Source organism: Gelidibacter sp. (genome assembly GCF_053579655.1).
On the sequence record NZ_JBMDWE010000017.1, the window covers coordinates 1 to 57,671 of the forward strand.

At 36.8% G+C, this 57,671-nt stretch carries 52 protein-coding genes (1 of these 52 running past the window's edge); 24 read left to right on the forward strand and 28 right to left on the reverse strand.

The features are described from left to right. Nucleotides 1–301: 301 nt before the first annotated feature. The gene (locus ACOH2D_RS09985; protein WP_348035918.1) at nucleotides 302–703 is read right to left on the reverse strand and encodes a TerB family tellurite resistance protein; all 402 of its coding nucleotides are present in this window, start codon (nucleotides 701–703) and stop codon (nucleotides 302–304) included. A 266-nt stretch (nucleotides 704–969) separates the two neighbouring features. Here ACOH2D_RS09985 and ACOH2D_RS09990 point away from each other — a divergent pair, with 266 nt between their 5' ends. Both ACOH2D_RS09990 and ACOH2D_RS09995 read left to right on the forward strand, forming a co-directional pair. Further along, nucleotides 970–1,776 carry an alpha/beta hydrolase gene (locus tag ACOH2D_RS09990; RefSeq protein WP_449535140.1) on the forward strand — a complete coding sequence of 269 codons (807 nt, stop codon included), beginning with the start codon at nucleotides 970–972 and terminating at the stop codon, nucleotides 1,774–1,776. Nucleotides 1,777–1,870: 94 nt separating this feature from the next. Next, the gene (locus tag ACOH2D_RS09995) at nucleotides 1,871–2,170 is read left to right on the forward strand and encodes a DUF1456 family protein (protein WP_348035920.1); all 300 of its coding nucleotides are present in this window, start codon (nucleotides 1,871–1,873) and stop codon (nucleotides 2,168–2,170) included. Nucleotides 2,171–2,306: 136 nt separating this feature from the next. On the opposite strand, the gene sucC is transcribed toward ACOH2D_RS09995, so the two are convergent. Continuing rightward, nucleotides 2,307–3,497, reverse strand: a complete 1,191-nt coding sequence (gene sucC, locus ACOH2D_RS10000; RefSeq protein ID WP_348035921.1) for an ADP-forming succinate--CoA ligase subunit beta — start codon at nucleotides 3,495–3,497, stop codon at nucleotides 2,307–2,309. Between the two features lie 260 nt (nucleotides 3,498–3,757). Between sucC and lysA the strand changes: the two genes are divergently transcribed. From lysA to ACOH2D_RS10035, 7 genes are all read left to right on the forward strand, one after another. Further along, nucleotides 3,758–4,966 (forward strand): diaminopimelate decarboxylase, encoded by a 1,209-nt coding sequence (gene lysA, locus ACOH2D_RS10005; RefSeq protein ID WP_449535141.1) that lies wholly within the window; start codon nucleotides 3,758–3,760, stop codon nucleotides 4,964–4,966. A gap of 104 nt (nucleotides 4,967–5,070) precedes the next feature. Further along, nucleotides 5,071–6,108: an AI-2E family transporter gene (locus tag ACOH2D_RS10010; RefSeq protein WP_449535142.1), complete on the forward strand. Its 1,038-nt coding sequence runs from the start codon at nucleotides 5,071–5,073 to the stop codon at nucleotides 6,106–6,108. Between the two features lie 409 nt (nucleotides 6,109–6,517). After that, nucleotides 6,518–7,261 (forward strand): LytR/AlgR family response regulator transcription factor, encoded by a 744-nt coding sequence (locus ACOH2D_RS10015; protein WP_348035924.1) that lies wholly within the window; start codon nucleotides 6,518–6,520, stop codon nucleotides 7,259–7,261. 305 nt (nucleotides 7,262–7,566) lie between these two features. Continuing rightward, on the forward strand, nucleotides 7,567–7,827 hold the full coding sequence (locus ACOH2D_RS10020; RefSeq protein ID WP_348035925.1) for a hypothetical protein: 261 nt from the start codon (nucleotides 7,567–7,569) through the stop codon (nucleotides 7,825–7,827). A gap of 87 nt (nucleotides 7,828–7,914) precedes the next feature. Continuing rightward, nucleotides 7,915–8,487, forward strand: coding sequence for a nuclear transport factor 2 family protein (locus ACOH2D_RS10025; RefSeq protein WP_449535143.1), 573 nt, complete (start codon nucleotides 7,915–7,917; stop codon nucleotides 8,485–8,487). Nucleotides 8,488–8,938: 451 nt separating this feature from the next. Further along, nucleotides 8,939–9,709 carry a hypothetical protein gene (locus tag ACOH2D_RS10030; protein WP_348035927.1) on the forward strand — a complete coding sequence of 257 codons (771 nt, stop codon included), beginning with the start codon at nucleotides 8,939–8,941 and terminating at the stop codon, nucleotides 9,707–9,709. A gap of 80 nt (nucleotides 9,710–9,789) precedes the next feature. After that, entirely contained in the window at nucleotides 9,790–10,692 is a 903-nt protein-coding gene (locus tag ACOH2D_RS10035) for an ester cyclase (protein WP_348035928.1), read from the forward strand. 190 nt (nucleotides 10,693–10,882) lie between these two features. Here the strand turns inward: ACOH2D_RS10035 and ACOH2D_RS10040 are convergent, their stop codons facing one another. The 9 genes from ACOH2D_RS10040 to ACOH2D_RS10080 all read right to left on the reverse strand — a co-directional run bounded on the left by ACOH2D_RS10040 (nucleotide 10,883) and on the right by ACOH2D_RS10080 (nucleotide 20,392). After that, nucleotides 10,883–11,761, reverse strand: a complete 879-nt coding sequence (locus tag ACOH2D_RS10040; protein WP_348035929.1) for a PPK2 family polyphosphate kinase — start codon at nucleotides 11,759–11,761, stop codon at nucleotides 10,883–10,885. Between the two features lie 74 nt (nucleotides 11,762–11,835). Next, a complete protein-coding gene (locus tag ACOH2D_RS10045) occupies nucleotides 11,836–12,999 on the reverse strand; it encodes a sigma-54-dependent transcriptional regulator (protein WP_348035930.1) in 1,164 nt (387 codons plus the stop codon). A 331-nt stretch (nucleotides 13,000–13,330) separates the two neighbouring features. Then, on the reverse strand, nucleotides 13,331–14,644 hold the full coding sequence (locus ACOH2D_RS10050) for an ABC transporter permease (protein WP_449535144.1): 1,314 nt from the start codon (nucleotides 14,642–14,644) through the stop codon (nucleotides 13,331–13,333). 2 nt (nucleotides 14,645–14,646) lie between these two features. Next, entirely contained in the window at nucleotides 14,647–15,573 is a 927-nt protein-coding gene (locus ACOH2D_RS10055; RefSeq protein WP_348035932.1) for an ABC transporter ATP-binding protein, read from the reverse strand. 255 nt (nucleotides 15,574–15,828) lie between these two features. Continuing rightward, a complete protein-coding gene (dnaJ, locus tag ACOH2D_RS10060) occupies nucleotides 15,829–16,944 on the reverse strand; it encodes a molecular chaperone DnaJ (protein ID WP_348035933.1) in 1,116 nt (371 codons plus the stop codon). Nucleotides 16,945–16,987: 43 nt separating this feature from the next. Beyond that, complete coding sequence (locus ACOH2D_RS10065) at nucleotides 16,988–17,533, reverse strand: nucleotide exchange factor GrpE (protein ID WP_348035934.1); 546 nt, start codon at nucleotides 17,531–17,533, stop codon at nucleotides 16,988–16,990. Between the two features lie 338 nt (nucleotides 17,534–17,871). Next, nucleotides 17,872–18,780, reverse strand: coding sequence for a TIGR01777 family oxidoreductase (locus ACOH2D_RS10070; RefSeq protein ID WP_449535145.1), 909 nt, complete (start codon nucleotides 18,778–18,780; stop codon nucleotides 17,872–17,874). 379 nt (nucleotides 18,781–19,159) lie between these two features. Beyond that, entirely contained in the window at nucleotides 19,160–19,882 is a 723-nt protein-coding gene (gene mnmC2 / locus ACOH2D_RS10075) for a tRNA (5-methylaminomethyl-2-thiouridine)(34)-methyltransferase MnmC2 (protein WP_348036786.1), read from the reverse strand. Nucleotides 19,883–19,885: 3 nt separating this feature from the next. Then, complete coding sequence (locus ACOH2D_RS10080) at nucleotides 19,886–20,392, reverse strand: DUF4920 domain-containing protein (RefSeq protein ID WP_449535146.1); 507 nt, start codon at nucleotides 20,390–20,392, stop codon at nucleotides 19,886–19,888. Nucleotides 20,393–20,506: 114 nt separating this feature from the next. Between ACOH2D_RS10080 and ACOH2D_RS10085 the strand changes: the two genes are divergently transcribed. Continuing rightward, nucleotides 20,507–21,574 carry a branched-chain amino acid aminotransferase gene (locus tag ACOH2D_RS10085; protein WP_348036782.1) on the forward strand — a complete coding sequence of 356 codons (1,068 nt, stop codon included), beginning with the start codon at nucleotides 20,507–20,509 and terminating at the stop codon, nucleotides 21,572–21,574. Nucleotides 21,575–21,658: 84 nt separating this feature from the next. Here ACOH2D_RS10085 and ACOH2D_RS10090 read toward each other — a convergent pair whose 3' ends face one another. Next, nucleotides 21,659–22,045, reverse strand: a complete 387-nt coding sequence (locus tag ACOH2D_RS10090; protein ID WP_348036780.1) for a pyrophosphohydrolase domain-containing protein — start codon at nucleotides 22,043–22,045, stop codon at nucleotides 21,659–21,661. 524 nt (nucleotides 22,046–22,569) lie between these two features. Next, a complete protein-coding gene (locus tag ACOH2D_RS10095) occupies nucleotides 22,570–24,621 on the reverse strand; it encodes a dipeptidyl-peptidase 3 family protein (RefSeq protein ID WP_348036778.1) in 2,052 nt (683 codons plus the stop codon). Nucleotides 24,622–24,712: 91 nt separating this feature from the next. On the opposite strand from ACOH2D_RS10095, the gene ACOH2D_RS10100 reads away from it, so the two are divergent. Beyond that, a complete protein-coding gene (locus tag ACOH2D_RS10100; protein ID WP_449535147.1) occupies nucleotides 24,713–25,687 on the forward strand; it encodes a GyrI-like domain-containing protein in 975 nt (324 codons plus the stop codon). A 587-nt stretch (nucleotides 25,688–26,274) separates the two neighbouring features. Here the strand turns inward: ACOH2D_RS10100 and ACOH2D_RS10105 are convergent. Further along, nucleotides 26,275–26,871 carry a DUF1684 domain-containing protein gene (locus ACOH2D_RS10105; RefSeq protein WP_348036774.1) on the reverse strand — a complete coding sequence of 199 codons (597 nt, stop codon included), beginning with the start codon at nucleotides 26,869–26,871 and terminating at the stop codon, nucleotides 26,275–26,277. 385 nt (nucleotides 26,872–27,256) lie between these two features. Here ACOH2D_RS10105 and ACOH2D_RS10110 point away from each other — a divergent pair, with 385 nt between their 5' ends. From ACOH2D_RS10110 to ACOH2D_RS10120, 3 genes are read left to right on the forward strand one after another with little or no spacing between them, the layout of a single operon-like run. Further along, on the forward strand, nucleotides 27,257–28,486 hold the full coding sequence (locus ACOH2D_RS10110; protein WP_449535148.1) for an MDR family MFS transporter: 1,230 nt from the start codon (nucleotides 27,257–27,259) through the stop codon (nucleotides 28,484–28,486). Further along, a complete protein-coding gene (locus tag ACOH2D_RS10115; RefSeq protein ID WP_449535149.1) occupies nucleotides 28,470–29,450 on the forward strand; it encodes a YpdA family putative bacillithiol disulfide reductase in 981 nt (326 codons plus the stop codon). The genes ACOH2D_RS10110 and ACOH2D_RS10115 overlap by 17 nt, the downstream gene beginning before the upstream one ends. Before the next feature lie 3 nt (nucleotides 29,451–29,453). Continuing rightward, nucleotides 29,454–29,963 carry a hypothetical protein gene (locus tag ACOH2D_RS10120; RefSeq protein ID WP_348036768.1) on the forward strand — a complete coding sequence of 170 codons (510 nt, stop codon included), beginning with the start codon at nucleotides 29,454–29,456 and terminating at the stop codon, nucleotides 29,961–29,963. A gap of 12 nt (nucleotides 29,964–29,975) precedes the next feature. Here ACOH2D_RS10120 and ACOH2D_RS10125 read toward each other — a convergent pair whose 3' ends face one another. Then, nucleotides 29,976–30,419: an Lrp/AsnC family transcriptional regulator gene (locus tag ACOH2D_RS10125; RefSeq protein WP_348036766.1), complete on the reverse strand. Its 444-nt coding sequence runs from the start codon at nucleotides 30,417–30,419 to the stop codon at nucleotides 29,976–29,978. 118 nt (nucleotides 30,420–30,537) lie between these two features. Between ACOH2D_RS10125 and ACOH2D_RS10130 the strand changes: the two genes are divergently transcribed. Further along, the gene (locus ACOH2D_RS10130; protein ID WP_348036764.1) at nucleotides 30,538–30,933 is read left to right on the forward strand and encodes a hypothetical protein; all 396 of its coding nucleotides are present in this window, start codon (nucleotides 30,538–30,540) and stop codon (nucleotides 30,931–30,933) included. Nucleotides 30,934–31,204: 271 nt separating this feature from the next. On the opposite strand, the gene ACOH2D_RS10135 is transcribed toward ACOH2D_RS10130, so the two are convergent. The 3 genes from ACOH2D_RS10135 to ACOH2D_RS10145 form a co-directional block, all read right to left on the reverse strand. Next, entirely contained in the window at nucleotides 31,205–31,744 is a 540-nt protein-coding gene (locus tag ACOH2D_RS10135) for a sigma-70 family RNA polymerase sigma factor (RefSeq protein ID WP_449535150.1), read from the reverse strand. A 264-nt stretch (nucleotides 31,745–32,008) separates the two neighbouring features. Beyond that, on the reverse strand, nucleotides 32,009–32,140 hold the full coding sequence (locus ACOH2D_RS10140) for a hypothetical protein (RefSeq protein WP_348036760.1): 132 nt from the start codon (nucleotides 32,138–32,140) through the stop codon (nucleotides 32,009–32,011). Nucleotides 32,141–32,827: 687 nt separating this feature from the next. Continuing rightward, entirely contained in the window at nucleotides 32,828–36,250 is a 3,423-nt protein-coding gene (locus tag ACOH2D_RS10145; RefSeq protein WP_449535151.1) for a methylmalonyl-CoA mutase family protein, read from the reverse strand. A 240-nt stretch (nucleotides 36,251–36,490) separates the two neighbouring features. Between ACOH2D_RS10145 and ACOH2D_RS10150 the strand changes: the two genes are divergently transcribed. The 3 genes from ACOH2D_RS10150 to ACOH2D_RS10160 all read left to right on the forward strand — a co-directional run bounded on the left by ACOH2D_RS10150 (nucleotide 36,491) and on the right by ACOH2D_RS10160 (nucleotide 37,928). Beyond that, nucleotides 36,491–37,204 (forward strand): DUF4197 domain-containing protein, encoded by a 714-nt coding sequence (locus ACOH2D_RS10150; protein ID WP_449535152.1) that lies wholly within the window; start codon nucleotides 36,491–36,493, stop codon nucleotides 37,202–37,204. Between the two features lie 204 nt (nucleotides 37,205–37,408). After that, entirely contained in the window at nucleotides 37,409–37,609 is a 201-nt protein-coding gene (locus ACOH2D_RS10155; protein ID WP_348036754.1) for a Lacal_2735 family protein, read from the forward strand. Between the two features lie 91 nt (nucleotides 37,610–37,700). After that, nucleotides 37,701–37,928 carry a Lacal_2735 family protein gene (locus ACOH2D_RS10160; RefSeq protein WP_449535153.1) on the forward strand — a complete coding sequence of 76 codons (228 nt, stop codon included), beginning with the start codon at nucleotides 37,701–37,703 and terminating at the stop codon, nucleotides 37,926–37,928. Here ACOH2D_RS10160 and ACOH2D_RS10165 read toward each other — a convergent pair. From ACOH2D_RS10165 to ACOH2D_RS10210, 10 genes are all read right to left on the reverse strand, one after another. Then, on the reverse strand, nucleotides 37,897–38,685 hold the full coding sequence (locus ACOH2D_RS10165; RefSeq protein ID WP_348036752.1) for an ABC transporter substrate-binding protein: 789 nt from the start codon (nucleotides 38,683–38,685) through the stop codon (nucleotides 37,897–37,899). The genes ACOH2D_RS10160 and ACOH2D_RS10165 overlap by 32 nt on opposite strands. A 69-nt stretch (nucleotides 38,686–38,754) precedes the next feature. After that, a complete protein-coding gene (gene pyrF / locus ACOH2D_RS10170; protein ID WP_348036750.1) occupies nucleotides 38,755–39,576 on the reverse strand; it encodes an orotidine-5'-phosphate decarboxylase in 822 nt (273 codons plus the stop codon). Between the two features lie 111 nt (nucleotides 39,577–39,687). Further along, entirely contained in the window at nucleotides 39,688–40,764 is a 1,077-nt protein-coding gene (prfA, locus tag ACOH2D_RS10175) for a peptide chain release factor 1 (RefSeq protein WP_449535154.1), read from the reverse strand. Nucleotides 40,765–41,289: 525 nt separating this feature from the next. Continuing rightward, nucleotides 41,290–43,842, reverse strand: coding sequence for an adenosylcobalamin-dependent ribonucleoside-diphosphate reductase (locus ACOH2D_RS10180; protein ID WP_449535155.1), 2,553 nt, complete (start codon nucleotides 43,840–43,842; stop codon nucleotides 41,290–41,292). A 191-nt stretch (nucleotides 43,843–44,033) separates the two neighbouring features. Next, on the reverse strand, nucleotides 44,034–44,978 hold the full coding sequence (locus ACOH2D_RS10185) for a DUF3078 domain-containing protein (protein ID WP_348035672.1): 945 nt from the start codon (nucleotides 44,976–44,978) through the stop codon (nucleotides 44,034–44,036). A gap of 30 nt (nucleotides 44,979–45,008) precedes the next feature. Further along, entirely contained in the window at nucleotides 45,009–46,187 is a 1,179-nt protein-coding gene (locus ACOH2D_RS10190; RefSeq protein WP_449535156.1) for an AIR synthase related protein, read from the reverse strand. A gap of 555 nt (nucleotides 46,188–46,742) precedes the next feature. Next, nucleotides 46,743–46,883 carry a hypothetical protein gene (locus ACOH2D_RS10195; protein ID WP_348035676.1) on the reverse strand — a complete coding sequence of 47 codons (141 nt, stop codon included), beginning with the start codon at nucleotides 46,881–46,883 and terminating at the stop codon, nucleotides 46,743–46,745. 244 nt (nucleotides 46,884–47,127) lie between these two features. Continuing rightward, nucleotides 47,128–49,314 carry a glutamine synthetase III family protein gene (locus ACOH2D_RS10200; protein ID WP_348035678.1) on the reverse strand — a complete coding sequence of 729 codons (2,187 nt, stop codon included), beginning with the start codon at nucleotides 49,312–49,314 and terminating at the stop codon, nucleotides 47,128–47,130. A 122-nt stretch (nucleotides 49,315–49,436) separates the two neighbouring features. Further along, the gene (locus ACOH2D_RS10205) at nucleotides 49,437–50,384 is read right to left on the reverse strand and encodes a calcium/sodium antiporter (protein WP_449535157.1); all 948 of its coding nucleotides are present in this window, start codon (nucleotides 50,382–50,384) and stop codon (nucleotides 49,437–49,439) included. 277 nt (nucleotides 50,385–50,661) lie between these two features. Beyond that, a complete protein-coding gene (locus ACOH2D_RS10210) occupies nucleotides 50,662–52,692 on the reverse strand; it encodes an endonuclease (RefSeq protein WP_449535158.1) in 2,031 nt (676 codons plus the stop codon). Nucleotides 52,693–53,268: 576 nt separating this feature from the next. On the opposite strand from ACOH2D_RS10210, the gene ACOH2D_RS10215 reads away from it, so the two are divergent. The 6 genes from ACOH2D_RS10215 to ACOH2D_RS10240 form a co-directional block, all read left to right on the forward strand. After that, on the forward strand, nucleotides 53,269–53,421 hold the full coding sequence (locus tag ACOH2D_RS10215) for an SsrA-binding protein (RefSeq protein WP_348037717.1): 153 nt from the start codon (nucleotides 53,269–53,271) through the stop codon (nucleotides 53,419–53,421). 64 nt (nucleotides 53,422–53,485) lie between these two features. Further along, entirely contained in the window at nucleotides 53,486–54,727 is a 1,242-nt protein-coding gene (locus ACOH2D_RS10220) for a DEAD/DEAH box helicase (protein ID WP_348037715.1), read from the forward strand. A 136-nt stretch (nucleotides 54,728–54,863) separates the two neighbouring features. Continuing rightward, complete coding sequence (locus tag ACOH2D_RS10225; RefSeq protein WP_348037713.1) at nucleotides 54,864–55,190, forward strand: DMT family transporter; 327 nt, start codon at nucleotides 54,864–54,866, stop codon at nucleotides 55,188–55,190. A gap of 282 nt (nucleotides 55,191–55,472) precedes the next feature. Then, entirely contained in the window at nucleotides 55,473–56,456 is a 984-nt protein-coding gene (locus tag ACOH2D_RS10230) for a hypothetical protein (protein ID WP_449535159.1), read from the forward strand. A 5-nt stretch (nucleotides 56,457–56,461) separates the two neighbouring features. Then, nucleotides 56,462–56,821, forward strand: a complete 360-nt coding sequence (locus tag ACOH2D_RS10235) for a DoxX family protein (RefSeq protein ID WP_449535160.1) — start codon at nucleotides 56,462–56,464, stop codon at nucleotides 56,819–56,821. 49 nt (nucleotides 56,822–56,870) lie between these two features. Beyond that, nucleotides 56,871–57,671, forward strand: the beginning of a protein-coding gene (locus ACOH2D_RS10240; RefSeq protein WP_449535161.1) for a M1 family metallopeptidase. It continues 1,071 nt past the right edge of the window; only the first 801 of its 1,872 coding nucleotides appear in the window; its start codon is at nucleotides 56,871–56,873; its stop codon lies beyond the right edge, outside the window.

Consider the following 57,671-nt stretch of genomic DNA (forward strand, 5'->3'; position numbering starts at 1 on the left):
TGTTGATTGTTGATTGTTGATTGTTGATTGTTGATTGTTGATTGTTGATTGTTGATTGTTGAAAATAAAATTTTCCCACAAATAAAGCAAATTTACTAGAGCAATTTTAGAATTTCCTTATGCTTTTGTGGAAAATAATAAACCCAACACTCCTCCAACTAAACTCAGCAACCGCTTGCCAATCTGCAGCTTTAGCGCATGCAGCAAGACTAAAAACTGCCAACTGAAGACTGAGGACTGCCAACTGAAGACTGAAGACTGAAGACTGAAGACTGAGGACTGCCGACTGAAAACTGACCCCCTAATTATACTGCACCTTAAAAATATCAATCAAGAAATCTGGCGGAACGATTTTATTAGGAAAACTTTCCATCAGATCAAGAACACGGTTGATGGATTCATGCCCCAATCCCATTCGCAATCCGAAATTGTGCAATTTCGCAAGTTCTTTCATTGAAATGCTCTGATCAAGATTCATCAGCAATACTAATCTATGAAATTGAACAATACGTTCGCTGTGTGATTTTAAATGCACATAATTCACAGGAAACTCGAACAAATAATCAAAGTCCTCTTGAGATATCTCCAATTGCTTGGCAACACCTAAAAGAAATTTATATTCAATCAATTTGATGGAAGCATCTATTTTAGCGAAAGCAATCATTTCTGAAAGGAGACTCAATTTTTCTACACGATTTATCATAAGGATGGCTTCTAATTTTATTTATATAAAGTTATAGAGAATTATATTTTGATAAACGTTGATTATGAGTAACTTATCGAAAAACAAACGGTAATTCAACGTGGTTTTACTACTTTCATGTATTAATTAACATCAATATATTGATAATCAGCCAATTAAAAACCCAATGTGTTTCGTCGATTTTCCGCAAATCAAATTTTGATTTCGATGAACAGCACTACTTCTTTATTCATAAATTTGTTATCTATAATCGAATTTCAACAGCCATGAAATTTTTCCACATTTTATTTTTATTCCTTTTTGCATTCGGCAATTTTGGTCATGCCCAAAGCACAGCGTCTGTACAAGTCTCAACATTTTGTTTAGAAGCACCACAATTTAAAGCTGAAAAAAAGATTTGGGTCTATCTTCCAAAAGACTATTCCGACTCCAATAAAGATTATGCTGTCATTTATATGCAGGACGCTCAAAATATTTTTGATTCCAAAACCTCCTATGCAGGCGAATGGAATGTGGATGAGTATTTGGATTCCATTTCAGACAATAACACAATTATTATAGGCATAGAACATGGTAATGACAAACGAATGGATGAATTAACACCTTATCCTAATGAAAAATATGGTGGCGGCAAAGCTGATGATTATCTTGATTTCATCATCAACACCTTAAAACCGCAAATTGACACCACTTATAGAACACTTAAGGATGCCAAACACACCACAATATTCGGATCTTCGTTGGGTGCCCTGCTGTCTTTTTATGCCATTATAAAATATCCTGACACTTTTGGAAATGCTGGTGTATTTTCGCCATCATTCTGGTTCAGTAATCGTATTTTTGACTTGATTTCTGAAAGAGACATCCATTCTAATTCAAGATTCTATTTTTTAGCAAGTTCAGATGAAAGTGAAGACATGGTTCCTGATCTACAGAAAATAGTAGAACTTCTATTAAGAAAAGGCGTTACAAAAAATCATATTAAAACGATAATCATTGAAGGCGGACATCATAATGAAGAATTATGGCGGAATAATTTTCCAGAAGCTTATCAATGGCTAATTAAGAATTAAGAATTAAGAATTAAGAAAAATTAAAAGTTTAGTTTAAACAAACCATACAGGAAAATTAAATTTTTCAATAAGTTAATAACACAATAATAGCATCATGACTAACAATGATATTTTTAAAAAGCTAAGAGTCGCACTCCAATTAAGAGACGACGAAATCGTAAAAATCCTTGAGCTGGTTGATTTCAGAATCACAAGAAGCGAACTGGGCGCATTCTTCAGAAAAGAAGACCATCCTAATTATATGGAATGCGGAGATCAAGTGCTGCGTAATTTCCTCAATGGTTTGGTTATTCACATGCGCGGGCCAAAACCTGTGAAAGGTGCAGTGCCTGTGAAAACCGAAAAGGCTAAGCCCAAGAAGGATGAAAAGGCAAAGCCTAAGAAAGACGCTTAAACACAATGGCGATTATCGCAAGCCATCAATAACAAAGACCTCACAGGTTTTGAAAACCTGTGAGGTCTGAGAATCAAAAAAGCCTGTCAGATTTTAAAATCTGACAGGCTTTTTTAAATAATCTATATAAATTAACTTAAGCTAAAACAGCTTGTACTTTATCAGCAGCTTCTTGGAATTCAGTAGCACTTAATACAGCTAAGCCTGAATCATCCAATAGTTTTTTAGCGATATCAGCGTTTGTTCCTTGTAAACGTACAATGATTGGCACATTGATATTACCCATATTTTTATAAGCATCAATAACACCTTGTGCAACTCTGTCACAACGTACAATTCCACCAAAAATATTTATCAAGATAGCTTTAACATTTGGATCTTTTAGGATGATTCTGAAAGCTGCTTCAACACGAGCCGCATCTGCAGTACCTCCAACATCTAAAAAGTTTGCTGGCTCTCCACCTGCTTGCTTGATCAAGTCCATCGTTGCCATGGCCAAACCTGCACCATTGACCATACAGCCAACGTTTCCATCTAAATCTACATAGTTTAGACCTAATGCACCTGCTTCAACTTCAATAGCACTTTCTTCACGAATATCACGTAAATCTAAATAATCCTTATGTCTGTATAACGCGTTGTCATCAATAGTAACCTTAGCATCTACAGCAATGATTTTGTCATCACTTGTTTTCAATACAGGGTTGATTTCGAATAAAGACGCATCCGATTTATCATATGCAGTATAAAGATTAGTCACAAATTTGGTCATTTCTTTAAAGGCATTGCCTTCCAATCCAAGATTAAAAGCAACACGCCTTGCTTGAAATGGTAAAACACCAACAGCAGGATCGATTTCTTCAGTAAAGATTAAATGTGGGGTTTCTTCAGCAACAGTTTCGATGTCCATTCCACCTTCAGTTGAATACATGATCATGTTACGACCAGTACCTCTATTTAAAAGTACAGACACATAAAATTCGCTGGTTTCACTTGCTCCAGGATAATATACATCCTCAGCAACCAAAACTTGATGCACCTTTTTACCTTCTGCTGAAGTTTGAGGTGTTACCAATTGCATGCCGATGATTTGTCCAGCAATTTCTTCAACTTCCTTTAGGTTTTTGGCCAATTTAACACCACCACCTTTACCACGTCCACCTGCATGAACCTGAGCTTTGATCACATACCAACCTGTTCCGGTCTCAGCGGTCAATTGTTTTGCTGCCGCAACAGCTTCATTGGCGTTTTTTGCGACAATACCACGTTGGATACGTACTCCAAAACTGCTTAAAATATCTTTTCCTTGATACTCGTGTAAATTCATCTTTAATTGTTTATTTTGTCCTTTCCTAGATCCGATAACTCGGGAGGAATTTTTTAAAATTGCCTTTTAACTTCTATGAAATGTCTAAGAAATTAATGGTCACAAAAGTAATCAACATAAATGTTTTAACCAATAAAATCGAGTATTGTTTGTATTGGTTGTCTTTATAGTATAAAAATCATATCACTTTTAGACTTTTCTTTATGTTTGAATAAAAAAAGGATTTAGATTTACGCCGATTAAAAAATTAAACACTAAAAATGGAAGCAAAAACCTTACTACAAATTGCCAAAGACTTTGAAAGCCCTGTTTATGTCTATGATACAGAAAAAATAGAAACCCAATATAAACGCTTAACATCTGCATTTTGTAAGGTAAAAAATTTGAAGATAAAGTACGCCGTCAAAGCGTTGTCTAATGTTTCGGTGTTGAAATATTTAAAAACACTAGGCGCTGGACTTGATACCGTTTCCATTCAGGAAATTAAACTCGGCTTAAAAGCAGGATTTTCTCCAGGTCAAATTATTTTTACACCCAACGGCGTTTCTCTTGAAGAAATTGAAATGGCAGCAAAACTTGGTGTTCAGATCAACATTGATAATTTATCCATCTTGGAACAATTTGGAACGCGCTATCCAAAAACACCCGTTTGCATCAGGATCAATCCGCATGTGATGGCAGGAGGCAATACAAATATCTCCGTAGGACATATTGATAGTAAATTTGGAATTTCCATTCATCAAATTCCGCTTTTATTGCGCATTATAGAGAATACTAAAATGAACATCAACGGCATACACATGCATACGGGAAGTGATATCCTTGATATTGATGTGTTCCTTTATGCCAGCGAAATTTTGTTTGATACCGCATTAAATTTTAAAAACTTAGAATTTATTGATTTTGGATCAGGCTTTAAAGTACCTTACAAAGAGGGTGATATTGAAACCAATATTGAAGAATTAGGTGAAAAATTAACACAACGCTTCAACAGTTTCTGCAAAAAATATGGCAAGGAATTAACCTTGACCTTCGAACCTGGAAAATTTCTGGTCAGTGAAGCGGGTGTATTTTTAGTGAAAGTAAACGTTGTCAAACAAACCACCTCAACGGTTTTTGCTCAAGTGGACTCTGGTTTCAACCATTTGATCAGACCGATGCTTTATGGGTCACAACACGAGATTATCAATATTTCAAATCCTGAAGGACGTGAGCGTTTTTATTCTGTAGTTGGTTATATTTGTGAAACAGACACTTTTGCAACCAATATCCGTATTAACGAAATTAGTGAAGGCGATATCCTTTGCTTTAAAAATGCAGGTGCTTACTGCTTTACCATGTCTAGCAATTATAACTCGCGTTTCAGACCAGCAGAGGTTTTATGGCATAACAAGAAAGCGCATTTGATTAGAAAACGTGAAACTTTTGATGACATTATGAAAAACCAAATTGAGATTGATTTGAGTTAAGAATTCTTGCTTCTGCGATTTTTTTATTTGTAAGAATAGCACAAATTTGCTGTATATGTAAATCGACAATACTTTCGTTCATTATAAAAAAACAAACGTTTCAAATGAATCAAATACCCGCTAAAGTAATTCGTCAAGTTTTCGTGATACTTCTCATATTATTTATGGGGAGTTTGATATTCAGGGAAATGCTCCCTTATCTTACAGGTGTTCTTGGTGCAATAACCATTTACGTCCTGTTCAGAAAATGGATGGCTACTTTGGTAAAAAAGAAGAAATGGAAACCTTCTTTGGCAGCTTTGCTTATAATGTTCATATCGTTTATAGGGATTCTTGTTCCAATTGGAGGCATCGTTTGGATGTTGAGCAATAAAATAGGAAGAGCTGTAAATAACAGTGAGGAAGTCATAAAAGCATTTAAAGACCAATTGAGTAATGTGGAGCATTATTTAGGCTTTGATATTTCTTCCAAAATTGACACTGGTGCAATTACTGGTTGGATTTCTGAAAATTTACAAATGGTTGTGGGAGGTACTTTTAATGCCTTTATAGCGATTGGCTTGATGTATTTCATGCTGTATTATATGCTGACCAATAGAAAAGAACTTCGTGAATCCTTAATAGAGTATCTTCCTTTAAAGGATGATAATCTTAAAGAGGTCGGTGTCGAAATGCAAGCGGTTGTGCGTTCAAACGCTATCGGAATTCCGTTAGTTGCACTAGCCCAAGGTATCATTGCCCTTATAGGATTTTTGATTTTTGGGGTTCAGGAACCTTTTTTCTGGTTCGTAATTGTAACCATTGGTTCTATGATTCCTTTTGTGGGCACTTTCATTGGAATTTTACCCGTATTTCTTATCAGTCTTTCCTCTGGAGATACCTTTCAAGCTTGGGGAATCTTGATTTATGGTATTGTTGTAGTCGGCACGACTGATAATATCATTCGACTTTATGTTCTCAAAAAACTCGATGATGTCCATCCGCTAATTACCTTAATTGGTGTTATTGTAGGGGTTCCTATTTTTGGTTTTATTGGTTTGATTTTTGGCCCCTTATTGATAAGTCTGTTTATATCATTGGTTAATGTCTATAGGAAAGAATATGGAGAAGAAGATAAGGCAACACATGTAAAGGAGATTTAACTATAATTCCCAGATTATAACACTGGTAAGATTCAAATAGTTTTGAAAAAAAATCACTATATTTGAATGTTTTCCTCAAGTCTTTGTAATAGCACAACGAAAGACTTATGTCCAAAAATTCATCTATTTTAAGTGTTCATTTTTTTGCTTTTAAAAGCAATTCACAATCACGCACATTTACTCCAGACCAATTCAAAACAGCTTCAATTACTTCTCTTCTTTTTTGGATTCTGGAACAGAATATTATCATTAAAAATAGGTGTTCAGAAATAAGATTTCAATTCACAAAACATTCTTGTCCCAAGCCTACGCTATTACTCAGACTACGCTCTGACTGTAACCTGCGTAAAGACGATATAAATGACACGATCGCATCCTTTCAATTGTCTAAAATCAAACTTTCAACATAATGGCAAAGCCTATTAAAATATTGATAGTAGATGATGATATGTGTGCCGCAGCAAACATCTCCTTAAAATTGTCAACTTTAGGTTATGAAATTACTGGAATTATATCCCATGGTGAAGAAGCTTTACTTCACATAAAACATGAGCAACCGGATATTATCCTACTCGAAATCCAGCTTAAAGGCAAATTTGACGGCATCAAAACAGCTCAAATAATGCAACAACATTATGATATTCCTATCATTTATTTGACAGCTAATGCCGATGATGCAAATTTTAACAGAGCAAAGACCACGCATCCTTACGCCTTCATCGCCAAACCTTACAAAATACTAGAACTTCAGCGCGCCATCGAATTAACTGTCCGTCAAATTTATTGTCATAAAAACCTTCATAATAACGAACCCATAACACACATTCACCCCTTCATTTTAAGTGATTGTATATTTGTAAGAAGTCACGAAAAAATGGTCAAAGTGATAATAAAGGATATTCTATACATTGAAGCTGAACGCAACTATTGCCGAATCCACTCCAAGGTCAAAGAATATTTATTGGTCATGACTTTAAAGGATTTAGATGAAAAACTATCTGATCCTCATTTTATAAGGATCCACCGATCATTTATTGTCAATCTATCGCAAATTGATGAAGTCGCGACAAGTCATATCGTTATTGCAAAAAAAGCGATTCCTGTTAGCAAAGCTTTAAAAGAAGAATTGCTTAACAGATTACAGACCTTATAAATCGACCTTCGATAACCAATTTTCTACTTTCGGACATTCCTTCATCATTTTCGTCCTAACCTTCTTTTATTTCTGTTTGATTATGAGTTAATTAGAGGTATCATCAGCTAACAACTGAATTTTTATAAATATGAAATCAATACTTATTCTTAGAAAATAAAAGTATTATTTCGTTTCAATTGTAATAGAAATTCTTAGGAGCTTTAGTGTTTTGATGAATTAAGCAACCCATTTGTTTTTACCTACCTTATTCAATGGAGAATTTAATGGTCTAAATAAAACTTCAGAATTCTTGATTGATAAACATGAAAACAGTTGGCATCATTGGCGGTTCACATTGTATTGAAAGCAATATCGTTGCAATTTTTTTAAATGCACATTACTATGTTAAAATAGCAACAGAAGATATTTTAAAAAAGCAAAACTACGAGCACTTAATGAATTTGGGGCATCATGAGAATCTTCATGTATGTGAACTTGATTTCAAATCGAAATCCGCTTTGAACAACTTTCTCAAAGATTGTGATTATTCCCTTTATCTGAATACTGAGGGATCTGAGGATTGATTTTTTTGAAGCGAAAAAAAATATAGAATTAGCATTAAAAAATCCAAAATAAACAAATTCGCAAATGACGGACACAACAATAATCTTATGAAGAAAACAATCATTGTAGTATTGATGCTCTGTACGTTTATCACCTACGCGCAAAAGAATAATGGAACTATCTATATTGAACACCCTGCAATTGATGCCGTTCAGGAGTTTGTAAAAGCCTCCGTTGCTGGTGACAGAACTAAATTGGCAAGTTATCTCACTGACGATTTCAAAGCCTACAATGGAACCTCCAACAAGCTTAAAGACAAAGGAAGAGATAAAGAGGCATTTCTTGACAACCAAATGGTGTATCATGATCAACTGGATTATTATGCCATTGAGACGTCTCCTGATTCATATCCTGATGCTATAGAATTCAAAAAAGACAACCCAAATGGCGATGTTTCTGTACAAACTTGGGATATTTTAAAAGGTGTTAAAAAAGACACTGGTGTTAAAATTGATGCCGCCGCCCTCAGATTATACATGCTCACAAAAAACAATAAAATCAAAATGATCATCAGCTATGGCAACGAAGGCGTCATTGATGAAATACAACTGAGTTTTTCCGACCGATCAAACGGCACCATTTACAACCATCATGACAATATAATGCAGTACGAAGAATGATTATGCCATAGAAAACAAGGATTTTGAAAAGGCCTATAGTTTTTATGACGAGAAAGCAAGATTTCAAGATTCAAGCTCTCCAATCTTTGAAAGCATTTCCTTGGACGAACAAAAAGTCAAAGACAAACAAATTTTTGACATTTATGAAATAACAAGTGTAGACATACAAGGATATCCAGATTACTTGCATTATTAATTGGGAGATGCACGAGTAGTTCAATCCTGGTGGAACATCAATCTGATCCGAAAATCCGATAAAAAAGAAATTATCATACCTATCCATTATTTACATGATTTTAATAATGAAGGAAAAATAATTTCAGAGACAGCAGATTACAACCCGAAATTATTGGATTAAAAAAAAGGAAAGGTTTGCAAATGCTCTAAAAATTTCAAATTAATTTAAAATCATATTAACCCGCCCGTCCATGACTGGCACAAAATCAAAACGATGAAGAAATTATTAATACTTGCTTTCTTATTGCCACTGATGGCAATTGGGCAAAACACAGAAGAGTACAGCGTATTCGAAACAGCCATTTTATCACCCAATCCTGCACAAGTTAGTCAATTTGAGAAAGGACTTACCTCCCACAACAAAAAGTATCATGGTGAAGGACTTTATGGAACGCGGGTTTATTGGATTTCAAATGGCCCTAATACCGGAAGCTACGCCTGGGTCATGGGACCATTTCCTTGGAGTGCCATTGATTACAGACCAACAACTGAGAATGGCCATGATATCGATTGGGACAACAACGTCATGCCCTATGTAACGGCAGGAAGTGGTGGACAGTCCTATTGGAAGTTTAATTCAGAAGTATCGCGATTCTCCAAAGACTTTACCATTAAAAATATGCTGGTAGATTACTATGATGTCAAAAGAGGGAAAATGAAAGATGCCATGAAACTGATTGAAAAGATTAATAAAGCTTACGCTGAAAAGCTACCAAATGAAACATACGGAATTTACACTAATGAATTTGGAAGCACCAAAGAAGGCCGGGACATTGCTGTTATATCTTTTTTCGATAAATCTTCATGGATAGGTCAAAATAATGAAATGGATAAAAAGTATGATGAAGTTTATGGCAAAGGAAGTTGGGACCAATTTTTAAAGGATTGGTATGATGTGACCGTAGGGGCAGAAAGTGAGCTCTGGATTTTCCGTCCAGACCTTAGCGGAATTAGTGGCGAAGTAAAAGCCCCAACACGCCAATAGAATAATTATAACGGTATATGGTCTGGATCGCTCTTGCCATTTACCTTTCACTTCTAAAAATGAATCTAAAATAAACTAGGATGAAAATTCATGTTAATTGTATAAGTAAAACGACCATCACTATTCTTATATACTATCTTTTATCTTTGACGCCAACATTGGCCCAAAATAAAGATGTTGATAAAGACATTGCAATGTACACGCAACTATGGAATGACATCGTTAATAAAGGCGAAATTGACCTGATTAACGGCACTCATTTCGACACAAACGTCGTCATGGTCATGAATCCCAAAAACATCGTAGGCATTCAAGGTTTTAAAGACTATTACCAAAACTACCTCACTGGCTTTTCAGATATCATTTTTACGGTTAAAAATGTTTTCGGTCAAGGCGATCAAATTGCAAAACACTGGAGTTTTAAAGGTAGTCACACCGGTAATTTTTTCGGTATTCCACCTACAGGTAATAAGGTCGATGTGGAAGGTGTCACACTTGTCAAAATGAAATTCGGTAAAATTGTACAAGAACAAGATTTTATGGACAATTTGTTGTTTATGGAACAATTAGGATTGATTTCTAATCCTGAAAATGTTGAAATTATTGATAGTATTTATAAAGCTTTTGCTAAAAGGGATATGCCAACAGTACTTGGTGCAATGGATGCAAAAATAATATGGAACGAAGCGGAAGGTAATTCTTTGGCTGACGGAAATCCTTACATAGGTCCAGACGCGATATTAAATGGGGTATTCATCCGGATTAACGAAATGGATGAATTCTTTGTTTTAAAAGATATCGAACTTCATAATATGAGCAACAATCAAGTATTAGCTACACTGCGTTATCATCTGAAAGTAAAATCAACAGGGAAAGAAGCTGATGTGCAGGTAGCACATCTTTGGACATTGAATAACGGTAAAATAATTGCTTTTCAACAATATGCTGATACAAAGAAGTTGGCTGAGTCCGAAGAAAATTAATTCCAAAAACAAAAGAAATAGTACTTATTTCAGGATTCAAAAGCACAACATTAACCGGCTATGAGGCACAAGCCTCTCAATATGATGGGCTTTAAACGCAAGGGAAGCAAGGTTAAAATACGCCAAGATCGCAAGGTTTCGGTCAATTCTTCGCGATATTTGCGAGAACTATAGTTTAGCGAAACAGAAACTATTCCTTTTCCAACTGCTTTTTGTACAATCCGATATTGGCCTTGATATCATCATCCAATTCTGGTTCTTTAATGTCAGTGTAGGTCTTTAAAGTGTCATACAAAACCTTTGCAATTAACAATCTTGAGGTATGTTTGCTATCACATGGAATGGCATACCAAGGCGCATAAGGTTTTGAGGTTTTATTGAGAATATCTTCGTAACAGAGCATATAATTATCCCAAAGATCACGCTCTTTTAAATCACCAGGAGAAAATTTCCAGTTTTTTTTCTCAAGTTCCAAGCGTCTTAACAAGCGGTGTTTTTGTTCCTCTTTTGAAAGGTTTAAAAAGAACTTGAAAATGATAGTGCCATTTTGCGAAATATGTTTTTCAAAATTATTGATATCTTCAAAGCGCTTTTCCCAAAATTCCTCATTAATATCGTCAACAGAATCAACTCCAGGAATGTTTTCTCTTAAGATATAAGAAGGATGCACTCTGGTCACCAAAGCGTTTTCATAATGTGTACGATTGAAAACACCAAACTTACCACGTGCGGGAAGCGCAATATAATGACGCCATAAAAAATCGTGTTTCAGTTCCAAATCGGTGGGCACTTTAAAACTATAGACAACCACCCCTCGCGAATTAAAATCCTTAAAAACCTCACGGATGAGACTATCCTTTCCGGCAGTGTCCATCCCTTGCAAACACACCAAAACCGCATATTTGCCATGGGCATACATGGTATCCTGAATTTTGGCCACCTCCTTACGGACATTTTTTAATTCCTTTTTTATTTTCTTTTTTGAAGCATCAAGATTATATTCTGTTTTCAGATCTTTTATCTTGATGGAGCCCGAGACTTTAAAGTCGTTAATTTTGATGTTTTCCATACGCTATGCCGCCGGAAATACAAGAACGATCCTCGATATAATTCGAGTATTCTAAGCGTTTGTTTTATTAAATTCTATTTTGATGCAAAAAGCTTCACGTCGTTTTCACTCACTTCTTTTTCCCCAAGGATAATAAGACGTTCTACCACGTTGCGCAACTCTCTAATATTTCCTGTCCAATCGTATTCTTGCAATAACTTGATGGCTTTTGAAGAAAACGACTTTGGAGCCGTTCCATGTTGCTCAGCTATTTGGCTTGCAAAATGTCCAATCAATAAGGGAATATCTTCCCTTCTATCATTTAATCGCGGCACTTGGATTAAGATCACCGCTAATCTGTGGTACAAATCCTCTCTAAAACGGCCTTCTTCAATTTCTTTACTCAGATTTTTATTGGTTGCAGCAACCACGCGCACATCTACTTTTATATCTTTATCGCTGCCCACGCGTTGTACACGACCTTCTTGCAAGGCTCTCAAAACCTTCGCTTGCGCAGAAAGGCTCATGTCGCCAATTTCATCAAGAAAAAGCGTACCGCCATTGGCTGCTTCAAATTTTCCGGCTCTATCTTTCACTGCACTGGTAAACGCACCTTTAACATGGCCGAACAATTCACTTTCTATCAACTCGGATGGAATCGCTGCACAATTGACCTCAATTAAAGGTCCGCTGGAACGCTCACTCTTTTCATGTAACCAATGCGCTACCAATTCTTTTCCAGTACCATTGGGCCCTGTAATCAAAACCCGCGCATCAGTAGCCGCTACTTTTTCTATCATTTCCTTGATGTGGCCAATGGCGTTACTTTCGCCAATCATCTCATAATTCCTGCTAACCTTTTTCTTTAGCATTTTATTCTCAACCACCAATTCCTTGCGGTCTAAGGCAATGCGGACCGTATTAAGCAATCTATTTAAATCAGGTGGTTTTGAGATATAATCAAAAGCGCCAAGACGCATGGTATTAATTGCAGTATCCAAATCACCATGACCAGAAATCATTACAATGGTGCTTTCTGGTTTAATTTTTTTGGCAGCCTCCAAGACTTCCACGCCATCCATTTTCGGCATTTTGATATCGCAAAGGATTAAGTCATAATCCTCTTTTTTTATTTTTTCAAGTCCAGCTAATCCATCTTCAGCTTCATCTACCTGATAGGACTCATTTTCTTCTGAAAGAATTTTCACTAAGACGCGACGGATGCTCGCTTCATCTTCAATTACTAATATTTTTGGCATTTCTAATATTTAAATTTATTCCTGTTATAAAACGGATGGTGTTTTCCTCATCACTTCGATAAAAATCATCTTTCCATTTTCCTTCTCAACCAGTAATCTTCTGAAAAACTGCTTAATGCCCATGCATTATACAAAAGGTGTTCCTTAAAATAATGTTCATAACTGAATTCACCTAAAATAATCGCTGAAGAGCGGTTTTGAAATAACTTTTATTTCGTCGTTTTATTTTAAAGTTAAGATTAAAATGACTCTTAAATGCCATCAACTATCAGCAAATTAATGAAGTTAACTTAAAGACGATGGTTTTCTAAAAACAAAAACAGAATGACAATTAATATTTCAACCATTTAAACAATTCTTTATAGGTTGGTTTTTTGCCATACATTAAAATACCCACGCGATAAATCTTAGCAGCAAACCAAACGGTAAACACAAAGGAAACTACCAATAATCCGAACGATAAAAGTTGTTGCCATATTGGAACACCAAACGGAATTCTCATTAACATGACCACTGGCGAGGTCAAAGGTATAAATGAGAATATGGTAGAAACAGTGCCATGCGGATCTTCAATAACTGTAAACACACCCACATAAATGGCCAAAACTAACGGCATGAGAATGGGCATCATAAATTGTTGTGTATCCGTTTCATTATCAACAGCAGCACCAATTGCGGCGTAGAACGAACTGTATAAAAGATAGCCACCTATGAAGAAAAACAAAAACGCAATACAAAGATTAAGAATTGGCAAATTGACAAATCCCACAATCAATTCCTGAGCGACATTTTGAGCATTTGAAGATGCCATAGCCTGATTGATCATTTCTTGTTGTGGCGTTTGCACTTGACTCATATCAATTCCAAAAATCGCTGAAACCACGAATAATAGTACACTTCCCAGGATAATCCAAATGACAAACTGAGTGACACCTGCCAACGACGTTCCAATAATTTTGCCCAGCATTAATTGAATTGGTTTTACCGAAGAAATGATGACCTCGATGATTCGACTTGTCTTTTCCTCTATAACACTACGCATAATCATATTGCCATAAATGATGATAAACATAAACAACAAGTAGCCAGCAGCCCCACCAAAAGCTAGTTTTAAATAACTATCAATTTTGGATGTTTTCTCACCATTAAAGGTTTCCTGAGCGATATCCACGGTGGTTTTTGATGCTTTTATCTGTTCGATATCTACACCCTCTTTTTGTAGTTTAAGATCTGACAATCGCTTTTCAATTCGGCGTTCCAAACTGGAGATTATAGAAACGGAAGGCGACTCGTCTGAATAAAAATTGACCGTTTCCACCAAATTAATGGTGTCAGGGCTTTTCTTAATATAAAGTAAACCAAAGTCATGTTTTGCCTTAACTAACTCTTTGGCTGTTTCCAATCCTGTGTCGTTGAGCAGCGTATAGGTAGTGTTTTCAGTGTTTTCAAACACTTCTCCTACAACACCAGTTTCATCCAGAATGGAAATTGTGCGCTTTTTGTCATTATTGACTTGAGATAAATAGGCCACAAAGGCAATCAGGGCAATCATGATTATTGGACTTAAAAAAGTCATGACAATAAAAGACCTGTTGCGCACTTTATTCAAATACTCTCTTTTGATGATAAGCGGTAAATGATTCATCTTTAGTTATTTTTTACAGTTTGAATAAAAATATCATTGACACTCGGGATCACTTCAACAAAATGATGAATTTCAGCCTTTGAAGTTAAAAAGCTCAACAGATCATTCGGCGAAGTCTCTTGAGGTAGTTTTACATTCAATTTAATATCATTATTCAAGTTTTTGAAGGTTGCAGGAAACACTTCAAATTTTTCTTCAATCAGTCGGGTGACCTCTTCCGGATTGGTCGATTGCAATCCAACCTCAAAAGTATTCGTCTTAAATTGACGCTTGATATCTGTTAACTTACCATCCAAAATTTTATTGGACTTATGGATAAGCGCAATATGGTCGCACAATTCCTCGACAGACTCCATACGATGCGTAGAGAAAATAACCGTCGCTCCTTCATCTCTTAACTGTAAAATTTCATCTTTAATCAGTGAGGCATTGATTGGGTCAAAACCAGAAAAAGGTTCATCAAAAATGAGCAATTTTGGTTTGTGAAGTACGGTTACGATAAACTGCACCTTTTGCGCTTGCCCTTTACTGAGTTCCTGAATTTTTTTATTCCACCAATCGCCAATATCCATCTTATCAAACCAATATTTGAGCCGATCTTTTGCTTCTTGTTTGGACAGGCCTTTTAACTGCGCCAAATACAAGGCCTGCTCTCCCACTTTCATGGTTTTATAAAGCCCACGTTCTTCTGGCAGATAACCAATATCACGAACATTTTCTGGCTTTAAATGTAATCCGTCCAAAAGCACCTCACCTGAATCGGGCATGGTAATTTGATTAATAATACGGATGAGTGTTGTTTTGCCTGCTCCATTCGGCCCCAGCAATCCAAAGATACTTCCTTTGGGAACTGCAATAGAGACTTCATTTAGTGCTCTAAAATCTCCAAAATTTTTGGAAACAGAATTCGCAACTAATAAGTTGTTCATAAAATAGCGTTTGATTAGTTCAGTTTAAAGAAATGTAAATATATTAAATGTTCGTGCTTAGGAATACTTATATGCTTTTATTTTAATCCTAAAACCATTAATATCTTAAGAATTCCAAAAAACAAAATGTCCTAAAAAACAAAACCCACCCTTAATAAATCAAGGATGGGAAAAAATTGCTATGAAAAAGAAAAATATCACTAAAATAAATTAGTGATATTCAAATATAGTAATATTTATCAATTTACCTCTTTCTTAGGAAAACATATCTTTTACTTTCTCAAAAAACGACTTATCAGAACTCTCTGGTTTTGGTTGAAAGTGTTCGTCATTCCTATTATTTTCAAAGAAGTCCTTTTGGTCTTTACTCAAGGTTTTTGGCGTCCATACATTAATATGAACCAACAAATCTCCTTTTCCATAACCATTGATACTAGGAATCCCCTTACCTCTCAATCGTAGGATTTTGCCCGACTGTACACCGGATTCTATCTTAATACGCACCTTGCCGGTAACCGTATCAATTTCTTGACTTGTACCCAAAACAGCATCAGGCAAACTTACATATAAATCATAATGCAAGTTATCGCCTTCACGTTTTAGCGTACTGTGTTCTTCTTCTTGAATGGCTACCAATAAGTCTCCCGAAATTCCATTTCCTGGTGCTTCGTTTCCTTTTCCAGACACTTTTAACTGCATGCCATCCACCACTCCCGGAGGAATTTTTACAGAAACGGTTTCTTCTTGAAGAACCAATCCTTGAGCATCCGCATCAGCTGGCCTTTTGTCAATCATCTCTCCTGCACCACCACATGTTGGACACGGAGAAGAGGTTTGCATGCGGCCTAAAATTGTATTCGCAATTCGGGTCACTTGGCCCGAGCCATTACAACCTGAACAGGTTTTATAAGTGGTACCTGAAGCCTGAACTTTACGTTTAACTTTTAATTTTTTCTCAACACCATTGGCGATTTCCTCTAAGGTCAAACTAATTCTGATCCTTAAATTACTGCCTTTGACACGACGTTGCTGCTGACCGCCAAATCCACCTCCAAAACCAGAGAATCCACCGCCACCAAAAATATCGCCAAACTGACTGAAAATGTCATCCATATTCATGCCACCACCGTTGAAGCCACCGCCGCCGCCTTGGAATGCCTGATGACCAAATTGGTCATAACGTGCCTTCTTATCTGCATCACTCAACACCTCATAAGCTTCAGCTGCTTTCTTGAACTTTTCTTCAGCCTCCTTATTATCAGGATTTTTATCAGGATGGTACTTTATGGCCTTTTTCCGATATGCTTTTTTAATTTCAGTTGCCGAAGCATTTTTGTCAACTTTTAATATGTCGTAATAATCTTCCTTCATTGTATGATATTTCTAATCTATTCCTAAAGAATCACTCGTGTGTTTAAAATCCTGTAATTACTTTAGGGTAACGAATCACTTTATCGCCCAATTTATAGCCTTTTTCAATGATATCAACAATCTTGCCTTTCAAATCATCAGACGCTGCAGCAATTTGGGTAATGGCTTCATGCTCATCCGCACTGAAAACATCACCTATTTCAACAACAACTTCTTCAAGTCCCTTATTATTAAGCGTGCTCTTGAATTTATTGCGAATTAGCTCAACGCCTGTCAAAAGTTCATTTTCTTGAGTTTTTGAAATTTCAGCAATGGCTCTGTCAAAATCATCTAAAACTGGTAAAAGTGACAGAATTACCTCTTGACCTGCAGTTCTGAACAACTCTATACGCTCTTTCGTAGTGCGCTTTTTATAATTTTCGAATTCTGCAAACAGTCTCAAAAACTTATCTTTTTCTTTTGCCAATTCCTCTTTCAACTGTTCTTCAACGCTTACCTCTTCTGTTTGAGGAGCCTCATTTAAAGTCTCTTCAACGTTTGTTTCAACGTCTTCAATTTTATCTTTTTTGCCCATAATATTGAACTTCATTTTTATCTTCTTTGTGAATTTGCAAAAGTACTGCCATTATTGAAAAATTGTCAAAATGTCACAACATATTTTTTTCGGCTATTCCAGGCGTTTATATATTGAATTTAACTGATAACAAATTCAACAGGCCTAAATGTCATCTCAAATGCATCTGTTCTCAGATAACAAGGACATGAAAAACCGATTTAAATATGCTTTTTAATGGTGCGCTGAACATATCTCCGATAAAGTAATTAAGGTGTAAAGTTGGAATAGAGTTTAATCCGTTGAAAAATTCATCTTATTGGTCGCGAATTCTGTCTAAATAAATTGTCCAAAGATCATTATTTCAAATGCCCTTATTTGAGAATGGCTTCTAACGCAGGTTGCACATTGGAGTAGGCAAAGTCAAAACCCGTAGCTTCAATTTTCTTTGAGCATACGCGTTGACTTTCATATAATAGAATGTACATGTCACCCAAAACTAGCTTCATAACAAACTCAGGAATATTTGGTAAGAACAAAGGTTTATGCAGCGTTTTTGCGATAACTTTTGTAAGTTCTGAATTGCTGACAGGATTTGGTGCCACACCATTATAAACACCGTCCAATTCATTTTGAATAATATGAACAAAAATTTTAGACAGATCGTAAACATGAATCCACGATTGCCATTGTTCTCCAGAACCAAAAGCTGCTCCCAGTCCTAATTTTATGGGCTTTACCATTTGAGGCAAGGCACCTTCATTCGTGTCTAACACCAAGCCTATTCTCACTTTTGAAACAAAAAGACCTAATTCTGAAAACTTATCTACTGCACTTTCCCACGCTGCTGACACTTCGCCCAAAAAAGTTGGAGATATTATCGAGAAGGATTCGTCATAATATTTAGTAAAAGAATCTGGGTAAATACCAATAGCACTGGCTGAAAGAATATGTTTGACATGATGGTTTTTCACACGAGACAAGCCTTTTTTCAAGCAACTAAGCGATTGAATCCGGCTTTCCAAAATCACTTTTTTATAACTCTTGTTCCACCGTTTGGCAATGGTTGCACCAGCTAAGTTAATAATGGCATCCACGTCTTCAAAACACTTGTCATCTATAATATCCTGTTTAGGATCCCAGTAAAAACCTTTAAAATTAGGTTCAGATTTAATTTTTTCTTTTGAAGTCGTCAAATAATGAACTGAAATATCCTCTTCATGACATCTTTTCACAATCTCCTTTCCTATTAAACCTGTTGCTCCTGTAATTAAAATTTTCATCTATTTCTGCGCTTTTTATAAAGTTAACGAATGAACACTTGAATGCTGACCACTTTAATTAAGGTTTAACAGAATTAACAAATAATTAGAATTATAAGAAAGTTTCAGAAAACAAAATGTCTTTATAAAGATGGGTATTCGATTTACTTATTCTATAAACACTCTGTTGCACGAAGTACTTAACTCAAAACTTCAGCGAATGCGATGAATATTTGGTTCGTAAACTAGCGAAATGCTAAGAGCCTTTGGTCATTGAATCATTTGGCTCGTCCCTCGCCGAATGCTAAGAGCCTTTGGTCATTGAATCATTTGGCTCGTGCCTCGCCGAATGCTAAGAGCCTTTTGTCAAAGCCGCATTTGGCTCGTCCCTCGCCGAATGCTAAGAGCCTTTTCGGGCTCTTAGCATTTCACGTTTTCCGGGTGGGCCAGGTAGTTTTTCGACGTTGAAACCAACGGCTTGCATCGCGCGACGCACACTTCCTTTAGCGGCATACGTGACCAAAACGCCCTTTTCCTTTAAGGCGTCAAACATAATCTGAAAAATAGATTCCGTCCAAAGTTCTGGCTGTACGCGCGCGCCAAAAGCATCGAAATAAATCAAATCAAATTGATTTGTATCCGTGATGTCTTTGAATAATTTTTGTTGTTTCTGAAGACTAAAATAAGGGGTCAATCGTGTGTCATTCTCCCAAGCAATGTTGTGCATTGCCTTAAAATGTGCGTTTTTTCCTGACACTTCAAGCTGTTCAGTATAATTTAATGCAGCCATTTCATCTGGCGAAATCGGGAATGCTTCTACCCCCACGTAACGAACATCTATTTGATGCTCATCGGCCTGCAACAAGGTCAAAAAAGCATTAAGTCCGGTGCCAAAGCCTATTTCTAAAATTGAAAGTTTCCGGGATGAATTAGCAGAAGTTTCTGTCGTATCTATACTTTCTTGTGAAGTATTTTGTATGTCAAAGCAAAAAAGCAAACCCTGTTTAATATACACATGGTTTGCTTCCTGTATAGCGCCGTGAACCGAATGATACTGTTCATTCCATTCTTCAATCTGGATGGTTTTAGAACCATCGGCGGTGGTAATTATTTTGCGTTGCAAGAATTATTCGTCTTTCAATAATACACCTTTTGCCTCAAAGGAAAAAGTTCTTTTTGGCGCAGTGATGGCTGCAATTTCATCGGCCGACTTGCCAGCATCTTCTGCATAATGGCGTAATTCATCAACCGGAACTTCATTTACAAAAGCCAATCCGTTAAGAACAACTTCTTTTCCGGCAATATCTTTTGGCATGAAAAAACCGTAATCTTTAAATTTCACCAGCACTTGCTCACCATCTTCAAGATTAAGTTTCATCCAGCAGCCTTTATTCTGACACACCTCATCTACCTTACCAATCATTTTAGCATTTATGGTATCTCCAATGCGCATTGCTTTGTACGCTTCAGCCATATCTGATGTTGATTTTGCAGCATCAGCCGTAATTTCTTCACCAATAGAAGTGTAATTCACAACTGCCTTTTCTATATCTTGATCTTCTGCTTTTTTTTCTTCAGTTTTACAAGCCATAACGAACAACATAATTCCAAAAACAACAAGAATTTTCTTCATAATAGTTTGATTTTTATATTTTAGTGAAGCAAATATAACTTTTATTTAAAACAAAGTTTAGATTTTTTATACTGCAAGAAATAACTAAATTTGCACCATCAAACAAAATTTAAAATGACAAAACAGACTTCACACGAAATCGATATCGTAAAATCAGATACTTCTAAAATTAACGCCGTTGATTTTGACAATCTGATATTTGGCAGAATTTTCACGGACCATATGTTTATATGTGATTTTGAGAATAACGAATGGCAAACGCCAAAAATCACGCCTTACCAAGCTATGACCATGGATCCGTCTGCACGGGTATTTCATTATGGACAAGCTGTTTTTGAAGGCATGAAAGCCTATAAAGATGATAACGGAAAAGTCTGGCTTTTTAGACCTGAAGACAATTTCAACCGTATTAATAAGTCGGCAGAACGCTTGGCAATGCCAGCATTTCCTAAGGACTACTTCTTTGAAGGGTTGACCAAATTACTAGAATTGGACAATGCGTGGATTAAACCAGGAAAGGGCAACTCTCTTTATATCAGACCTTTTATAATTGCAACCGATTCTGCAATATCAGCCTCTCCTTCAGCCAATTACCGATTCATGATCATTTGCTCACCAGCACGAGCTTACTATACCGACAAAATACAGGTTTTAGTTGCTGAACAATTCAGTAGATCTGCCAATGGTGGGGTTGGTTTTGCAAAAGCAGCCGGTAACTATGCCGCTCAGTTTTACCCTACGAGTTTGGCACAAAAAAGGGGCTTTCAACAAGTCATCTGGACAGATGCAGACACGCATGAAAAATTGGAAGAAGCAGGTACAATGAACGTATTCTTTAGAATCAATGATACGTTAATTACCGCTCCTATTAGTGATCGTATTTTAGATGGTGTGACCAGAAAAAGCCTTATTCAATTAGCGGAAGACAACAACATCAAAGTGGACGTCAGACCAATTACGGTTAGTGAAATCAAGGAAGCATCAAAAAACGGTACTTTAAAAGAAATTTTTGGAGCAGGAACTGCTGCTGTAATTAGTCCTATTTCAGCATTTGAACATAGAGAAGAATTATTCAAACTGCCAAATATCGAAAATTCATATGCAGATACTTTAAAAGATAAGATGCTTGACATTCAACACAATTTAGCTGAGGATAAACACGGCTGGAGATACGAAGCGTAAGACTAGCAAAAAACAATTTTTAAAATTCCAAATTCCAATAGTTTACACTTTGGAATTTGGGAGTTTTTATTTGGTACTTCTATTTTAAGAAATCAGAATTTTCGAAATATCTGGCATGAAATAATTAGGACCTTTAAGTACTTTTCCGTCTTCACGATAAATAGGTTCGCCATCCTCTCCCAATTTACTCATATTGCTCTTTTGGATTTCGTCAAAAACCTCTTCAATTTTATGCTGCATGCCGTGTTCAATGATGGTACCACATAAAATATAAAGCATATCGCCTAAAGCATCGGCCACCTCAACTAAATCGTTAGCATTAGCTGCCTCTAAATACTCCTCATTTTCCTCTCTCATTAATTTGTAGCGGAGCATATTTTTATCCGTTCCCAAATCGGCTTTTGGCGTTTCTCTGTAACCGATTTTAAACGCTTCATGGAAGGCTTTAACGGCCTCAATTTTTTTTTTCATAATGACAAGTTTGTATGTTGTTGTTTATTTTAAAAGTTGAAAGACCAATTCGCAAATCGAGCATCATATCCATGACCAAGGTGCATTTTTACAATAAGGACGTACAGATTCTAAAAGGTTTCATTAATTTCGCATAAAAATAGCTATATGTTATCAAATGGTCAATTGATTTTCGGGATTTCGTTTGCAATCGTATTTATCGGAGTAATGATTTATGCCTACCGGAAAGACTTAAAACTTCACAGAAAATACTATAAAGGAAGCATCTGGATTCTTGTTGCATTTATCGCCTTTATTTTGATGATTACGTTAGCAAAGTCATTTCTTTCCTGATTTTTCATCTTTTTTAGATGACATTTTAAAACAATCACGATGTTTTCAAAAATAAGATCATGATTGTTCTCATCGCGCATATCGTAATGCTTATTATTAATGTTCTACTACTCATCTTTGCTATCCATAAAAACAAAAAGCAGGACGTTTAGAACATCCTGCTTTTTGCATCAATGAAGATTATTGAGGGTTTATTTTTCTGTTCTCAAAAAGTTATACGCTTTACCATAATCTAACATCTGTCCTTTATAGGATTCTGGCTGTGTTACTTTTATTGCCGTAATCTCACCTTTATCATCCATTTCTGGCACTAAAACAGGATTTACGAAACCGCTGTAAGGGGCGTCCGGAAACTGTTCATTTCTTTTCAAGATTTCTTTATGCAATTCTTGATCTACTTTAACACCATAAGTTTCCACCAACTTCTCCACAGCTTTATAATCGCCTTCTGATTTGATACGTTGGGTTTCACGTAACAATTGACCGAAAAGATCATGTAGCTTTTCGTAATCGTTGATGTTGTAATAGGTCTTTCCATTGCGCGTAATTTTTTCAATCACATTGTCTTTCTTTCCTTTTTCAAAAACCCAAGCACTGACCCACATTCTATTTCTCATATGCGCCTGTACAACATCATCTCCTAAATTCAATCGAATTAATTGAGTCATTAACCCATTGCGGATATAGCGATCATAAGCAGCCATGCCGGTTTTTTTCCAATCCTCTACCAACCCAAGTTCCTGAAGTTTTGGATTGTATAAATAATACAGTCCAACCAAATCAGCACGTCCTTCTTCTAAGGTTGAGGCATAATTTTTAAGCGTTTCTTTGGTTTCTCCAACGCCAGGATTCAACTGTCCTGATGCGTGACCAATGACTTCATGCAAAGCCGTATGCAACTTATCTGCTTGCTGACCATAATTTATCTCAAGTTCCAATTCTTCTTGATCATTAACAAATTCCTGCACTCTACCAGTACTTCCTGCATTATTATAGGCCTCAATAATATTTCCTAGAGAAACGGATTTACTTCCCACCTCAGCACGAATCCAGTTGGCATTTGGTAAGTTCACTCCAATCGGCGTGCTTGGAGAGGCATCACCTGCCTCACCAGCAACATTGACCACCTTATAAGTGACACCAACCACATTTTTCTTTTTGTGTTCGTCCATTAATGGCGAATTATCCTCAAACCATTGTGCGTTATCTGACAGAACTTTCATTTTTTGCGACATGTCAAAATCATTGATTTGAACAATGCTTTCATAAGATCCTCTATAGCCTACTGGATCATTATACACTTCAATAAAACCATTGATATAATCCACATTTCCGGCTGTAGCAGCAGTCCATGCAACGTTATAATCATCCCAGGTTTGCAAATCGCCTGTTTTATAATACTGAATCAATAAGCCTAATGCATCGCCTTGCGCCTTGTTTTCAGCAACACCTTGAGCCAACTTCAACCATTTTGTAATTTCATCAATGGCAGCGCCATATAATCCGCCAGATTTGTAAACCAATTCTTTTAAAACTCCATTTTCCTTTACCAATTTAGAGTTCAATCCAAAAGACAGAGGTCTATGAGGATTTGGGGATTTTTTGTTTTTGTAGAATTTCTCTACATCAGCAGTCGTCACCTCTGGTCCATAAAAATTCACTGCAGATAGGGCCACATTATCAACGCCTTTGGACTGATCTACTTTCCTCATATCCTTATCATTAAAAATGACATCAAAAGCTTCTCCTTCCAACTGCGCATTTGTTTCAGCTAACAGTGATTTTAAATAATCCTGTGAAAAATCCGCCTTTAATTTATCGTTTGAATAATGATGATGAATACCACTGCTAAACCAAACACGTTTTAAATAGTTTTCAAACGCTTTCCAATCTTCTGAAGATTTATCACCCGTATAGTTGGTATAGACGGTTTCTAATGCTTTCCTGATCTCGAGATTATGACGGTAATTTTGATCCCACATAATATCACGACCAGCCAATCCAGCTTGAGTTAGGTAGTACACTAATTTTTGCTCTTTCAAGGTTAGATTTTCCCAACCCGGAATTTGGTAACGTAGAATTTTAATGTCTGCAAATTGCTCTACGGTATAATCAAATGCCGCGGCATCTTTCTTAGTCTCAACAGTATCTGACGTTGAGTCGTTGTTTGTTTTGGATTCGTTTTTGCAAGAAAAAGCTAAGCTCATTGCCAGCGCGATCCCGAATATCGTTTTTAAGTTCATCAGTTGAATTTTAAATATTTATACTACAAATGTAATATTTATTAGGATACTATAAAATTGTCTATATTTGATGAACTCTACAAAACCCACCATGAAATTTTTTAAATACCTTCTATTTCTATTGCTCATTGCCTTCATTGGAATGGCTATTTATGTTGCCGTTCAACCCAACGATTTTGAAGTCTCAGAAACCACTACTATAAATGCTCCAAAAGCCGTAATTTTCGAAATTGTTTCCGATAGCACCGATATGGATTGGTCTTCGTTTTGGAAAGCATCAGAAACACTACAGAAATCAGTATTCAAATCTAACGACTCCATCAATCAGATCTTTACGAGTAATCGCATTAAAAACTCAGAATTGAAATGGGTTTTCGTCTCTAATGCTGATGGTTCCACGACCGTAACAAGAACGCTTGATGCAGATAAGTTATCGTTCATGACCAAAGCGAAATTTGCTTTATTTGGCGATAACAAAGATCATCTTTCAGAACAGTTTAAAACCGATCTAGTAAGTCTCGACAAAAAAGTAGCCGTAAGTATGTCTGCCTATACTATAAAAGTAGAGGGTATTACAGACTATGGCGGCGGGTTTTATATGTACAATACCATTTCTTCAACGAGTAACAATATGATTGCGACAATGACGAAACAACATCATGAACTCATCTCATTTATGAATGTTCATCATGTAACCGCCAGCGGCATGCCGTTTACCATTTTCATAGAAATGGATGCAGAAACTGGCAATGTCATCATGAGTAACGCCATTCCCATCCGAGAAAGAGTGATTGTTGCCGAAGACAGCAATATTCTTTGTGGTTATATGGAGCGAACCAAAGCTCTTAAAGTGACTTTACAGGGAAATTATACCAATTTAAAAGAAGCTTGGGCAACGGCCAGAAAATATTTAAAAGATAACAATTTGGAAGCTTCAGAAATGAGCCCATTTGAGGTTTACAAAAACGATGCTACAACTATTCCAAATCCTGCCCATTGGATGACCGATATTTACATTCCTATTGTAGAAAAAATTGAAACTGTAGAAAACACGGAAACTTTCTAAAATAATTCCTATAAGTTTTTGTTCGCGGTGGATTTGGTAAATAGCTGATTATATTGTTTCACAGAGTCGCACGGAGAAAACACAGAGTTGCACAGAGAATATATTTAAAATACCGATATAATAGAGCGTGAAAATTTCCCGCAGTTAGCGCGGATTTCCGCAGATATTAAAAGCTCACAATCTAGAACGATCTTTCTGAAAACTGAGACTGCGACTGCCTGCCCGTCCGTAGCTTCAGCGAAGGCGGGAAGACTGCCAACTGAGGACTGAAGACCGCAAAGTTTCCCGCAGATAGCGCAAATTTCCGCAGACGTTACAAGCTCACAATAAAGAACGATCTTTCTGAAAACTGAGACTGCAACTGCCTGCCCGTCAGGAGCTTAAACGAAGGCGGGAAGACTGCCAACTGAGGACTGAAGACCGCAAAGTTTGCCGCAGATAGCGCAAATTTCCGCAGACGTTACAAGCTCACAATAAATAACGATCTTTCTGAAAACTGAGACTGAGACTGAGACTGTCTGCCCGTCGGTAGCTTCAGCGAAGGCGGTAAGACTGCCAACTGAGGACTAAAAAGTGAAGACTGCCAACTAAAAAGCCTTCACTCCCGCTCTAACCTCAACATCGATATAATTTTCACGAGGTACAATCGGACAAGAGTACTTCTCATTATAGGCACAATACGGATTATAGGCGGTATTAAAATCGATAGTCATCGAGTTTCCTTCAGGGATTTTTAAATCAATATAACGTCCACCACCATAGCTTTCGTCACCATTGGTATCATCTAAAAAAGGCAGGAACAAGTAATCCTCAAAACCTTCTTCGTTCATCAAATCCAAATCGCGATAGACATTCAATTGAAAGGATTCTCCCTTTAAATTAAAAGTGACTTCGCCATATTTCACATATTCTGGAAGTCTATCGGTAGTGGTCTTCATTTTGAATGGTTTTTCATCAGGTGTACTTCTAAAAGCTGCCTGAACCACATATGCCGAATCCACTTTAAAAAAGTCCAGTGCTTTAAAATCCCTTCTGTCCTTCTTTTTTAAAGGCGATTTTGAAGCGTCCTTAAATTCTGAATTTAAATTTCTTTGAAATTCTGTTTCACCTTGCAAACGCTCTTTGGGCTGATTACAACCTAGCAATAAAAATATTCCGAAAAAAAGTGAGTAAATTGTTTTCATGTGTTTATACTTATGGATTTTCAATGGTCACTTTCAGTTCTCAATTAATCATCTCATTGTGAGATTAAATTTTGAAATGCACATTACCTGAAAAATAACTAAATAACAAAAATACAACTTAAACCATTTTTCCCTAATTTTGATCAACAATTATAAATAATGCTCCATATTATCAGTTCATACAGGCAAAATAAGAACTCCTTCTTGAGAGATCGGACTTGTTATGTGCTATGATAATATGAATACATATTAAAGAATATAAAAGGTCCAACATTAACGTCGGACCTTTTTGTTTTAAAAAGAGTGTGTTTATTTATAAATAATCATACTTAATCAATTTGATTAAAGTGAAAATCTCAATTTACAACATTGGAAGTTACCAGAAATGAAAATAATATTTAATAAATACCTTGGTACATTTGGAGGTCTTTCACGAGAAGTCTGGTGGCTTGCCACGATCACGCTTATCAATAGATCAGGCACTATGGTCATTCCATTTTTGTCCTTGTATCTTACTTCCGATTTGCATTTTTCTTTAGATGAAGTCGCGTGGATCATGACGGTTTTCGGCTTTGGTTCTTTGGCCGGTTCCTGGATTGGCGGAAAACTCACCGATACTATTGGGTATTATAAAGTCATGGTTATGAGCTTGATTTTGAGTGGTGCATTATTTATTAGTATGCAGTTTTTGGAAACGTTCAATGCTATTTGTATCGGGATTTTTATATTAATGACGGTAGCCGATATGTTCGGACCTGCCATGTTTGTTGCTTTAAACACCTATAGTAAACCAGAAAACAAAACACGAAGTTTGACCTTGATCCGATTGGCAATTAACCTCGGATTTTCAGTAGGCCCCGCTATTGGCGGAATAATCATTGTTACCTTGGACTATGGCGGGTTATTTTTGATAGATGGACTTACCTGTATTAGTGCTGGTATCGTATTGCTGAATGTATTGCATCCAAAAAAATCTAAAGCCATTGACACTGAAATAAATCCGAATCCGAAATCGGCCTACAGCGACAAATCTTTTATTATTTTTCTTGTCGCCATGGTCATATTTGGAGTCGTTTTTCTACAATTTATTTCAACGCTTCCGTATTTTTATAAAAAAGAAATTAGGCTTTCTGAATTTGAGATTGGAATGCTGATGGCTTTGAACGGGCTTTTAATATTCATTTTTGAAATGCCACTCATCAAATGGATAGAAACCAAATCATACACCAAAATTGGATTAATGATTTTTGGACTTCTCCTGACAAGTGTCAGTTTTCTATTGTTAGTCATTAATCCATGGTTGGGATTTATAGTGATTAGTATGATTTTATTGACTTTTGGCGAAATGATTGTGTTTCCTTTTTCAAACGCCTTTGCTTTAATTCGGGCAAAACGAGGACTAAAAGGAGAATATATGGCGCTTTATAGCATTGCCTTTTCCATTTCGCATATTTTTGCACATAACTTAGGATTTCATTTGATTGAAAACCTAGGATTTCATAAAACCTGGGGCATTATGAGTATTTTAGGTCTTATAGGCTTAGCTCTATTAATCTATCTTAAAAGCTACATGAACCGCACCACACAAACCGTACAACATGTCAAAAACATATAGAGTTTTAATTATTGGAGCAGGCCCAATTGGAATTGCCTGTGCCTTAGAATGCAAAAAAAGGAATTGGGATTATCTCGTTCTTGAAAAGGGAGCATTGACCAATTCCTTATTTAATTACCCAAAAAACATGACTTTTTTTTCAACGTCTGAAAAGCTTGAAATTAATGACATTCCTTTTATCAGCAATAACCCAAAACCCAATAGAGATGAAGCGCTCGAGTATTACAGACGTGTCGCCACTTCAAATCAGTTGAATATTCATATGTATGAAGAAGTTGAAACTGTAATCAAAGTAGATGATTACTTTATAATCACGTCTTCAAAAACGAAATATTATGCCGACAAGGTAATCATTGCCTCAGGATTTTATGACATCCCAAATCTATTACAGGTTCCTGGAGAAGATTTGCCGAAAGTGACCCATTATTATAACGAAGCGCATCCTTATGCCATGCAGCATTTGGTTGTGGTTGGCGCAAGCAATTCGGCAGTTGATGCGGCGCTCGAAATTTGGCGTAAAGGCGGAAAAGTCACTATGGTCATCAGAGGTTCAGAAATTGGCGATCGTGTGAAATATTGGGTAAGACCAGATATTATTAACAGGATTGCAGAAGGAAGTATTACCGCGTATTACAAATCAGAAATAGTAAAAATCACGACAAAAGACATTACCATTGCAACATCAAACGGCGAAAAGACCTTTGCCAACGATTTTGTTGTGGCATTGACCGGCTATCAACCTAATTTTAAATTCCTCACCGAAGCTGGAATCAACCTCTCCAAAGATGCCGCTTGCCTCCCTCAATATGATCCAAATACTATGGAAACCAATATTTCTGGATTATATTTGGCTGGCGTAATTTGTGGCGGCATGGAAACCCATAAATGGTTTATTGAAAACTCGAGAATTCATGCTAAAGTAATCACAGAACATATTGAAAATTTAGACCTTCAAAAAGATTAAATTATGGAGCAATGGGAAAAACTGCCTGTATTTCAAAAGGCAAGAGAAATTATGGATCTTGTAGGTTCCATCATAGACTCCGTTGAAAAAACCGACATCGAATTTAACGACCCCATCGAAGCCGAAATGATTCAACATAATCTCAAATACATGGGCATTAACGCTTCAACAATTCCTGCAAAAATTGCCGGTGCTTCCTCTGAAGATATGCTCTATGACATTAGAATGGAAAATGCGGCCATTATTAGAAAAGCGGCAAGAGAGTTAATCACTGATGCGCGAGGTTTACAAATGCACGGCTATCCAGATACAGAATATTTGGATCTCTTAAGAAACGAAGTCGAAGAGTTCAGAATATTATTTGCTGAATGGGTAAAGACCTTTGATTGCTGGAACTACATCATCGACCGTTGGGGACTTTTTAATCCGCCAGGTGTAAATTATGACGATGAGGATCCTGATGACGACATCCCATTCAACTTTGATGATTTTGATGGCTTTGATGACCTTTAAAATCAAATCCTCTTATTTTATTGGCTTAACTTCGTTGTATTTTATAACATGAGACAATACGATCTGCGTTTTAGTCTCGCCATAAACAATAAGCTGATCTATAAAGCTCTCTAAATGTTTTTGGTTTTTAAGCGCCACTTCCATCACAATGTTCTCGTTACCAGTTATTCGGTAGCAATTCAACACCTCTTCATAGGTTTTTACCTTTTCAAGAAATGGTTTCAGCATACCCATAAACGCTCTTAGTGTGATAATGGCCTTAAGTTGATACCCTGCTTCAAACGGAGATACGAAAGCATGATACCCTTGGATAATTCCAGCGTCTTCCATCTTTTTTATACGTTCAGAAACCGCTGGAGAACTGATTCCCACCTGTCTACCAATTGCGGCGTTCGACTGACGCGCATTATTCTGTAAACACTTTAAAATCTTCCAGTTAAGTGAATCAATACTCATTCTAAAGAAATTTAACTTAATTGCTTTAATAGTTAAAGCAAATATAGTCTTTTACTTTAATAACGATTATAACAGGTCTGATTTTGTCACTAAATTTGATAAATCACTATTAAGAATCATGTTGTACCCAATCCCATCTCACCTATCTGATTTGCCTATTTATAAAAAGGCGATGGAAATTATTATACTTTCCAGAAGCATTTCCACCTATTTAAATCAGGATTTATCCTATTTAAAACCTGATGGTTCGGAAGATGCACATATTTATTTTTCTGGAGATATTATACAACAATCCACTTCCTTGGCTCCTGAAATAGTCAATGCTGAAATAGAGCGTCATACCGATAAAAAATATAAACATATTGCTTCTTTGGAGCGATTGACCACCATGCTCTATAAAAATTGCAAACGCTTGGAACAAAGCCACAGTAATGGCAGAGAATATCTTCCAATATTAAGAAGAGAATTGCGCAAGTTTAGAAGATTGCAGCATACCTGGATGATGACCTTATAGCGCGACAAAATTCAAAAAGACAAATACAAAATTACAATTACGAAACTCCTTTCAGCCGACGAACATTCTGACGAAGTTTTTAAAACAGAATGAAAGTCCGCTGCATTCGTAAAATTTTTATACTGAAAATTTATAACAGTATACTCAGGGAACAAATAGATTTGTGGAAATTAGTGTAATTCGTGTCAAAAATATTTAGAAGCTGAAGCATGCAGTTTTAACTGAATTTCAGACCAACAAATATCTTTTCGAATAAAGCCAATACTACAGATTAATGGCAGACTTTGCAGTCCTCTCTTTCTTGTAATTCACCCACCAAATAGCCATGGTCATTGATTTTAAAATCGCAACAATCCACAAAACCTTGTGCAATGAGTTTTCTGGCACGTTGAATTTGAGATTTAACAGTCGACAAAGGCAATTGCAATTGTTCAGAAATTTCCGCTTGTTTTAAACCTTGAATATCAAATAAAACTAAAGGTTTTCTATATTTTTTTGGCAAGGCTTTTATAATACCATGCAAACAATCTTCTCGTGTATGTTCGGGATTGGCTTCTTTATCGGCAACAGTATCTTCAGTGATGGCATAGCTCAAACTATTACTTCTAAAATAATCCATAACTGAATAACGTGCGATAGAAAATACCCAGGCTTTTAATTTATCTATATCCTTTAAGGTTTCCAATTTGGTATGAACCTTAATAAAAGTTTCTTGCAGTAAATCATCCGCCACGGCTTCATCCTTCACCTTTGTAAAAATAAAGTACTTAACGTCAGCCGCATATAATTCCCAAACCTTTTTAGTTTTCATAAAAGTGCATTAAAAAAAGAGTCTACTTTAGTATAAAACTACTAAAATAGACTCTCATTATTAACATTTTAAACAAAGCTTAACAGTTGCAATTGGCACATGTACAGTTTTCACAGGTACAAGCAGCACAATTTCCTTTTTGGCAGCTAGTGCAGGTGCAGGTGCATTCTTTATCTTTCATAATCTATAAATTTTAAGGTTCATCTAATAGACGTGAAAAGATTCAAAAAGATGCATTTTTTTGAAACTATTTCGATTAAAAAATCAATCGAAATCTTTAAGGCCTTCAATTTGACTTTCTGCCAAATGATATTTTTCTGATTTGATGGTGTAAAGCAACCAATCAAAATAATTTTGCGATCTTCTTGTGAAATTGTAGCGTAGAGTAGTTTCCATAATTGAATTATTATATAGGTTATACATTAGAAAGTAAATCGTGACTACCTAAAATTAGGGTCGAAAATCCAAAGCAACATCATTTTTTAATATAAATTAGTTGTTTTACACATTTAACTGCCTCATAAGCATTGCTTTACAAAAATCGACGATAAAACGTAAAGACTTTAAACACAAAAAACCCTGAACTGTTTAAATTCAGGGTTTTGGGTGTTTAGAATAAAACTTGCTTTTTAGATCTGTTTAGATGGCTTTGAAGCGAGATGTTGAGATCTCTCGACAAGTTGTGATAAGCGACTCACACACATTTCCCTAAAAGTAAATTCAGATAAATAAAACATTGAACTTGCTCGAAGAGATCCCTCCACAGGCTCGGGATAAGCGACTCGCACACATTTCCCGAAAAGTAAATTCAGACAAATAAAATATTGAACTTGACTGAAAAGATCCCTCGACAGGCTCGGGATAAGCGACTCACACGCCTTTCCCGAAAAGGAAATTCAGACAAATAAAATATTGAACTTGACTGAAAAGATCTCTCGACAGGCTCGGGATAAGCGACTCACGCATTTCCCGAAAAGGAGATCCACATAAATTACAGATTGAACTTGACTGAAAAGATCCCTCGACAGGCTCGGGATAAGCGACTCACACAAGTTTCGCGCAAAGCGAAACTTGGTTCGCTGCTTACATATTTCTTCTGTACTGTCCTCCTACTTCAAATAAGGATTCCGTAATTTGACCCAAGGAAGCTACTTTACAGACTTCCATCAAGGCTTCAAAAATATTCTCATTATGAATGGCTTTGTGTTGCAATTCTGTTAACATGGCTTCAATATGATTTCCTTTATGAAGGTTTTCAAGGGTTTTGATTTGCAATTGCTTTTCTTCTTCAGTGGCGCGGATGACTTCCTTCGGAATAACCGTCGGCGACCCTTGACTGCTTAAAAAGGTATTCACACCGATTATAGGAAATTCTCCATTATGTTTCAAGGTCTCATAATACAAGCTTTCTTCCTGAATTTTGCTGCGTTGGTACATGGTTTCCATGGCTCCAAGAACGCCACCTCTTTCGGTAATTCGATCAAATTCCAATAAAACAGCTTCTTCAACTAAATCGGTCAATTCTTCAATAATAAATGAGCCTTGAATAGGGTTTTCGTTCTTCGCTAAACCTAACTCCTTATTGATAATCAACTGAATGGCCATAGCTCGACGTACAGATTCTTCCGTTGGCGTGGTAATGGCTTCATCATATGCATTTGTATGTAACGAATTACAGTTATCATAAATAGCGTATAAGGCCTGAAGCGTGGTACGAATGTCGTTAAAATCAATCTCCTGAGCATGTAAACTACGTCCAGAAGTTTGAATGTGATATTTTAACATTTGTGCCCTTGGATCAGCGGCATATTTATTTTTCATCGCTTTTGCCCATATTTTACGGGCAACGCGACCAATTACAGCGTATTCTGGATCGATCCCGTTGGAGAAAAAGAAAGAGAGGTTAGGTCCAAATTTATTGATGTCCATACCTCTACTTAAATAATATTCCACATAAGTAAATCCGTTGGATAAGGTCAAGGCCAATTGCGTGATGGGATTCGCGCCTGCTTCTGCAATATGATATCCAGAAATAGATACCGAATAGAAGTTGCGCACATTATTCTCAATAAAATATTCCTGCACGTCGCCCATCAATCGTAAGGCAAATTCCGTAGAAAAAATACAAGTGTTTTGAGCCTGGTCTTCCTTTAAAATATCCGCTTGAACGGTACCACGCACTTGGGCAATCGTTTTAACTTTGATTTCTTGGTAAATGTCATTTGGCAATACCTGATCGCCCGTAACACCCAAAAGCATCAATCCCAAGCCGTCATTTGTTTCTGGTAATTCACCATTATAGATTGGCCGATCTACACCTTTCTCTTTGTAGATTTTGGCAATTTTAGCCTCAACCTCCTTTTCAAGTCCGTTTTCTTTAATATAAAATTCACATTGCTGATCGATCGCGGCATTCATAAAAAAGCCCAACAACATTGGCGCAGGGCCATTAATCGTCATACTGACCGAAGTCATCGGATGCGACAGATTAAATCCAGAATACAATTTTTTGGCATCATCCAAACAACAAATGCTTACCCCCGCATTTCCGATTTTACCGTAAATATCAGGTCGCAAATCTGGATCATTTCCGTAAAGCGTAACACTGTCAAAAGCCGTTGACAAACGTTTGGCAGGTAAACCCATACTCACATAATGAAAACGTCTGTTGGTCCTTTCTGGTCCGCCTTCTCCAGCAAACATACGTGCTGGATCTTCTCCCATTCTTTTAAAAGGATATAATCCTGAGGTAAAAGGAAATTCGCCAGGCACATTTTCCTGAAGAATCCATCTTAAAATATCGCCCCAAGCTTGATATTTTGGAAGTGCTACTTTCGGGATTTGTAAATGTGAAAGCGACTCAGTGTGTGTTTCAATTTTTATTTCCTTATCGCGTACTTTAAACGAATAGATAGGATTTTTGTAAGTATTGACCTTTTCATCCCAACCCGTAATAACCTCCCAATTATAAGGGTCGAGATTCAATTTGACCCGGTCAAATTCGGCCACCAATAATTTTATAAAATCTTTATTCTCTGAGCTTGTCGAACTTACAGAATTATCATCAATTCCCGCTTTATCCAATTCCGGAGCATGTCCAATAACCGATTCGATTGTTTTATAAATACCAAAGAGTTTTTGCGCCACTTCCACTTGCTCATTGGCTGTTTTGTCATACGCGCGATTGCTTTCTGCAATCTCTGATAGATATCTCGTTCTTGCTGGTGGAATCACAAAAATCTTCTCGCTCATTTCTTCAGAAATGGTATAAGAAGAATTTAAATCGGCATGCGTTTTTTCAACAATTTTATCCATAATCGCTTTGTAGAGCGTGTTCATTCCTGGATCATTAAATTGCGAAGCGATCGTGCCGTAAACGGGTAAATCCTTTTGGTCAACATCCCATAACAGATGATTACGCACATATTGTTTTTTAACATCGCGCAAAGCATCCAAAGAACCGCGTTTATCAAATTTGTTGATGGCCACCAAATCTGCAAAATCGAGCATATCAATCTTTTCCAACTGCGTGGCTGCACCAAATTCAGGTGTCATGACGTATAAGGACACATCAGAATGCTCAATGATTTCAGTATCTGATTGACCGATTCCTGAAGTTTCTAAAATGATTAAATCATATTTAGCGGCTTTCAGCACCTCTGTAGCCTCATGTACATATTTTGACAATGCTAAATTAGCTTGTCGCGTTGCCAAACTACGCATATAAACACGTGAGTTGTTGATGGAGTTCATACGGATACGGTCGCCCAATAAAGCGCCGCCTGTTTTTCGTTTGGAAGGATCCACAGAAACCAAGGCCACTGTTTTTTCAGGAAAATCGATTAAAAACCGACGTACCAATTCATCCACCAAAGATGATTTTCCCGCACCACCCGTTCCAGTAATTCCGAGAACTGGTGTTTTTGAGGTTTTATTGATATCGTGAATTTTATCTAAGGTCACCTTTGCAACTTCCGGAAAGTTTTCGGCTGAAGAAATAATCCGTGCGATCGCTCTTGGATTTTTACTCTCCAACTCCTCCAATTCGCCATTAAGCACATCGCCAATGGCGTAATCTGAAGTTTGCACCAAATCATTGATCATCCCTTGCAAACCAAGCGCTCTTCCATCATCCGGAGAATAAATCCTCGTAATCCCATAATCCATCAATTCTTTGATTTCTTCGGGAAGAATCACACCGCCTCCACCACCAAAAATTTTGATATGTCCAGCACCTTTTTCCTTCAATAGATCATGCATATATTTAAAATACTCGTTATGCCCACCTTGATATGAGGTGAGAGCAATAGCATTGGCATCTTCTTGAATGGCGGTATTGACCACTTCTTCAACACTTCGATCATGGCCTAAATGAATGACCTCAACTCCTGTTGACTGGATGATGCGGCGCATGATGTTAATGGCGGCATCGTGCCCGTCAAAAAGGGAAGCAGCAGTTACGATCCTAACTTTATGTTTTGGCTTATATGGTGTTGTTTGTATCATTGGTAAAATTTGAATTTATACTTCTGGCAAATTTACAGATTTTATAAAGGAAGTACACCACTATAAGGAATAGTTTAAATTTCAAAATCCTTCGAAACAACGTTTCAATAGCATTTGGAATACGTCTTGTTGGATAAAACAGATAGCCTAAACCTATAGGATTTTCTCAAAGATTTTTCCAAAACCAAGATATCTAAATTTTTTGCTATATTTTTGGGCTCACAAAAAAATAAATTATTTATGAAAAAGTCGTTAGTTGTTTTACTCGTACTATTTACAATGAATTCTTGTGCAGAATTACAAAGTGTGGTCGATTCTTTGCCACAACATGGAGGTATTTTAAACAATACTGATATTGCATCTGGCCTAAGACAAGCCTTGGATTTAGGGATTGAGAAACAAGTGACCAAATTGACCAAAACAGATGGTTTTTATAGAAATGAGTTGGTTAAAATACTCTTACCGAAAGAATTACAAAAAGTTGACAAAGGTTTGCGTGATATAGGCTTGGGCAGTTTAGCGGATGAAGGCTTGAAAGCGCTGAATAGAGCTGCTGAAGATGCCGTTAAGGAAGCAACGCCTATTTTTGTTAATGCCGTTAGGGACATCACTTTTGCAGATGCTAAAAACATCCTTATGGGTACTGATGATGCAGCGACAAAATATCTAACCAGCAAGACACAAACTTCATTATATGATAAGTTTCATCCCGTAATCAACAATTCGTTTACTAAGGTTGGAACGGATAAAGTTTGGACCAACTTAATTAATAGATATAATGCTATCCCTTTCACAAGCAAGGTTAATCCAGATTTAACAAATTATGTTACGGCAGAAGCCTTAAAAGGTGTCTATACGATGATTGCTGTTGAAGAAAAAGAAATCAGGAATTCTGTGGGTGCCAGAAGTACAGACTTGTTAAGAAAAGTATTCGCTCTTCAAGATAAAAAATAAATCAAGGATTTTAGAGGTATTTGAAATCAGATCCATTTTTAAGCGAAATCCTACAGACTTTTGGACTTCCTTTTGATTTGTAAGAATAAGATTAATTAAGGTCGGCTGAAACACTCAGCTGGCTTTTTTTATGAAAATTTTAAAAAATTTAACTTGCTACCTATCTGTATTTTAGATATATTTAAGCTTCAAAAAGTTGTGGTCATGAAAAGTCTAACTGAAATTAAAGAGCTTCAAATCAAACTCCAAAACCGTTACAAACAACTCATAGAACAAGCCTACAACGTTCGTCAAACCGATCACGCCTTAAGCGATATTTCTGAATATAAAGCCATCAAGCTTTTAAATAAGCTGAACCGCTTGAAGTATTTGAACAGAGAAAGTCCACGTACGCGCTTAACTTAAAAAACTTTATCAAAACTTTAACTTCACACCCACAACCTTAGATAGTTATTCGACGTATTTATAGATTACAAATCCATCATAAACTATCAACATGAATCAACATTTTTGCAAAGTCGGAAAAATCAGGTTTGGCCTGAGTGAGGTCATCAACCTAAAAGAAATAGAAAAGAATTATTTAAAATTTTCTGAAGAAGCGTATAATCTTATGCAGACAGATTCCAGTTTAAGCGACTTTTTATATGAAGAAGCCAATAAGCTGAAAAAATTAATTCTGAGCCTAAAAAGCGCTAACACAAATGATGTTGATGCAGCGTTTTAAAGTAATCAAACGCTTTCAATAATCGCGATCCATACCAAGAGAACATTTCGCCATCGACCACAAGGATCGTTGCGTTGGGAAAAAATGTTCTGATATCTTGCACATGACTTTCATGGAAAGGAAATGGCTCGGTTGATAGCAGCACCAATTCTGCGGATTCTGGTCTGTTTTTTTGGAGAATCACTTCAGGGTAACGCTCTAAATCGCTGTAATAATTCTCAAATTTATTGAGATGTAATAACTCATCTATGAAATTGTCTTTTGCAGCGACCATCCAAGGTTGTTTCCAAATAAAATAGGCAGCACTTCTTTTAGGCTTATCTTGTATAAATTGGTCGAAATCTAACTTCTTTTCAGTGATTCCTTTAATGATTGCATTGGCATTTTCTTCTTTAGAAAACAGCGCTCCATATAACTTTATTAACTCCAGAGAATCGTCAATAGTGTAAATATCACTGATGTGAACGGTTGCTATTTTTTCTAACTCCTGAATCATCTCTTTTGTGTTTTCTTCTTTATTACACAAAATGATATCAGGATGCAAAGCTTTTATTTTATCGAAATGGACCTGTTTTGTGCCACCAACGATAGATTTATTTCCTTTAAGATGAACGGGATGAACGCAGAATTTTGTAATGCCCACGATGGCATCTTCAAGACCTAAATCGACCAAAAGCTCTGTTTGGGATGGCACCAAGGAGATGATACGTTTTGGAGTTTCAATTAGTGATATAGTTCTATTGAGTTGGTCTTTCATTTTTTCTCGCAAAGGCGCAAAGGCGCCGAGTTATTTCACAGAGTTGCACGGAGAAATTCTCTAAACCAATTAAAACTTCTCACTCAAAATGACAGCCATTTCCAACTGTAATTCTTGAGCTTTTTCAGCAGCATTTTCCGCAAAACCCTCATCATTTGAGGCGTAAATAATCCCTCTTGACGAATTGATTAATAAGCCTACAGTAGCATTCATTCCGTATTTGCACACCTCCTGAAGATTGCCACCTTGTGCGCCAACACCGGGAACCAACAAGAAACTATTTGGAATTATTTTTCTAATGTCCGCCAAATATTCTGCTTTCGTAGCGCCTACTACGTACATCAAATTTTCAGAATTTTTCCAGGTTTGTGAGGTTTCTAAAACGTATTTATAAAGTTCTTTACCTTCGATGATTTTTGTCTGAAAATCAAAAGCCCCTGCATTGGAAGTCAAAGCCAAAAGAATGGTATGCTTTTCTTTAAACTCCAAAAACGGCTCTACAGAATCCTTACCCATATAAGGCGCCACAGTGACACTATCAAAACCTAAATCCTCAAAAAAAGCTTTGGCGTACATACTGCTGGTATTGCCAATATCGCCGCGTTTGGCATCGGCAATAGTGAAAATTTCAGGATAGTTTTGATTGAGATATTGAATCGTTTTCTCTAAGGATTTCCAACCTTTTAATCCGTAAGCCTCATAAAACGCCGTATTGGGTTTATAGGCAACACACAAATGATGTGTGGCATCAATAATGGCTTTATTGAAGGCGAAAATAGGATCTTCTTCCTTTAGAAGGTGTTGTGGAATTTTGTTTAAATCAACATCCAATCCAATACATAGAAAAGATTGTTTTTTTTTGATTTGGGAAATAAGGTGTTGTGTTGTCATTCCTCCTTAATCCTCCAAAGGAGGAAACTGTTATGTGATTTCTCTTATAAGACATCAAAAAAAAATACTTCTGAGTGTCCTTTCCTTTGGAAAGGAGTCAGGACAGGATTTTTAAATTACGTCTGTATTTGATTTTAATTTCTGGGTGTTTTCAGCCAATTGCAGCTCATCAATGATGCGTTGGATATCGCCGTTAACGATATTACCTAAATCATAAAGTGTCAAACCAATTCTATGGTCTGTAACACGACCTTGCGGATAGTTATAGGTTCTAATTTTAGCACTTCTATCTCCAGAAGTTACCATCGTTCCACGTTTTGCCGCATCTGCTTCCAGTTTTTTGGCCAACTCCATTTCATATAATCGAGATCGCAATACCTTGAAAGCTTTCTCTTTATTTTTGTGTTGCGATTTTTGATCCTGACATTGCGCCACTAATCCGGATGGAATATGTGTTAAACGCACTGCAGAATACGTGGTATTTACCGACTGACCTCCTGGCCCTGAAGAACAGAAAAAGTCAATGCGCACATCTTTTGGATTAATTTCAATATCAAATTCTTCCGCTTCCGGAAAAACCATAACCGTTGCAGCACTAGTGTGAACACGACCTTGGGTTTCAGTTTGTGGTACACGTTGCACACGGTGTACACCAGCTTCAAACTTCATGGTGCCATAAACATCGTCACCAGAAATTTCAAATTGAATTTCCTTAAATCCGCCGTTGGTGCCTTCACTATAATCTACCGTATCAACCTTCCATCCTCTGTGCTCACAGTATTTAGTGTACATTCTAAATAAATCGCCGGCAAAAATACTCGCCTCGTCCCCTCCAGTTCCCGCACGAAGCTCAATAATCGCATTTTTGGAATCTTCCGGATCTTTCGGGATCAACATAAATCGAATCTGATCTTCTAGTTTTGGAATTCCTTCTTTAGCCTCGTCATACTGCAATTTTGCCATTTCCACCATTTCTGGGTCGCTACCATCATCTAAAATCTCTTGGGCTTCCGCCAAATTGTTAGTCAATTCCAAATACTCTTCACGCTTGTTCATCAACTTGCGCAACTCTTTATACTCTTTATTGAGTTCTATATAACGCTTTTGATCCGTGATGATTGCTGGCTGAATGATTAAATCACTGACCTCATCAAAACGTTGTTTTACTATTTGTAACTTGTCTAACATAATTGGTTTAATTGTGATGCAAAAGTACGATAATTTCTTAATTCTGAATCGGGAATTTTTATTACAGATTAAAGAAAACTGATCCGAGATTAAATATTTAATTCTAGTTCCTAAAAATCAGATTGAATTTATTTTAAAAAATAAAAATGGGATAATTTCGTTTCATTGATATGATTAACCGCTTAGGAGCCATATTGTTATTTTACAAATCATTTTTCTTATGGTCCATGGCTGTCAATATTCTGATTGTCATTTTCGATCCTTATATTCTACCAAGCATCACTACCAAACTTCTTTTAACAATTTTTGTCTGGTATTATATAAAGGAAACCCACGCTAGGCGAAAACTGAATCTTTATAAGAAATTAGGAATTTCAACATGGCGTCTATTCTCAACATTGTTTGTAATTGACATCGCGATTACAATTACCTTTCTGCTGTTAATGAAAGCCTTTGTATGATTATAGGTACTTTTAAACAAAAAAAAAGAGGTCATAGACCTCCTTTTTCATATACATTTAAATCTTACCCACATTTTGATGACCCACAATCTTTACAAGTCAAGCAACCTTCTTGGTAAATAAGATTTTCAGATTTACAAGCACTGCATGATTGACCTTTTACTTGCGTACCATCTTCAACATAACGTTTTAACGCTCGGCCCACACCATTCTTCCAGGTATTGATGGACTCTGTATCCAATTGCAAACTATTGATTAGATCTACAATTTTGTCAATCGGCATCCCGTGGCGCAGTGTACTTGAGATTAATTTTGCATAGTTCCAATATTCAGGATCAAATTTATGCGACAAGCCTTCAATGGTCGTTTTATAACCTCTGATATTGGTGTATTGAAAATCGTAACGTGAGCTACCATCTTCGTTTCTGTTTTTTATAATCAAACCTTCATTGACCCAACGTGGAATCAAAATTCCATCCTCATCATCGGCTAACCCTGTGAAAATCTCATAAGGCTTCCCATCGATCAAGCCAATGAAAGCAATCCATTTTTCTTTATTGTTCTGAAATCTCACAACATCAGCTGCCAAGATTTGTGGACGTTTGGTTGGAAATGTCGTAAAGGTTTCATTTTCGTCCTCCTTCTTTTCGTCATTAGAAATCAACACACCAGAACGTGAACCATCTCGATATACGGTAACACCTTTACAGCCCGCTTCCCAAGCTTCCATGTATAATTTGCCCACCAACTCCTCAGTGGCATCATTAGGCAAATTAATGGTCACGCTAATGGAATGATCAACCCATTTTTGAACAGCACCTTGCATGGCTACTTTACTCATCCAATCTACATCATTGGAAGTGGCTTTATAATAAGGTGATTTCTTAATCAGGGCATCCAATTCCTTTTGATCATAGTTTTTGGCAAGATCATAACCATTGACTTCCATCCATTGTTTGAATCGGTGATGGAACACCACATATTCTTCCCAGGAATCGCCCACCTCATCCACAAAATCCACTCGCGCTTCCTTATCATTAGGATTTACTTTACGACGTCTTTTATAAACAGGCATAAAAACAGGCTCAATACCAGACGAGGTTTGCGTCATTAAGCTGGTCGTGCCTGTTGGCGCAATGGTCAATAAAGCAATATTACGTCGACCAAATTCGGTCATATCATAATACAAGGCTTCGTCTGCTGCTTTTAATCTCTGAATGAAAGGGTTGTTTTTTTCACGTTCAATATCAAAAACCTTAAATGCCCCACGTTCTTTAGCTAAATAAACTGAGGCACGATAAGCCGCTAGCGCCAAGGTTTTATGAACTTCTACTGAAAATGCATTTCCTTTTTCACTGCCATATTGAATTCCTAAACCGGCAAGCATATCCCCTTCCGCCGTAATTCCAACACCAGTTCTTCTGCCTTCCTGAGTTTTCGTTCTGATGTTTACCCATAAATTTCTTTCGATTGCCTTAACCTCATCGCCCTCAGGATCTGCATCAATTTTCTGTAGAATGACATCGATTTTCTCCAATTCTAAATCGATAATATCATCCATAATACGTTGCGCCGCGGTTACGTGTTTTTTGAAAAGTTCAAAATTGAAGCTTGCGTCCTTGGTAAAAGGTTGTTCTACGTAAGAAAATAAATTGATCGCCAATAATCGACAAGAATCGTAAGGACATAGCGGAATTTCACCACATGGGTTTGTTGACACTGTTTTGTAACCTAAATCAGAGTAGCAATCGGGAACAGATTCATTGATAATTGTATCCCAAAATAAAATGCCAGGCTCAGCTGATTTCCAGGCATTATGTACAATTTTTTTCCAGATGCCATTGGCGTCAATGGTTTTTGAAAATTTAGGATTATCACTGAAAATCGGATATTTTTGAGTGTATTGGCTGTTCGATTTTACAGCCTTCATAAAGTTGTCATCAATTCTTACAGAAACATTAGCCCCCGTAACTTTGCCCTGTTCCAACTTGGCATCGATAAAATCTTCAGCATCGGGATGATTGATAGAAACAGACAACATTAAGGCACCTCGGCGTCCGTCTTGAGCGACCTCTCGCGTAGAATTAGAATAACGCTCCATAAATGGAACAATACCCGAAGATGTTAAAGCAGAATTCTTAACTGGCGAACCTTTTGGACGAATATGCGACAAATCATGACCTACTCCGCCACGACGTTTCATTAACTGAACTTGTTCCTGATCAATTTTCATGATTCCGCCATACGAATCAGAATCCCCTGAATTACCAATTACAAAACAGTTGGAAAGTGAGGCGATCTGAAATGGATTTCCAATTCCGGCCATCGGACTTCCTTGAGGCACGATATATTTGAAATCTTTGATCAAATTAAAAACCTCCTGTTCAGACAATGGGTTTTCATATTTTGCTTCCACGCGCGCAATTTCTTTTGCAAGGCGTTGATGCATGTCATTTGGTGTGGATTCATAAATATGACCATCAGAATCTTTCAAGGCATATTTATTCAACCAAACGCGAGCGGCTAAATCATCGCCATTAAAATAATTAAGGGCGGCTTCAAAGGCTTCTTCTTGGGAATATGTTGTGGTAGGAACAATGAGGGAATCAGCTTTCATGGATTGCTATGCTTTTATCGGTTAAATTTTTTTTTAAAACATAAAGAAACAAAAAACAATCAACTTCGAATATGACTTAAGTCATAAACCGTACAGAGAAAGCAATTCAATCCACTATAGGCCAGGTATCTAGCGATTTATGAACATTCAAAAGTTAACAAATTATTATAACAAGACATAAATTTCTATGTTTAGAAATTGATAGCAACACCAACACCTAAAACTTGCTTCCATTGCACGCGAGCACCGTTTTCAACATACACACCTGCCACATCGGTAGGGGTTAATATCTTGATGTCATCATCATATCGGAGATGGGAACTTAAAGAGGCTCTTACAAACTCATTCACTTTAAATTCAAAATTCACAAGCCAATCCACATCCACATTTCCAAAACTTTTAATATAGTCGGTATACAAATTCAGCTTGGTTGAAATTTTAATATTTTCAAACATTTCAGTTTCAAAAAAATGGGTCACCAAAATACCAACTTCATTTCTGACTTTTTGACCAGACCTGATTAAATTTCCATCCAGATCATACACTGCACCCTCTACACCAAAAGCGCCTTTATCAGCTAAGGCTGGGTCCAATACGAAGGTGGTCTTAACCGTTAAAGGCGAAAAATAAAATGCGAACTTTTCTAAATCTTTACCATATTCAGCACCCGCACCTATAAACATATATCCAGGTGCCATAAATTTTGAAATAGCTCTTGATCGATCAGGATAATTGTAGCCATTAGTAAATTGCGTCTTAAAGTTGAATTGCGCAGAAAAGAACCAATTGGTCAATGAATCCTTTCTGTAGCCCATATTAGAACTCACCTCCACCATATCCTCGGTCTTTCTCAAACTTTGACTCTCTTGCTTGTTCACGCCATAGCGGATTTCGCCCTTATTTTTCCAATAAAAATTATCGTTTGTGTAATTTAATGAGGATCTAAAACCCATAAGTCCAGAGATGGAGTTACTCCCTCCAGCATTCCAGTTAACAAATGTCACTTCGCTAACATCAAGGCTGGCCTTGTTATTTTGAATCCATTTTGGTTTTTCAACGACAGCTACTGAATCTTTAGTTTGACTGTTTAAAAATTGGCTCAACAATACCAAGCAAATACATAAAATCTTTTTCATTAAGTAGGGGTTAATGTTTTAGACTAGTTATTAATAAATAAATTCTCCAAATTCACTCGTAATCGTTAACTGCTTTTTAGCGGCATTTTCCACCCTTCCCACTATTTGCGCATCTACATTAAAAGATTTTGATATTGCAATCAGATCTTCAGCGATAGAAGGCGACACATATAGTTCCATACGATGGCCACAGTTAAAAACTTGATACATTTCCTTCCAATTGGTATTGGATTGCTCCTGAATCAACTTGAATAACGGAGGAACTGGAAATAAATTATCTTTAATAATATGAAGACTTTCTACGAAGTGAAGAATCTTGGTTTGAGCACCGCCACTGCAATGGACCATTCCATGAATATCCTGAGAAGTATATTTAGATAGAATCTCACTGATTATTGGCGCATAAGTACGTGTTGGTGAAAGCACTAATTTTCCTGCATTTATAGGAGAACCTTCAACGGCATCCGTCAATTTTACGTTTCCAGAATAGACCAAATCATCAGGCACAGCAGCATCAAAACTTTCTGGGAATTTTTCAGCCAAATATTTATGAAACACGTCATGTCGCGCAGAAGTAAGCCCATTGCTACCCATACCACCATTATAATCTGTTTCATAGCTCGCTTGCCCGGAAGAGGATAAACCTACTATAACATCACCAGCTTTAATGTTGGCGTTATCAATCACATCAGAGCGCTTCATTCGCGCTGTTACCGTAGAATCCACTATAATTGTGCGGACCAAATCTCCCACATCAGCAGTCTCGCCACCTGTAGAATGTATGGTTACTCCAAAGGATTTTAATTCAGTGATGAGCTCTTCCATACCATTGATAATGGCAGAAATTACTTCCCCTGGAATTAAATTTTTATTTCTACCAATTGTAGAAGAGAGCATGATATTGCTTGTCGCTCCAACACAGAGCAAATCGTCAATATTCATGATCAAGGCATCTTGAGCAATACCTTTCCACACCGAAACATCGCCAGTCTCTTTCCAGTACATATAGGCCAAAGCGGACTTTGTACCGGCGCCATCAGCATGCATGATTAAGCAATAATCCTCATCATTGGTGAGATAATCTGGAACAACTTTACAAAATGCCTGTGGGAACAAGCCTTTATCTATGTTTTTAATGGCATTGTGCACATCTTCCTTTGAAGCTGAAACACCTCGTTGCGCATACCTTTTACTTACGTCTTGACTCATAACTTTAATTGGAAAGGCAAAAATAAGGATTGTATTTTAGTTTTCCTTAATAATCGGATTTGAATTGACAAAGGTTGACAAACCTTCTATATAATCCTTTCTTATTATTATTATTATTATTATTATTATTATTATGGCCACTTAAGCAAAGAATTGGACCAAAAAGCTACGCCAATAAGCATCATCAAGGGCTCCAATGAATAAAACTTTAAGTTCATCGCTTAAAAGGTCATTATAGCCTGCCATAAACCCCCAAGCTCCTCCACTCTGAAATAAATTTATCATTTTCGCATCGGGCTGAAGGGGCGGAGTTCAGAGGTGTCAGGAACGTAGAATTCTTTCTAAATAGACTAACAACAATTTATGCGTAATCTTAAAATCCCACAACTTTTTGACTTGATCCTTTTTGACTTGATCCCTGAAGTTTACTTTTTAGAAAATCTCGAAAACAAAAAAGGACAACCAATTTTTTTAATTAGTTGTCCTTTTTTCCGTTTTCAAAACATGATTAAAAAATGAATGTTTCTACTCGAAAACTCATCTTAGTATTTAAGTTTAGAGTTGTTTTTTAGGTCCGTCATGGTTTACTACTACTGTACTTTTATTTACAGCTGAAGTATCATCCTTAGAATCATCTTGAGAAAACAAATAGGTCGCAAATGCCAAAGCCGCAAGGCTAAGAATAAGTTTTTTCATCTTTACAAATATTGATTAATAGCGATACAAATCTATGAAATTAAGGCATTGATTTGTAGTAATCAAGCAACTATCTTAACCGTTTGTCGATCTTTTCGATTAGCTGCATTTTATCAAGATGAAATACATTAATCCGACGAACGACATACGTAGACCTACGCATTATAACGATGAAATGGCATTAACAGGAAAAACCTCTAACTAAAGAGGCTCTTCAACACATTTTTATACTTGATAATTCAGTTTAACTGGTAAATAACAATTCGCGGTATTTTGTCATTGGCCAAAGCTCATCATCCACCATTAATTCCAGCTTATCACAATGGTAACGAATACTGTCAAATAACGGTTTTACCTTAAAGCAATATTCATTCGCTTTCAGTTCGAAATCTGCTAAAAGATTAGCCTTTCTTCTCTCATCGGTCATTTTAGTAACATCAGAATTTATTGAAGAAATATGCTCCGAAATATCCTCGATCAAATTCAGCTGTTCCTGGGCGAACTTTTTAAAATCCTTGCCATAGATTTCTTTTAGTCCAACGACGTTTTTAATCAGTCGATTTTGATACTGCACGGCTACTGGCACAATATGATTACGGGCAATATCTCCAAGTACCCGACCTTCAATTTGGATACGCATGACATAATCTTCCATTTCAATTTCATAACGTGCTTCAGATTCAATCCGGTTCATAACGCCCATCTCCTCAAAAAGCTCGATTGTTCTTTTAGACACTTTCGCTTTTAAAGCTTCAGGAGTAGTTCTGTGATTGCTAAGACCACGTTTTTTCGCTTCTTTTTCCCAAGCTTCACCATAACCGTTGCCTTCAAAAAGAATGTTTTTTGATTTCTTAATATACTCTCTCAAAACATTGAAAATGGCATCATCCTTTTTCATGTCTTTTTTCGTAATCAATTGATCCACCTCCGTTTTAAAGTCAGTCAATTGTTTCGCCACGATAGTACTCAACACAGTCATCGGATTAGCGCAATTGGCCGTAGAACCCACCGCTCTGAACTCAAATTTGTTACCGGTAAAGGCGAAAGGCGATGTTCTATTTCTATCCGTATTGTCCAATAATACATCAGGAATCTTGCCAACCACATTTAGTTTCAAATCCGTTTTTTCTTCAGGCGACAAGATGCCATCCGTCACATTTTCCAATTCGTTCAAGACTCTTGTTAACTGCTCGCCAATAAAAATCGACATAATTGCAGGCGGCGCTTCATTGGCTCCTAAACGATGATCATTACTTGCAGAGGCGATGGAGGCGCGCAACAACTCTTCATTGTCATTGACCGCTTTAATTGTATTTATAAAAAAGGTTAAAAACTGCAAATTGCTCATTGGAGTTTTTCCTGGACCTAATAAATTAACCCCAGTGTCTGTGCTCAAACTCCAGTTATTATGTTTTCCAGAGCCATTAACGCCTGCAAATGGTTTTTCATGAAACAACACTCTAAAATTGTGACGATCTGAAACCTTGTCCATCACATCCATTAATAACGAATTATGGTCGACCGCCAAATTAGCTTCATCAAATATAGGCGCCAATTCAAATTGGTTTGGAGCTACTTCGTTATGTCTTGTTTTAACAGGAATACCCAAAAGCATACATTCAATTTCCAAGTCCTTCATATAAGACAATGCCCTTGCCGGAATAGAACCAAAATAATGGTCATCCAATTGTTGTCCTTTTGCCGCTGAATGACCTAATAAGGTTCGTCCAGTCTGCACGAGGTCTGGTCTTGACGCTGCCAAAGCACTATCCACCAAAAAATATTCTTGTTCCCACCCTAATGAGGTGTTTACTTTTTTTACATTTTTGTCAAAATATTTACAAACTGCTACTGCAGCGGTATCCATCGCAAACAACGCTCGTAACAATGGCGTTTTATAATCTAAAGCCTCTCCTGTATAGGACACAAATACTGTTGGAATGCACAATGCCGTTCCATATAAAAATGCCGGAGAAGTTGGATCCCAAGCGGTATACCCCCGGGCTTCAAATGTATTTCTAATTCCTCCGTTAGGAAAACTCGAAGCGTCAGATTCCTGTTGCACCAACTGACTGCCGCCAAATTTCTCTATAGCCAATCCGTTTCCGATAGTTTCAAAAAAAGCATCATGTTTTTCAGCCGTTGAACCTGTTAATGGCTGAAACCAATGTGTATAATGAGTTGCTCCTTTTGAAATAGCCCATTCTTTCATACCCGTTGAAATATGGTCCGCCACAGAGCGATCTATTTTTGTGCCGTTCTGCATCGCAGACATCACACTGTCAAAAGCTTCTTTGGTTAGAACCTGGCGCATAGTAGCCTCATTAAAAACATTGGCACCAAAAATGGCAGAACGCCTTTCGGTTTCTTCAATATGAACAGGTTTGCGATCAAGAGTTTTCTTTATAGCGTAGAAACGTAGTGTTGACATAATTATATATTTAATTATTATGTCACAAAAGTATGGAAAAATGATTAGAAATTAATTTACACCCTAAAAAAAATAGGGCTCATGAGCAAAATTTATGATAAATTTGATAACAACCCCCTGTTTTAGACACGGAATGTCGTGAAGACGAAAAATAGATAAGCACCCAATAAAATAAATCCTTTGATTCTACCTATTTCAAATCGTTTAGGCAATAAGAACATCGGAATCAAAATGGCAGCAAAACCAATCATCCAAAACATATCGCTACTCAATATTTGAGTACTATTTACCGCGATGGGCTGAATCATGGCGGTAATACCCAGGACGGAGGCTATATTAAAAATATTGGAACCAATTAAATTCCCCAAAGAAATTGCATGTTCCTTTTTTAATGCTGCAATAACAGATGCCGCCAACTCTGGCACACTTGTACCCACAGCCACCACAGTAACAGAAATAACACGCTCACTGACCCCAAAAGAAGTTGCCATTTCTTTCGCTCCAAACACGAGCCATTCACTCCCAAAATAAAGAGATACCGCACCAATAAGTAACCAAACAATAATTTTAAATCCTGAAGTCACCTCAAGCGTTTTGTCTATATTTTGAACATCAGCTTCAGACGCTTTTCGAGAACGCTTAATCAATACGACAAGAAAAATAATGAGAGAAAGCATCAAGGCAGCACCTTCCCATCTGTTCAAAACATTACCGCTTTTTAAAAAGAAATACAAGACGACAGATAACAACATCATCATTGACCAATCCATTTTGTAAAGATCCTTGTTAATAGCCAATGGCGATATAATGGCTGTAATCCCCAAAACCAAACCAATATTCGCAATATTGGAACCTATAACATTTCCTAAGGCGATATCGGAATACCCTTTTAAAGCCGCCTGCAAACTCACTAAAAACTCAGGAGCAGATGTGGAAAACGAGACCACCGTCATCGCGATAACCAGTTTGGAAATATTAAACTTAAGAGACATGGCCACGGATGAACGCACTAAAAACTCGCCACCTACAACCAACAGGATTAATCCCAAAAACAACCAAACTAAACTCATGAAAAATATTTTTTTGCGAAGATACTCTATTCCCTTTATGATAAAAGGATGGAAGTTTATGAATTTTGTAAAATTCAAAACCAATATATCAAGATCAGATTCTGGAAAAGCAAGACCAAGAATTTACTGAAAGTTTTGCTAACCGATATTATTTTGTGTAAAAGATTAAAAACGACATGGTCATTATCACGTTGGAGAAATACTGACTGAATTTTTCAGATAAACAAAAAGCCCAAATTTCTATTTGAAATTGGGCTTTTATTTTTACAAAAAAAGTCTACTCCAGCACTATTTTTTTAGTCACAGATTGTCCTTCGGATTCTAAACGCAGCACATAAATCCCAGTTGTTAAGCCAAAATCTGAAGAAAGACTAAAAGACTGATCTCCATTCAACTCCTGCGCCATAACTTCACGGCCATCCATGGTAAACAGTTCCAATTTGGTATTGCCCTTAATGCCTGAAATATGAATTTGATCCCGTGCTGGATTTGGATAAATCCTAATATCCATAGTATTAACTTCCGGAAGACTTAATCCTTGACTCCAAACTTCCCCGACTTTATTCCCCCAGATATATTCGATCAATTCAGGTTGGTCAATAAATGGATTTCTATTCATTTGCCAGGTAGAGATAATATTGTTGCGGTTCATTTCAAAATCGTCAGGCGGATCATTCCGATGCCATTCTAATAAAGTTTCTAAATCTCCAAGCCGACCTTTCCTGCCTTCGGGAAACCCATTTACAATCTCCAGTCCGTTATAACGTACCGCCAAATAGAAAACACCTCGCGCCACATCGCCTTTAAATTTACCTAATCCCCCAACTGGGCCGTTATATTGTCCGTAATGTAAATTATTGCGTCGGCTATTTTCTCGCGAATCGACCACGCGAAGGGCATGCGCGTCACTATTGCCATGACGAAGCGAATCGGCATTGGTATTCCAAAAAATTTCTTTGCCGTCAAAAACCTCATCTAAATTAATACTGTAATATCCAGCTCTACTTCGTGGATACGTATGTTCTCTATTCCATGTACCCAAATTCTCACTCCCATATTGATAATCTAATTTCGACCTTCCCTTTTCCAAATAGACCAACCACACTTCATTGCTGTGTTCAGGATTTTGATCGGCTTCTTTCAAAATTTCAACAACCTCAGCATAAGTTTGCGCCCTAACCACGCCTTCTTCGGCAATAATATCTTGGAGAGCCTTTCGCAATGTCACATCTGCCAAGCCATCTAAACTATTATAATATTCATGAGGCTGCGTGCTGTTGACCCTTCCAAAAGTTGGATTGATTGGCGTGCCAAAATCAGCCCTCGTAAAATCATTATCAATAACCCTAATCAATTGATGATTGTTGAGAACCATAAATGTCGGCGGAAATCCCGAAATCGTCACTTTCATGATCTCATCGCCTTCGTCGTCAGTGTCATCAATTATGGTAATGGTTGTTGTTACCGTATTTCCGCCGTTAGGAATTGTCAATGAAGTATTTCCAGTAAAATCTGATGTATTAAATCCATAATTGTCCAAACTTAGAGTAAACATCAAATCTTCTGTGACGCTTTGCTCCGTATTAAAGGTAATTTCGAGCGTATCGCCTTCATCATATTGGGTTCCTGAAATGGAAATTAAAATGCCATTGAGCACAATCCCAGAACCATCGTTTAATCTTCTTGGCGTAGGTATTGTTGCACTATACGTCACCAGACCATCTCCATCTACAAAACGCTGAATAGAATTCCTGTTATTGTCTGCGCCTTCATTGATCTGTTGGATATCTGGATCAAATGCCCTGAAAACTTTTAATAGACCAATAGCCTCAGGATCATTGGTACCATAAATCAACACATCCACTAACGTATCATCAACATAAGCCAAGGTGTGTTCCGGAAAATCCAAATCGTCTGCCCGATAGAGTGCCACAGCATCAGCACCATTTTGAATGACCGAAACCGGAATCAAATAGTGAGGTGTTGGCACAACAAAATTGCTTCCAATCAGCAATAATCCATTGATATCCGTTTCATAACCATCTAAATCCAACGCCAAATAACTTTTGTTACCACCGGAAACTGAACCATTGAAAAACACAAGCACATATCCGTCCAAAGGAAAATTGGGCGTTTCTGAGAGGAGTTCAACAAATTCCTTATCGTCAATACCCGGCGTATCGCAATCCAATTCATTTATAACGACTTGACTTAACGCCATACTTGAAAAGACGATAAAAAGAAAAAATGTAATGCTATATTTCACAAGAAGACCTTTTCCATAAAGATACATAACTAACTCATTCATAGGCAGTTTTAATTTTATAAGAAAATCGATTTTACAATTTATGACTCTCCAAAAAGCAAAACTAAAAGCTCTCAAGAAAGATGGAAACACTAAAACCTCGAATTTATCAGATAAAACTCGCCTTAGTATTTTGAAATCGACTAAAAAGCGCCCTGTAGAACTAACACTTTTAACATTAACTGTTCCAATAAGATTACAAAAACGAACATTAAATAAGATATGATAATACTTTACGAAACCCCAACCATCATTATAACTACAAACTAAAAGTCAATTTCATTAAAACCACTAAAACATTAGGGAGATAGTTTCTAAAACATATATATTGAAAGGACAATTGCAATTCTGTACTAAACACTAACCTTTTAAATGCTTAACTTATGATCACACTTGTCAAAATTATAATCGCTATTATTTGTCCATTAGCTAGATGAAAAAACTAAGTAAAACTCAGTTCCAGAATGAGTTTTGGCCTTAGTTTACCAAACCATAGCCGTTTTAATACTATTCAGAAGTTATATTTATATATTTGTTACCGTTGCTACACATAAGTATCTACTTTACAAGAATATTATCATGAAGAAAAGCTTTTTCAAATTGTTAGCAAAAGTCAACAAAGCACTACTGCCAAGCTATTCAAAACAACAGCTTGACCTTTCAAAAGCTACAAAAACACAAATGGCCATCATTGGCTGGCGTGTGTTTGTTACCAAAAATGCCTTAGATTAAAAGCATGACTGCATCTTAATATTTCCACTATATTTTCTGTTATCTTTGCAGAAAATAATCATCAATGTCATTTAAGGACTTACAACTCAACAAACCCATTTTAAAAGCGGTAGCCGAATCTGGTTACGACGTCCCTACTTTAGTTCAAGAGCAAACCATTCCATTGGTATTGGCCAAAAAAGATGTGATTGCGTCTGCACAAACAGGAACGGGTAAAACCGCTGCCTTTGCACTTCCTATTTTGCAACTTCTTTTTGATAAGCAAGATGACACTAAAAAAGGCAAAAAAATCAGAGCCTTAATTGTCAGTCCTACTCGAGAATTGGCGATTCAAATTGCCCAAAACTTTAAAACGTATAGTAAACATACCAATTTAAGAACGATGGTTATTTTTGGAGGTGCGTCTATCGAACCTCAAATTGACCTACTTAAAAAAGGTGTGGACATTGTGATTGCCACTCCAGGACGTTTACTCGATTTGCACAAACAAGATGAAATCAATTTAGATTATGTAGAAATCTTAGTTTTGGATGAAGCTGATTTGATGTTAGATATGGGCTTTATTGATGAAGTCACAAAAATTGTACGCTTGTGTCCGGAAGAGAGACAGACCTTATTATTTTCTGCAACAATTCCTTTCAAAGTCGAACAATTGGCGAACTCTATTTTAAAATCGCCAGAACGTGTGGAAGTCACACCTACCTCATCGGTTGCTAAAAACGTGAGTCAAGTGTTGTATTATGTTCCGAAACAAGACAAGATTGAATTATGCCTGCATCTTTTACGCAATACCATTACAGGAAATATCCTGATTTTTAGACGGACTAAATTCGGCGTTGAAAAATTGGAGCAAACCTTAATCAGAAATGGGTTTAAGGTGGAAAGTTTTCATGGCGACAAAACACAAACTGACCGACAATCAGCATTAAACAAATTCAAACATGGGCAAGCCAACATTCTTATTGCTACCGATGTTGCCGCAAGAGGTCTTGACATTGACGAGCTAGATGCCGTTATTAATTTTGATATTCCAAACGTACCGGAAACCTATGTGCACCGTATCGGGAGAACCGGACGTGCTGGACATTTCGGCAACTCTTATTCGCTCTGTTCTGCAGATGAAAAAGCCTATATCAAAACCATTCAGCAGCTCATTAATATCCAAATTCCTGTGGAGGACAGCCATCCTTATCCGTTAGATCCCATGGCGAAACCTATTATTCACAGCTCCAAAAAAACCGGAAGTAAGCATAAAAAAGGACGCAAAGGACAAGGATCAAAGAGCAATAAAAAACGCTGGTATTAAATATAGGAGCTTGAAGTTGGAAGCACGAAGATGGAAGCGTGAAGCATGGAGTTTGAAAACTCTTACGGAGACGCTAAGTGGCAAAGCTGGAATGGCTTTGTCTTTTACTCAAAGAAATAGATAAAATTTTCATTTTATGAATTGGATCATATTAATAATCGGTGGCTTATTTGAAGTTGGATTTGCGGCGTGTTTAGGAAAAGCAAAATATGCTACCGGAACCGCCGTAACATGGTGGTATGTAGGATTTGTAATCTGCCTAACTATTAGCATGTTGCTTTTGATAAAAGCCACTGAAACATTGCCCATTGGAACCGCATATGCCGTTTGGACTGGCATTGGCGCCATTGGAACCGTTTTGGTGGGTATCTTAATTTTTAAGGAGTCTGTAGATTTTTGGCGTGTCTTCTTTTTGGCGACTCTTATTCTTTCTATTGCGGGTTTGAAATTTGTGTCTAATTAAGCACATTTTCATTTTCTCATTTCACTTTATAATTGACGCCCCAAATAGCCCTACAATTTTCAATTTCACAAGAGCCTTTTAGCGTTTGAAAACATGAATTAGTAGTTCCTTTTTTTATTTGTTTATCAAAATATCATCGCCTTATTTTATTAGTGCTTTTTTATTAATAAATGTATCTTTAAAGTCTTGTATATTGAAAATGCATCTACAAATGAAGGAAAATCATTTTACTCGTTTGCTTCGTCCTAAGTCATGCAATTTAAATAAAAGACAACACCACCTATGAATTATAAGTTTGCTCCCATTTATTTCTTACTGTTTTTTGTGAGCATCAGCTTTTCACAAACCAAAATAAAAGATGCGCAGTCAAGTTATCCTGTCTCTTACGCTACCGTATCTTTTAACAACGGTAATGGTTTATTTGCAAATGATGAAGGCGAATTTGTTTTCACAAAAAAATTGTACCCAGATATTGACACCCTCTACATTTCGGCATTAGGCTATAAAGATCTTAAAGTAGCGACCTTAAACTTACCTAACACCATTCTGATGGACACCGAAACCAATGCTTTAGATGAAGTATTGATTACCGCAAAAATAGATCGGAAATTCAAGGAAGAGAAAGTCAAACCATATTTGGATGATGATTATTACCATTGCTGGTTACCTACGATAGAATCTGAAATTGCCGTTTATTTTTCAAATCCTGATCCGGCTTTGAAAAAGATAACCAAAGTACTTTTCCCAATGACCTTAGAATCCAAAGATTGGGAGAAGCGCAAACGTTCCAACGCTGATAAAAAACCATTTTCAACCTTATTTAAAGTCAATTTTTATAACAATGACAACGGCTTTCCTGGCAAAGAAATCATCAACCGCACCATCGTTTTTAGAGTAACGGAAAAAGATGGGGACCAATTTATTTTAGATGTGTCTGATGAAGACATCTTCATTCCTGAATCTGGAGTTTTCGTATCCTTACAGGTTTTAGGATATACCGACGACAAAGGTAAATTGTTATCTAACAAAAAATATAAAGAAATCAAATCCAACGATGGGAGTATTATAAAAATACCAACCAATTTCAGACCACTTCTTCCGTTTACTGATAAAATCCCTCAAAGCAGAACTTTTGTCAAACGTGTTTTTATTAATGGCAATCAATGGACACGATTTGAAAAGGGCAGCAATTTTCAATCGACACTTCTACAATCAGGACTCAATAACTATGGCATTGGATTAACATACAACGTCTATAAAGACTAAAATCTATGAACTACCCTTGGCACCTTTACCTCATGGCAGCACTCTATATTTTTGCAGGAATGATGCATTTCATTACGCCAAAAACCTATTTACGGATCATGCCAAGATATTTGCCTAATCATAAAGTATTGGTGAGCTTGAGCGGTGTCGCAGAAATTATGCTTGGAGTTGGATTGTGTTTTCCTTCAACAAAAAACATGGCCATTTCAGGTATTATTGCAATGTTGACCGTGTTTTTATTGGTGCATTTCTATATGCTTTCCAGTAAAAAAGCAGGTGCCGGCATTCCGCAATGGCTGCTGATCTTGCGCATTCCTTTACAATTTGGGCTGATGTACTGGGCCTATTGGTATTTGCAGTTTTAATTTTTCCTATTAAAATATTATCTTAGACAACTTAATTGTATAAAACGACATGAACACTTCAAAAGCTTTACTTTATCTAATCCTGTTTATCATGGCGAGTTGCGCACAGCCTAAAGAAGAAAAAGAAATTGTTTATAGCTATGTAGAAGAACCACATTCTTATGCCAAACCAAACAATGCTTTTATTAAGCACTTGAATTTAGATATTGTGGTCGATTTTGAAAACGAAATTATCAGTGGGAAAGCGACTTATGATATTGAAAACAACAAGAGTAGGCAAATCATTTTAGATTCAAAACACCTAAATATTGAATCCGTTTTAGCAGATGGTAAAGAAACGGAGTTTTCCTTAGGAATCAATGACAAATATATGGGTCAACCGCTAACGATCAACATCAATCAAGACACCAAAGAAATTACAGTTGTTTACAAAACCACCAAAAACTCTGAAGCCGTACAATGGTTAAAACCACAACAAACGGCTGATAAATCCTCCCCTTTTCTATTCACACAGGGACAGGCTATTTTGACCAGATCTTGGATCCCTATTCAGGATAGTGCACAAATACGCATTACTTATGAAGCCAATGTTCAAGTCCCTAAGGGCTTAATGGCCGTCATGAGTGCCGAAAATCCGACGGTAAAAACTGCAGATGGCTTATATCATTTTAGAATGAATCAAGCCATTCCCCCTTATCTTATTGCTTTGGCAGTTGGCGATTTTAGTTATAAAGCTATTAGTGAACGCACGGGTGTTTACGCTGAAAAATCAATGCTCAATAAATCCTACGAAGAGTTTTCCGATATGGAAAAGATGGTTTCAGCAGCCGAGCAACTTTATGGCCCTTAT

Excerpts from the sequence above, each read along its gene's own strand:
- ACOH2D_RS10230 (WP_449535159.1), top strand. The coding sequence starts at position 55,473 with ATGAATTATAAGTTTGCTCCCATTTATTTCTTACTGTTTTTTGTGAGC.
- ACOH2D_RS10200 (WP_348035678.1), bottom strand. The coding sequence starts at position 49,314 with ATGTCAACACTACGTTTCTACGCTATAAAGAAAACTCTTGATCGCAAA.
- ACOH2D_RS09990 (WP_449535140.1), top strand. The coding sequence starts at position 970 with ATGAAATTTTTCCACATTTTATTTTTATTCCTTTTTGCATTCGGCAAT.
- dnaJ (WP_348035933.1), bottom strand. The coding sequence starts at position 16,944 with ATGAAGGAAGATTATTACGACATATTAAAAGTTGACAAAAATGCTTCG.
- ACOH2D_RS10235 (WP_449535160.1), top strand. The coding sequence starts at position 56,462 with ATGAACTACCCTTGGCACCTTTACCTCATGGCAGCACTCTATATTTTT.
- ACOH2D_RS10110 (WP_449535148.1), top strand. The coding sequence starts at position 27,257 with ATGAAAATAATATTTAATAAATACCTTGGTACATTTGGAGGTCTTTCA.
- ACOH2D_RS10115 (WP_449535149.1), top strand. The coding sequence starts at position 28,470 with ATGTCAAAAACATATAGAGTTTTAATTATTGGAGCAGGCCCAATTGGA.
- ACOH2D_RS10155 (WP_348036754.1), top strand. The coding sequence starts at position 37,409 with ATGAAAAGTCTAACTGAAATTAAAGAGCTTCAAATCAAACTCCAAAAC.
- ACOH2D_RS10220 (WP_348037715.1), top strand. The coding sequence starts at position 53,486 with ATGTCATTTAAGGACTTACAACTCAACAAACCCATTTTAAAAGCGGTA.
- ACOH2D_RS10065 (WP_348035934.1), bottom strand. The coding sequence starts at position 17,533 with ATGAAGTTCAATATTATGGGCAAAAAAGATAAAATTGAAGACGTTGAA.
- ACOH2D_RS10055 (WP_348035932.1), bottom strand. The coding sequence starts at position 15,573 with ATGAACAACTTATTAGTTGCGAATTCTGTTTCCAAAAATTTTGGAGAT.
- ACOH2D_RS10190 (WP_449535156.1), bottom strand. The coding sequence starts at position 46,187 with ATGAGTCAAGACGTAAGTAAAAGGTATGCGCAACGAGGTGTTTCAGCT.
- ACOH2D_RS10105 (WP_348036774.1), bottom strand. The coding sequence starts at position 26,871 with ATGAAAACAATTTACTCACTTTTTTTCGGAATATTTTTATTGCTAGGT.
- ACOH2D_RS10215 (WP_348037717.1), top strand. The coding sequence starts at position 53,269 with ATGAAGAAAAGCTTTTTCAAATTGTTAGCAAAAGTCAACAAAGCACTA.
- prfA (WP_449535154.1), bottom strand. The coding sequence starts at position 40,764 with ATGTTAGACAAGTTACAAATAGTAAAACAACGTTTTGATGAGGTCAGT.
- ACOH2D_RS10050 (WP_449535144.1), bottom strand. The coding sequence starts at position 14,644 with ATGAATCATTTACCGCTTATCATCAAAAGAGAGTATTTGAATAAAGTG.
- ACOH2D_RS10090 (WP_348036780.1), bottom strand. The coding sequence starts at position 22,045 with ATGAAAAAAAAAATTGAGGCCGTTAAAGCCTTCCATGAAGCGTTTAAA.
- ACOH2D_RS09985 (WP_348035918.1), bottom strand. The coding sequence starts at position 703 with ATGATAAATCGTGTAGAAAAATTGAGTCTCCTTTCAGAAATGATTGCT.
- pyrF (WP_348036750.1), bottom strand. The coding sequence starts at position 39,576 with ATGACAACACAACACCTTATTTCCCAAATCAAAAAAAAACAATCTTTT.
- ACOH2D_RS10225 (WP_348037713.1), top strand. The coding sequence starts at position 54,864 with ATGAATTGGATCATATTAATAATCGGTGGCTTATTTGAAGTTGGATTT.
- ACOH2D_RS10010 (WP_449535142.1), top strand. The coding sequence starts at position 5,071 with ATGAATCAAATACCCGCTAAAGTAATTCGTCAAGTTTTCGTGATACTT.
- ACOH2D_RS10095 (WP_348036778.1), bottom strand. The coding sequence starts at position 24,621 with ATGAACTTAAAAACGATATTCGGGATCGCGCTGGCAATGAGCTTAGCT.
- ACOH2D_RS10165 (WP_348036752.1), bottom strand. The coding sequence starts at position 38,685 with ATGAAAGACCAACTCAATAGAACTATATCACTAATTGAAACTCCAAAA.
- ACOH2D_RS10120 (WP_348036768.1), top strand. The coding sequence starts at position 29,454 with ATGGAGCAATGGGAAAAACTGCCTGTATTTCAAAAGGCAAGAGAAATT.
- ACOH2D_RS10100 (WP_449535147.1), top strand. The coding sequence starts at position 24,713 with ATGAAATTTTTTAAATACCTTCTATTTCTATTGCTCATTGCCTTCATT.
- lysA (WP_449535141.1), top strand. The coding sequence starts at position 3,758 with ATGGAAGCAAAAACCTTACTACAAATTGCCAAAGACTTTGAAAGCCCT.
- ACOH2D_RS10080 (WP_449535146.1), bottom strand. The coding sequence starts at position 20,392 with ATGAAGAAAATTCTTGTTGTTTTTGGAATTATGTTGTTCGTTATGGCT.
- ACOH2D_RS10205 (WP_449535157.1), bottom strand. The coding sequence starts at position 50,384 with ATGAGTTTAGTTTGGTTGTTTTTGGGATTAATCCTGTTGGTTGTAGGT.
- ACOH2D_RS10150 (WP_449535152.1), top strand. The coding sequence starts at position 36,491 with ATGAAAAAGTCGTTAGTTGTTTTACTCGTACTATTTACAATGAATTCT.
- ACOH2D_RS10035 (WP_348035928.1), top strand. The coding sequence starts at position 9,790 with ATGAAAATTCATGTTAATTGTATAAGTAAAACGACCATCACTATTCTT.
- ACOH2D_RS10070 (WP_449535145.1), bottom strand. The coding sequence starts at position 18,780 with ATGAAAATTTTAATTACAGGAGCAACAGGTTTAATAGGAAAGGAGATT.
- ACOH2D_RS10085 (WP_348036782.1), top strand. The coding sequence starts at position 20,507 with ATGACAAAACAGACTTCACACGAAATCGATATCGTAAAATCAGATACT.
- ACOH2D_RS10130 (WP_348036764.1), top strand. The coding sequence starts at position 30,538 with ATGTTGTACCCAATCCCATCTCACCTATCTGATTTGCCTATTTATAAA.
- ACOH2D_RS10210 (WP_449535158.1), bottom strand. The coding sequence starts at position 52,692 with ATGAATGAGTTAGTTATGTATCTTTATGGAAAAGGTCTTCTTGTGAAA.
- ACOH2D_RS10025 (WP_449535143.1), top strand. The coding sequence starts at position 7,915 with ATGAAGAAAACAATCATTGTAGTATTGATGCTCTGTACGTTTATCACC.
- ACOH2D_RS10045 (WP_348035930.1), bottom strand. The coding sequence starts at position 12,999 with ATGCCAAAAATATTAGTAATTGAAGATGAAGCGAGCATCCGTCGCGTC.
- ACOH2D_RS10195 (WP_348035676.1), bottom strand. The coding sequence starts at position 46,883 with ATGAAAAAACTTATTCTTAGCCTTGCGGCTTTGGCATTTGCGACCTAT.
- ACOH2D_RS10125 (WP_348036766.1), bottom strand. The coding sequence starts at position 30,419 with ATGAGTATTGATTCACTTAACTGGAAGATTTTAAAGTGTTTACAGAAT.
- ACOH2D_RS10135 (WP_449535150.1), bottom strand. The coding sequence starts at position 31,744 with ATGAAAACTAAAAAGGTTTGGGAATTATATGCGGCTGACGTTAAGTAC.
- ACOH2D_RS10180 (WP_449535155.1), bottom strand. The coding sequence starts at position 43,842 with ATGAAAGCTGATTCCCTCATTGTTCCTACCACAACATATTCCCAAGAA.
- ACOH2D_RS10040 (WP_348035929.1), bottom strand. The coding sequence starts at position 11,761 with ATGGAAAACATCAAAATTAACGACTTTAAAGTCTCGGGCTCCATCAAG.
- ACOH2D_RS10160 (WP_449535153.1), top strand. The coding sequence starts at position 37,701 with ATGAATCAACATTTTTGCAAAGTCGGAAAAATCAGGTTTGGCCTGAGT.
- ACOH2D_RS10140 (WP_348036760.1), bottom strand. The coding sequence starts at position 32,140 with ATGGAAACTACTCTACGCTACAATTTCACAAGAAGATCGCAAAATTAT.
- sucC (WP_348035921.1), bottom strand. The coding sequence starts at position 3,497 with ATGAATTTACACGAGTATCAAGGAAAAGATATTTTAAGCAGTTTTGGA.
- ACOH2D_RS10185 (WP_348035672.1), bottom strand. The coding sequence starts at position 44,978 with ATGAAAAAGATTTTATGTATTTGCTTGGTATTGTTGAGCCAATTTTTA.
- ACOH2D_RS09995 (WP_348035920.1), top strand. The coding sequence starts at position 1,871 with ATGACTAACAATGATATTTTTAAAAAGCTAAGAGTCGCACTCCAATTA.
- ACOH2D_RS10030 (WP_348035927.1), top strand. The coding sequence starts at position 8,939 with ATGAAGAAATTATTAATACTTGCTTTCTTATTGCCACTGATGGCAATT.
- ACOH2D_RS10015 (WP_348035924.1), top strand. The coding sequence starts at position 6,518 with ATGGCAAAGCCTATTAAAATATTGATAGTAGATGATGATATGTGTGCC.
- ACOH2D_RS10020 (WP_348035925.1), top strand. The coding sequence starts at position 7,567 with ATGAAAACAGTTGGCATCATTGGCGGTTCACATTGTATTGAAAGCAAT.
- ACOH2D_RS10145 (WP_449535151.1), bottom strand. The coding sequence starts at position 36,250 with ATGATACAAACAACACCATATAAGCCAAAACATAAAGTTAGGATCGTA.